Source organism: Mesorhizobium sp. M0701 (genome assembly GCF_040320365.1).
Lineage (GTDB): Bacteria > Pseudomonadota > Alphaproteobacteria > Rhizobiales > Rhizobiaceae > Mesorhizobium.
Genome location: NZ_JAMYPO010000018.1, coordinates 57672 through 110222, shown reverse-complemented (window position 1 = coordinate 110222; position 52551 = coordinate 57672). Strand labels below are relative to the sequence as shown.

Sequence of the window (52551 nt, the reverse complement as noted above, 5' to 3'; positions counted from 1 at the left end):
CTCAAAGGCCGGACATATGGACGCAAGCGATCGAAAACGACGCAAAACAACCGTTGCAGGCAGGGCGCCGTCCACATATGGATCCTAGGGTCTCCGCTACGTCGCTTCGCTCCTGCTCCGCCCTAGGATGACGAAGGCGTTGGGGGGTTCAAGACTAGTCGCGGATGTCGGGATTGGCGATGGCGTCGCGGCGCAGAGGGTGGTAGCCGATGGCAAATCGTGAACCTCGACGTTAACTGAGGCCTCCCACTTCGTCATCCTAGGGCGGAGCAAGGAGCGAAGCGACGCGGCGGAGACCCTGGGATCCATGCCGTTACCTACGAGCGTCGCGGCATTGATCGGCACCAGCCCCCAGCCTTGGGCTCGAGCCACCGTTGCTTGCCAGATCGTTGAACATCAACACACGCTATCTCAGCAGAAAACCCCTGCCCAGTTCATCATCGTCCTCGACGATGAATTCGGCCCGTCCTGAGTAGTAGGCGCGGCCGCCGACGCGGGCGATGATGGCGTCATGCGGCCCGGCTGTGGCCGTGCGTACGACGGCGCCGGAAAAGCGCGAGCCGGCGATGCTCTCGAACAGCCGCGTCTGGCCAATCTCGATCTGGCCCTTGGCATGCATGGCCGCCAGCTGCGCGGTGACGCCCGAGCCGGTCGGCGAACGGTCGACCTCGGCCTCGGCGAAAATGCAGATGTTTTTGGTCGGCGTATCAGAGAACGCATCCTGTCCGTCGGTCAGGATTGTGCCGTAGAGAAAGGCGAGATCGGCATGGTCGGGATGCGACAGCGGCAATTCGGCCTTCAGCTTATCAGTCAGCGCGGTCGCCGCATCGACGAAATCGCGCACCCGGTTCCTGCCAAATTCCAGCCCGAACTGGCGGCAGTCGGCGAGTGCATAGAAGGCCCCGCCATAGGCGATGTCGAAGCCGACCGGACCATAGCCCGGCAGCTCGATCCGCTGGTCGCCGGCGAACAGAAACGCCGGCACGCTTTCGAAGGACACCGCGCCGGCCTTGCCATCCCTTACCTCGACCGCAGCCGAAATCAGCCCGCATGGCGCCTCGATATTGACGGTCGTCATCGGCTCGCGTGGCGCCACCAGCCGTTCGTCGATCGCGTAGCGGCCGAGCGCGACGATGGCGTGGCCGCACATCGTCGAATAGCCCTCATTGTGCATGAACAGCACCGCGAGGTCGGCGCCCGGCAGGTCGGGCTCCACCAGCAGCGCGCCATACATGTCGTAATGGCCGCGCGGCTCGAACATCAGGATCTTTCTGAGATGATCGAGATGGTCGCGCACATAGGCACGCTTTTCGAGGATCGTGCCCTTGGGAATGTCGGGATAGCCACCGGTGACGATCCGCAGCGGCTCGCCGCCGGTGTGCATGTCGACGACGGTGAGCGTCATTCGCCGGGCCCCGGCCTAGGCGGAAGGTTTGGCAAACAGCGCCTGCAGCTTGCCGAACGGCATGGCGGCGCGGGTGAATCCGAAGGTGCCGTCCTGCTGGATCTCGCGCGCCGCGGTCTCCAGCATGCCGAAGGCGAAATTGGTCAGCCATGGGCCGAGCGAGATGCGCTTTACTCCCGCCATGGCAAGATCGGCGATGGTGAAGCCGGGCCTGGCCATGACGTTCACGGGCTTGGTCAGCGCCGAGCAGACGGTTCGCACCATCTCGATGTCGCCCAGGCCCGGTGCATAGAGCACGTCGGCACCGGCTTTCTCGAAGGCCTGCAGCCGCTTGATCGTGTCGTCGAGGTCGGGCTTGCCCCACAGGAAATTCTCGGCCCGCGCGGTGAAGACGAAATCGCGTTTCAGTGCCCGTGCCGCTTCCGCCGCCGCCGCGACGCGATCGACGGCATGCGAAAAATCATAGATCGGCTTGGCGGGCTCGCCGGTATGGTCCTCGATCGAGCAGCCGGCGAGGCCAGCCGCCTCGGCGGCGAAGATGGTCTCGCCGGCACTTGTCGCGCTGTCGCCCTTGCCCTTTTCGAGGTCGGCCGAAACCGGCAGCCCGGTCGCCGCTGACACTTCACGGCAATGATGGATCATCGCCTCGAACGTCACCGCGCCGTCCGGCAGGCCGCGCGAAAAGGCAAAGCCGGCGCTGGTCGTGGCCAGCGCCTTGAAGCCGAACGAGGCCAAGAGCTTGGTCGTGCCGACGTCCCAGGAATTGGCCATGACGAAGATCGAGGCATGCAGGTCGCGAAAAATCTTGCCCTTGTCCATGGATGCTCCCCTCCAGTGCAGAATGTGAGGCAAATTCTAGCCCGGCGGAAGGCGCCGGGCAAACAAATGCGGTTGGCTCAGAAGCGTTTGGCGTTTTCATCTGCCAATCGGTCCAGCGCGTCGGAATCCTTGACGTAGCGCGAAGCGTTTTTGTCCCAATGATAGGTGACGGAAATGTCGCGCGAAGACGCCTCTGGCGGCGGCTGGCCGTCGCAGCTTTCATCGCCCGGCACTGTCGCGTCGGTCACCGTAACCTTGATGGCTGCATAAGGCTGGCCGTCGGCAATCGCCTGGAAGGCCGCATTCTGCGTCCTTCGGTTGGTGCAGAGGTTTTCGTCGAACGTATAGATCATGTCGATCAGCTCGAACCTGTCGTTGCGGACCATGACCAGCGGTGCGATCACATAGCCCTGGCTCGAATTGAAATGCGTGCTCGTGGTGATGATGACGTCATCGCCGGGCCCGATCGACAGCTTGCCCGGATCGCGAAAGTAGGTGCTGCGGTCGACGGCAACATTGACCGCGTCGAGCAAGGCCGGCTTGCCGGTGATGTCGTAGAGTGCCAGCACGGCATAACCCTCGGCGCTGTCAGGCGAGTCGCCGAGGTCGAGCAGCATCGCCAGCCGGTCCTTGCCGCCGGCCTTGATGTCGAGCACGTCGCCGCTGGAAAGACCCGACGTCGCCGGCGGCGAGCCGTCGTAGTCCGGTCCAGCGATGTGGCGCATCTCGATCGGAATCGAACCCCGGAAAAAGCCGTCCTTGTCCGCGGCCAGATCGGGAATGACCATCCTGGCGAGATCGAGATAGGTGACATCGCCGTGGCCGGGGACGGCGCTGCCGAGCTCCGGGAAGCTGACGGCCTCCGCGCTGGCCGTCGTCCAAAGACAGGGCAGCAGCAGGCAGGCAAAGATGAAACGAAGCAGGAAGGAGGTCATGCGCGCGCTCGTTATGTCGGGCGCGCGCAAGCTAAAGCATTTTGCGGCCAAGAGGAAACACCTGGCGTTGCCTCACTATGTTGGCTTGGCTTGGCTCGCCAGGGTCTGCTGGAAAACCGGCACCAGCTGATCCATGGCGACTGCGAGCCACGCGCCGAGTTCGTCGGGCAGAGTGTCGTGGATCCAGACCAGGCGGCTCCGGCCCTCGCCCTCGGCAAAGACCTGCATGGAGGTATTATCGTGGGTGACCTCATCGCCGAGCCATCCCCACACGATCCGCCGGCTCTGCTCGTCGCGGGCGATGAGCCGCTCTCGCACGATCTTGCCGTCGGCGAAAGTAAGGGCCCGCACGTCGCCCTCATCCACCCGGCAGTCGACGAAAACGCCTGGGGCTATCCGTTGGGCGCCGCCGGCGAAGTCGCCCACCGTCGCCCATACGCTTTCCGGTGAAGCATCTACGATGATTTCCCTGACTATCGAAGCCATGTTCGCTGGTCCCTCTGTTAATAGGTAGACCTGTCTGTCTACATGTGGATGTATACAGACCTGTCTGCTATACGGTCAAGGCATGTCCGCAGCCCGAATCAACGATCGTCCCGAAAGTCTTGCGCGCCGCCGCATCCTCGATACGGCGACCGCGCTGTTTTCTCTGGAGGGGGTCCGTGCAGTCGGCATCGACCGCATCATCGCCGAGGCCGGCGTTGCCAAGGCGACGTTCTATCATCACTTCGCGGCCAAGGACGACCTCGTCCGCGCCTATATCGAGGAGCTCAGCAAGGGAGGACGGGCGGCAATCGCGAGCCTTGGCCGGCGGCCACCTCGCCAGATGATCCTTGCCATATTCGATCTCATCGCCGACGCGGCGGATCAGCCGGGCTACCGCGGCTGCCCGTTCCAGAATGCCGCTGCCGAATACCCCGATCCCAGCAGCCCGGTTCGCCAAGCGATCGATCAGCATCGTCACTGGAAGTGGGGCATCCTCAGGGATCTGCTGATCGCTGACGCAAATTCCGATCCGGACCGCACCGCGGACGCGCTAACGGTGGCGGCCGACGGCCTCCTTGTCGTCAGCCATCTCGACAGGCCGGCCAATCTGCGCAGTCTCATACGCGACACGGTCGACCGAGTACTTGGGGCGCCGCGCCCGGTCTGAGATCGGGCGCGCATGCAGGCTGCGCAAAGGCGATCAGTGGATCGGCACCAGCCCGGCCAGTTCACGCATGTCGTCGAACAGGATGCCGCCGGCTTCGATCAGCCCGTCGCGGTCGGAAAGCGGGTCGCCGTGGTAGGAATAGACGCGCATGCCGGCGGCGATGCCGGCTGCCGTGCCGGCGACGCTGTCCTCGATGACGATGCAGTCGGCGGGTGCGAAGCCCATCGTCGCTGCCGCATGCAGGAAGAGGTCGGGGAACGGCTTGCCGCGCGAGACCATGGTCGAGCTGAACAGCGCATGCTCGAACAGCGGCAGCAGCCCGGTCTGACCGAGCGTGATGTGCATTTTCGATACCCGTGCCGACGAGGCGACGCAGGTGGCGATGCCGGCGGCGTGCACGGTTTCGATGAACTCGCGAACGTAGGGGATGGCCTCGACGCCATGCGCGAACAGGTCCGGCAGGCCGGCGTTCCAGCGCTCGACGAAATCGGCGCCGAGGCTGACGCCGGTCGCCTCGACTTCCTTCTGCACCGAGACCATGCTGCGGCCGGAGAAATTCTTGCGGCAATATTCGAAGCTGGCCGGAAAGCCGGCCGCGGTCAGCCATTCGGCGAGGCGCCGATTGGCCAGGTTCTCGGTGTCGACCAGAACCCCGTCGCAATCGAAGATGACGAGCTTGGGTATTTTCATCAGGCCGTGCCGGTCGATCCGAAACCGCCCGAGCCGCGCGCCGTGCCGCCAGCCAATGTGCGCTCCTCGACGGTCGCCTGCGTCACCGGGGCGAAGACGATCTGGGCGATCCGCATGCCGCGCGTCACCGCGAAATCCTCGTCGCCGAGATTGATCAGCAGCACCTTGACCTCGCCGCGATAGTCGCTGTCGATGGTGCCCGGCGTGTTGAGGCAGGTGAGCCCGTGCTTGAAGGCGAGGCCGGAACGCGGCCGGACCTGGCCTTCGACGCCCTCCGGAATTTCCAGGACCAGCCCGGTCGGCACCAGCGCGCGCTTTCCCGGCAGGATCAAAAGCGGCCTGTCGTCCGGGACGGCGGCGCGCAGGTCCATGCCGGCGGCGCCCGAGCTCTCATAGGCAGGAAGCGGCAATCCCTCGCCATGCGGCAGCCTGACGAAGCCGACAGCCGGACCGATGACGGAGGTGGGATAAAGTGCTGCGCGCATGAGGCTGATCCTATCGTCGCGAACGCCGGTTCAGTCAACTCGGCGGCAATGCTATCAACGGCTTTCTTTCAGCACAGTTCCGCTTCAGCGCAGTTCCATCGGAACGACCGTGGTCTCCTTGATCTCCTCCATGACGAAGGAGGCCGAAACGTCCGACAGTGCCACCTTGGCGATCAGCCGTTGATAGAGCCGGTCATAGGCCTTCACATCGGCGACGCGGGCGCGCAGGACATAGTCGAGATCGCCGGACATGCGGTAAGCGCCGGTGATCTCGGCAAAGCCAGTCACCGCCGCTCGGAATCTTTGCAGCCAGTCCGGATCGTGGTTGGAGGTGCGGATCAGGATGAACACCGAAAGGCCGAGCCCAAGCTTGTCGGCGTCGACCAGCGCCACCCGGCCGGTGATGACGCCGTCTTCCTCCAGCCGCTTGACCCGGCGCCAGCAGGCATTGCGCGACAGCGATATTCTTGCCGAGAGCTGGTCGACGGACAGCGTGCCGTCGCGTTGCAGCTCGGCCAGCAATCTCCGGTCTATTTCGTCGATTTCCTGCGCCATGTGGGATGTTTGTCCCAAAATTCAGCCTTTCACAAGGACAATTTGAGACCGATGAACCGAACACCAGTGCCAGTATACTCATCGCCGGCTCTTCATGCCGGCAGGAGGGATTGACATGACCGCACGGCTCGCAAGACTTTTCACCTCTCACCCGGCCGCGGTCGGCGAGAGCTATTTCGGCCATATGGCTTTCGCCGCATGGTTCTCGTCGCGATTGTTCATGGCGGCCTTTGCCGCGCTCATTCATGCTTTCTTGCCGTTTCTGTTCGAGACCACGGCAAGCGGCATCATCCGTGAGCTCTATGAGCGGACGCATAACAGAGGACGGTAAGCCGTAGAGGTACCGAGCGCAGCGAGGCCGCTGGACAGGGCCGCCCCCCAACAGGCCCCGCAGCGCAATCCCGATCAAGCGCCGCCATCGTCGAATGCCGAGCCAGGCTTGCATCCACGCGCCAATCCGCCATTTTGAGGATCGCGGCGCGATAGCCCGGAGCATCCACGATGGATATTGTCTTTTCCCGGACGACAGAATTGGCTGCCGCCATTCGCGACCGCAAGATTTCCGCTGTGGAAGCGCTGGATGCGCATCTGGCGCAGATCGACAGGCACAATGAGGCGGTCAACGCAGTCGTAACCCTCGATCGGGAAGGTGCGCGGCAACGCGCCGGCAAGGCCGACGAAGCCCAGGCGCGCGGCGAGGCCCTTGGGCCGCTACACGGCGTGCCGTTCACACTGAAGGACACGCACGAAACAGCGGGCATGAGAACCACTGTCGGCTTCCCGGCTTTCGCCGACTATGCCCCGAGGGCAGACAGTCCGGTCGTTGCCCGGCTGAAGGCGGCAGGCGGCATACTGGTGGGCAAGACGAACGTGGCGACAATGCTCGGTGACTGGCAGTCGAGCAATCCGCTGTTTGGCCGCACCGGCAATCCCTGGAATCTCCAGCGCACCGCCGGCGGCTCCAGTGGCGGTGCGGCGGCGGCGCTCGGCACCGGAATGACGCCGTTCGAGGTCGGCACCGACATGCAGGATTCGATCCGGCTGCCCGCTGCCTTTTGCGGCGTCTACGGCCTCAAGCCGACCGAGCACCGCGTCTCGCTCGCCGGCGCCTTCCCCGATCCAGGCGGGGCGCCGCGCAGCGTGAGGCTGATCTCCTGCCTCGGACCGATGGCGCGCAGCGTCGAGGACCTGGCACTGATCTACGGCCTCATTGCCGGGCCGGATGGAAGCGATACCGACCTTGCGCCGGTACCGGTCGAAACCATGCCGGAGCTGGATCTCAGAAATTTGCGGATTGCCGTCGCGCCGTCCTTTCCGGGCTTTCCGGTGGCCGGCGAAATCAGCGCGGCGGTCGAAAGTCTGGCAAAAGAGCTTCAGGCCGCGGGCGCCATCGTCGAGGAAGCTAAGTTGCCGAAGCTCGACCTGCACGACGATCTGGAGCAAGGCGGCGCGCTGATCGGCATGATGCTGGAGGCGGCCCAGCCCGAACCGCGGGAGAAGCCGACACCGGTCTCGCGCTGGTTCGAGGCGCTCGCCCGCCGCGACCGTTCCATCCTGGCCTGGGATCGGTTTTTCAACGGCTGCGACGCCTTGCTGTGCCCCGTCGCCATGGTCACAGCCTTTCCGCATTGCGAGCCGGGAGCGTCGATCGAGGTCGACGGCGAGAAGCAAAGCTACTGGATGCTGCCGGCCTATGGCGCGGTGTTCAACTACAGCGGCCATCCCGCCCTGTCGCTGCCCTGCGGGCAGGACAGCAATGGCCTGCCCATCGGACTACAGATTGTTGGCAAACGCTGGTCGGAGTCGCGCCTGCTCGGGATCGCCAGGGCAATCGACCCGCTGGCCGGCGGCTTTCGCCGCCCGCCCGGTTATTGAGTAAATCGCGCCAGCCCGTAGGGATCAAGCAGAGGATCGCGCTCGCCGTCCACGATTTCGCGGGCGACAAACAGGCCGACGGCCGGTGCCAGCGTGATGCCGGAATGCATGACCGCGACGTAGACGCCGCTCGTGCCTTCGGCGCGGCCAATGATCGGAAAGCCATCGACCGGCGTCGGCCGGTAGCCAATGGAGTGGAAATCGAGTTCCAGCTCATCCGCGCCGCGCAGCATCGCTTTCATCGCCGCAAACAGGTCGCCGGCGGTGGCCGCAGCATCCATGCCGGGATCGGCGCCGCCGAAATCCGAGCCGGCGATGATGCGGCCTTCCGCCGTCTGGCGCATATGCAGGCGGTCGCCGATCACCAGGCCGTTGAGCAGCTTTTCGTAGGGGCGCGAATGCACGATCAGGCCGGGCGGCGCCTCGATCGGCAGTTCTATCCCGGCTATTGCCGCTAGTGCCGGAGAGCCGGCTCCGGCCGCGATCACCACCTCGTCGGCAGCAATCCGCCCGCCGGATGTATCGACGCCGGCAATCCTGCCGTTGGCTTGCACCAGAGCGGTGACGGTCGTCCCGGCTACAATTCGCGCGCCGCGCCGTTCGGCGTCGGCCAGCAGTGCTTGCGTGGCGGCGACCGGCTCGGCAACGCCTTCCTCGGCGACATAAAGGGCGAAATCGGGAAGCTCGGTCAGATTTGGCTCGATGCGCGCCGCTCCGGCACGGTCGACACGCTCGATGCCGTAGCCCCATGCGGAGTGCTCGGCCGCATAGGCCTCAAGTTCGGGACGTGGCAGGTCCCAGCATAGGCCACCGCACCATTGCAACGGGATGCCGGGCACCTCGTTCGCCAATCGCGTCCATTCGGCCATCGACCGAATGCGCAGGCGGAAATAGACCTCCGGATTGCCCCAACTGGCATTGATCCAGGCAAAGGAATTCGGTGTCGCGACGCCGCCGGCGCCGCTGCCGGCAACGACCGTCACCTTTGCTCCAGCCCTGGTCAGGTGCCAGGCGATGGAGGCGCCGATGATGCCGGCGCCGATGACGATCACTTCTTTCGCAGCTGTCATGCTTCACTCCTCGTTCCAACACCACCACTGCGATGCCATTGCCCGTGGGTTCTGCCAAGAGCGAGCCGTATCAAATGTGCCTCTTGACTTTAATACGTACGTACGTATTGTACCGCGATGGCTAGACATTCACTTCGCGAAAAACTTCTCGACGCCGGTTTCAAAACCATCTGGAGCTCCGGCTATTCGGCCGCCGGCGTACGCGACATCGTCGCCGCGGCCGATGCCCGCCCGGGGTCCTTCACCAATCATTTTGTCTCCAAGGAGGCGTTCACCGGCGAGGTGCTGGACCGCTATTTCGCCTATGTGAGCGGTTTGGTGGAGCAGGCCCTTGCTCGGGACGGCACGCCCCCGGTCGGGCGCTTGCGACGCTATCTCGAAATCATCACGTCGAAGCTGGAGGCGCATGATTGGGCACGGGGCTGCATGATCGGCAATCTCAGCCTCGAGACGGCGGCTCACAGCGAGGCGCTGAGGCTGCAACTCGTCGCCATTTTCGAACGCTGGCGTAAGCCCTTTGCCGAATGCATCGCCGAGGGCCAAGCGGCTGGCGACATCACCGACGCGTTCGATGCCGAGGACCTCGCCGATTTCCTGTTGAGTTCCTGGCAAGGCGCGATGCTGCGCATGAAGGTGGAGCGCAGTCCCGAACCGCTCGAGCGTTTCAAGAATATCGTCTTCAAAACAGTCTTCGCAAAAAGGAGCTGATCCGATGAACCCGAAACTCGAAAAGCAGCAATCCCGCACAACGGTGCCACGCTCGCAAGTCGCGGTGCTCGATTCCACCATCTCCTATGTCGAGGCAGGCACGGCTGGCCCGACGGTACTCTTCCTGCACGGCAACCCGACGTCGTCCTACATCTGGCGCGACATCATCCCGCATGTGGCGCCGTTCGGCCGCTGCATTGCGCCCGACCTGATCGGCTATGGCCAATCCGGCAAGCCGGACATCGACTATCGCTTCTTCGACCACGTCCGCTATCTCGACGCCTTCATCGAGACGCTTGGCATCACCGACATGGTGGTCGTCGCGCAGGACTGGGGCACCGCGCTCGCCTTCCATCTCGCAGCCCGGCGGCCGCAGCGGATCCTCGGCCTCGCCTTCATGGAATTCATCCGTCCCTTCGAGAGCTGGGACGATTTCCACCAGCGTCCGCAGGCGCGCGAATTGTTCAAGGCAATGCGCACGCCTGGCGTCGGTGAGAAGCTTGTCCTGGAAGACAACGTCTTCGTCGAAAAGGTGCTGCCGGCTGCGGTGCTGCGCACGATGAGCGATGAGGAAATAGCCTCCTACCGGGCACCGTTCCCGACGCCGCAATCGCGCAAGCCGATCCTGCGGCTGCCGCGCGACCTGCCGATTGAAGGCCAGCCCGCCGATGTCGCTGCGATCAGCGAGCACGACCATCGGGCGCTCCGGCTCTCCTCCTACCCGAAGCTGCTTTTCTCAGGCGATCCGGGGGCCCTCGTCTCGCCGCAGGCGGCACGGGAATCCGCGGCCGGCCTGAAGAACTGCCGGTTGATCGATCTCGGACCCGGCGCGCATTATCTGCAGGAGGACCATGCCGACAGGATCGGCGCCGCAATTGCCGAGTGGATTCCGGAGGTGGCCTTCGAGAGCCGAGCGACCGAATCGGCCTGAGGTCGGGATATGAACCGGCGGCTGCGGCAGCCGGAGAGGTCGACAGCTTAGCTCTCCCGGTGCCAAGCGATGGAGGCGCCAATGATGCCGGATCCAATGACGATGATGTTCTTGCTCGCGGCTGTGTACCTTCAAACGCCCAGGACTTCTTGCCCTCATTGCCACCATGCTACAGACTTGCCAAGAGCGTTGCCGGGACCGCTCTCGAAGCGGGTCGATGACGATCGCCTCACTGGAAACGTTCAGCTCAATCACATGAGGGTCATTTGCGCCGCTGGATAAAAGGGCTGGTTTTTGCTGCAGCCGGAGCCGCCATTGTCTATGCCGTCTTCTTCGGCCCGCTGCCGATCGTTCGATCTTGGTGGCAGGACGACAACTGGCTGGATCCTTTGCATAAGCGCCATCGCATTGCTGACGGTTTGGTGCTGACCGGGGCGTTGGTTGGGAAATCGCGAGCAGAAGTTGTTGCCATGCTCGGCGAGCCGCCGAAGACGGACTATTTCGAGGACTGGAGTCTGGTTTATATTCTTGGTTCGGAAAGAGGATTTTTTTCGATCGATTCTGAATGGCTGGTTATGCGCCTGGATGACGCTGGCTCGGTCACGCAGGCGGCTATCGTCAGAGACTGAACCTGCTGCCCGGGGTATCAGCGGTGTTTCCGTTCGACAGGCCGGAAAAGCGCTGCTAGAAGCCCGCGCCACAGACAGGATTCCATGAAATTGGCTGAAGACATCGAACAAGCGGTATCGCGCCGCCGCACTTTCGCGATCATTGCCCACCCCGACGCCGGCAAGACGACGCTCACCGAAAAACTGCTTTTGTTCGGCGGCGCCATCCAGCTTGCCGGCGAGGTCAAGGCCAAGAAGGACCGCATCCAGACCCGCTCGGACTGGATGAAGATCGAACGCGAGCGCGGCATTTCGGTGGTCACCTCGGTGATGACCTTCGAATACGAGGACACCGTCTTCAACCTGCTCGACACGCCCGGCCACGAGGATTTCGCCGACGACACCTATCGCACGCTGTCGGCGGTCGACAGCGCCGTCATGGTGATCGACGCCGCCAAGGGCATCGAGCCGCGCACGCTGAAACTGTTCGAGGTCTGCCGGCTGCGCGACATCCCGATCATCACCTTCGTCAACAAAATGGACCGCGAAAGCCGAGATCCATTCGACATCCTCGATGAGATCGAGCAGAAGCTGGCACTGGATACAGCACCGATCACCTGGCCGATCGGCCGCGGCAAGACCTTTTCCGGGACCTACCATCTGGCGCTGAACGCGGTGCGCAAGGGCGACGCCGAAAAGGAGCGCACGCCGGTCAATGGACCCGATTCCAACCGCGTCGCCGGCCTGTTGCCGGAGAACGAGCGCGAGGCCTTCATCGAGGAGCTGGAGCTGGCGCGCGCGGCCTGTCGCCCGCTCGACCTCGATGCCTTCCGCGAGGGCCATTTGACGCCGGTCTATTTCGGCTCGGCGCTGCGCAATTACGGCGTGCGCGACCTGATCGAGGCGCTCGGCGCCTACGGGCCGCCGCCGCGCGCGCAGGAGGCCGACAGCCGCAAGGTCGAGGCGACCGAGGACAAGATGACCTCCTTCGTCTTCAAGATCCAGGCCAATATGGACCCCAACCATCGCGACCGCATCGCTTTCGTCCGCGTCTGCTCCGGCAAGCTCGAGCGCGGCATGAAGGCCAAGCTGGTGCGCACGGGAAAACCGATGAGCCTGTCGGCACCGCAATTCTTCTTCGCCCGCACCCGCGTCACGGCCGACGAGGCGTTCGCCGGCGATGTCGTCGGCATCCCCAACCACGGCACGCTGCGCATCGGCGACACGCTGACCGAAGGCGAGGAGATCCTGTTTCGCGGCGTGCCGAATTTCGCGCCTGAAATCCTGCGCCGCGTTCGCCTCGGCGATGCCATGAAAGCCAAGAAGCTCAAGGAAGCGCTGCACCAGATGGCCGAGGAAGGCGTCGTGCAATTGTTCTCGCCGGAGGACGGCTCGCCAGCCATCGTCGGCGTCGTCGGCGCCCTGCAGCTCGACGTCTTGAAGGAGCGGCTAAACTTCGAATACACGCTGCCGGTCGATTTCGAGATGTCGCGCTTTTCCGTCTGCCGCTGGATATCGGCCGACGACAAGGCCGAGCTCCAGCGCTTCATCGAGGCGCATCGCGGCGACATTGCCCGCGACCTCGACAACGATCCGGTGTTCCTCGCCCAGCACGCCTTCTCGCTCAACTACGAGGCCGAGCGCTGGAAGGCGATCCGCTTCACCGCGGTCAAGGATTATCAGGTCCGCGACGGGGCGGCTTGAGCTGTTGGTTTTCCCTTCTCCCCTTGTGGGAGAAGGTGTCGCCGAAGGCGACGGATGAGGGGTGTTCCAGGAAACACCAACGTCTCATTCCGTCCAGCACCCCTCAACCGTCTCGGCGCTTCGCGCCGATCCACCTTCTCCCACAAGGGGAGAAGGAAAGATCGCGTTCGTTCACCCTTTCGCTGCCTCTTCGATCTTGGCGATGTCGATCTTGCTCATCTGCATCATCGCCTGCATCACGCGGCCGGCCTTTTCCCTATCGGGGTCCAGCAGCAGCCTGGGCAGCTGCTCGGGAACGACCTGCCAGGAGAGGCCGAATTTGTCCTTCAGCCAGCTGCACTGGCTGGGCTGGCCACCGCCCGCGATGAGCCTGTCCCAGAAATAGTCGGCCTCTTCCTGCGTCTTGCAGTCGATGGAGAGCGAGACTGCCTGGGTGAACTTGAATTGCGGGCCGCCGTTGAGCGCCTGGAACTGAACGCCGTCGAGCTCGAATGAGACCATCAGCACCTTGCCCTCATTATCGCCGCTGCCCTTGGGCCAGCGCATCACGCTCAGCACCTTCGAATTCTTGAAGATGGAGACATAATGGTTCATGGCCTCCTGGGCCTGGTCGTCGAACCACAGGCAGGGGGTGATCTTTTGCATTCGCTTGCTCCTCGGGCTGGTTTTGGCTTGTTTCGCTCGCAAAACGGCCGGCTGGCAATTGATGCCCGGTCCGCCGTCTGCCCAAGGACGCTCGAACGAAACCCGACCCGACAGCACCTCTGACTTTTTTACGGTCTGGGCCGGCTGCGTCTTTGGCCGGCCGCTCGTTCCGCACCCTGGCGCAGCGCAAAATTGTGGCCAGACCAGAGTGTGCCGTCTATAAGGCCTGCGGCTCAATTCCGGTTTTCCGCACCTTTGGGCGCGACGCAGACAGCAAGGACAGTTCAATGCCCGCCTACCGTTCCCGCACCACCACCCATGGCCGCAACATGGCCGGCGCCCGCGGCCTGTGGCGCGCTACCGGCATGAAGGACTCGGATTTCGGCAAGCCGATCATTGCCGTGGTCAATTCCTTCACCCAATTCGTGCCGGGCCATGTCCATTTGAAGGATCTCGGCCAGCTGGTTGCCCGCGAGATCGAAAAAGCCGGCGGCGTCGCCAAGGAGTTCAACACCATTGCCGTCGATGACGGCATCGCCATGGGCCATGACGGCATGCTCTATTCGCTGCCGTCGCGCGAATTGATCGCCGACTCGGTCGAATACATGGTCAACGCGCACTGCGCCGACGCGATGGTCTGCATCTCGAATTGCGACAAGATCACGCCCGGCATGCTGATGGCGTCGCTGCGCCTCAACATCCCGACCGTCTTCGTCTCCGGCGGGCCGATGGAGGCCGGCAAGGTGGTGCTCGCCGGCAAGAGCCAGGCGCTTGATCTGGTCGACGCTATGGTCGCGGCCGCCGACGACAAAGTGTCCGACGAGGACGTCAGGATCATCGAGCGATCGGCCTGTCCGACCTGTGGCTCCTGCTCCGGCATGTTCACCGCCAATTCGATGAACTGCCTGACCGAGGCGCTCGGCCTCTCGCTGCCCGGCAACGGCTCGACGCTGGCGACGCATGCCGACCGCAAGCGCCTGTTCGTCGAGGCCGGCCACCTGATCGTCGATCTTGCCCAGCGCTATTACGAGCAGGACGACGACACCGCGCTGCCGCGCAGCATCGCCTCGAAGGGCGCCTTCGAGAACGCCATGACGCTCGACATCGCCATGGGCGGCTCGACCAACACGGTCCTGCACATCCTCGCCGCGGCACATGAGGGCGAGGTCGACTTCACCATGGAGGACATCGACCGGCTGTCCCGGCGGGTGCCGGTGCTGTGCAAGGTGGCTCCGGCCAAGGCTGACGTCCACATGGAGGATGTCCATCGCGCCGGCGGCATCATGGCCATCCTCGGCCAGTTGGATAGCGCCGGGCTGATCAACCGCGACCTGCCGACGGTGCACACCGCAAGCCTCGGCGAAGCGCTCGATCATTGGGACATTTCGCGCACCACCAGCCAGAATGTCCGGGATTTCTTCCTGGCGGCACCCGGCGGCGTGCCGACGCAAGTCGCGTTCAGCCAAGACCGCCGCTGGGACGATCTCGATCTCGACCGCGAGAAGGGCGTCATCCGCTCGGCCGAACATCCTTTCTCCAGGGATGGCGGCCTTGCCGTGCTGAAAGGCAATCTGGCAATCGATGGCTGCATCGTGAAGACGGCGGGCGTCGATGAATCGATCCTGAAATTCACCGGTCCGGCAAGAGTGTTCGAAAGCCAGGACGCCAGCGTCAAGGCGATCCTGTCGAACAAGATCCAGGCCGGCGATGTCGTCGTCATCCGCTATGAAGGGCCACGCGGCGGACCCGGCATGCAGGAAATGCTCTACCCGACCAGCTATTTGAAATCGAAAGGCCTCGGCAAAGCCTGCGCACTGATCACCGACGGTCGTTTTTCCGGCGGCACCTCCGGCCTGTCGATCGGCCATGTCTCGCCGGAAGCCGCGGAAGGCGGTCTGATCGGGCTGGTCAGGGAAGGCGACACGATCGAGATCGATATCCCCAACCGCACCATCAGGCTTGCTGTCGACGACGCCGAACTCATCGCCCGTCGTGCCGCGATGGAGGCCAGGGGAACGGCTGCCTGGAAGCCCGAAGAAAAGCGCAAGCGCAAGGTGACGACGGCCTTGCGCGCCTATGCGGCGATGGCGACAAGTGCCGCCAAGGGGGCGGTGCGGTACGTGCCGGAATAGAGGCTTTTCCTTCTCCCTTTGTGGGAGAAGGTGGATTGGCGCGCAACGCCAAGACGGTTGAGGGGTGCTGGACGGAGTGCCGCCGGCGCCAAGCTGGAACACCCCTCATCTGGCCGCTTCGCGGCCACCTTCTTCCACAAGGGAAGAAGGGAAGGGCCGCGCCTGAAGGTTCCGCCTTGCGGCAGCACGCTGCATGGAAAGAAACGGCTTTTTTGAACGAGGTGGCGCTAGATGGATTTTGACCTTGTGGTGCGCGGCGGGACGCTGCCCGACGGCAGGATCGCGGATATCGGCATCGTCGGCGAAACGATCGCAGCGATAGAGCCCGAGCTGAACGTCAGCGCCGGCACGGCGATCGATGCCCATGGCAATCTGGTCTCGCCGCCCTTCGTCGATCCGCATTTCCATATGGACGCCACGCTTTCGCTCGGCATTCCGCGCATCAATGTCTCGGGCACGCTGCTCGAAGGCATCTCGCTTTGGGGCGAGTTGAAGCCGCTTCTGACCCACGAAGCGGTGCGCGACCGTGCGCTCGCCTATTGCGACTGGGCGGTGTCGATGGGCCTGCTCGCCATCCGCACCCATGTCGATGTTTGCGACGACCGCCTGCTGGCGGTGGAAGCGCTGCTCGAGGTGAAGAAGACGGTCGCCCCCTATATCGACCTGCAACTGGTCGCCTTTCCGCAGGACGGCTTCTATCGCTCGCCGACGGCGCGCCAAAACACCATCCGCGCGCTCGACATGGGCGTCGATGTCGTCGGCGGCATTCCGCATTTCGAGCGGACAATGGCCGACGGCACGCGCTCGGTGACGGAACTCTGCGAGATGGCGGCCAGGCGCGGCCTGATGGTCGACTTGCATTGCGACGAGACCGACGATCCGCTGTCGCGCCACATCGAGCAGCTTGCCTATGAGACGCAGCGGCTCGGGTTGCAGGGCAGAGTGGCCGGCTCGCACCTGACATCGATGCATTCGATGGATAATTACTACGTTTCGAAGCTATTGCCGCTGATTGCCGAGGCCGGCGTTTCGGCGATCCCCAATCCGCTGATCAACATCATGCTGCAGGGCCGCCACGACACCTTTCCCAAGCGCCGCGGACTGACGCGGGTCAAGGAGATGCTGGCGCAAGGCATCCGCGTCGGCTGGGGCCAGGATTGCGTGCTCGACCCCTGGTATTCGCTGGGCACCGCAGACATGCTCGACGTCGCCTTCATGGGCCTGCATGTCGCGCAGATGTCGAGCCCGGCCGAGATGGCGCGCTGCTTCGACATGGTCACCAACGTCAATGCAGCCATCATGGGCCTCGATCACCTTGGCCTGGCCGTCGGCAAGCGCGCCAGCCTGGTCGTTCTCGATGCCGGCAATCCGGTCGAAGCGCTGCGGCTGCGCCCCGAGCGCCTCTGCGTCATCGCCAGAGGCAAGGTGGTGGCCGAGCGGAGCCGGCAGGACACGCGGCTTTCGATCGCCGGAAGGCCGGGCACGGTGAACCGGCGCCACGCTTAAAGCGCGTCGCGTTTGAACGGACCCACGCGACGCGCTTTAAGGTCTTGTTTTTAAGCGTGTCGTTATCGCAAAACCGCTGCACACTTTTGCGCGACATGCATTAGTCCAGCCGATTTCCGGCGCTGGTCTTACCGAATTCTCGATTTTCGCCTCGTCATGGCCGCAGCTTGCGACTACGACGCGGGTCACCGTACCCCCACGGCGAGGAACCGGTAACGGCATGGCGCGGCCCGCAGCCCAGTACTCAACGATCATGAACGTGCTGCTGGCGGGCATCCTGCTGATGCTCGCCGGCGATTTCTTGTTTGCGTTGAACGATGCGATGGGCAAGTGGCTGGTCGCCAGTTTTTCCGTCGGCCAGGTCGTGCTGATCCGCTCGATCGGCGCCTTTTTCATACTCGGGCCGATGATTGCACATCAGGGCCCGGCCAAGCTGTTTCGCATGGAGCGGCCGGAGCTGCAGCTGCTGCGCGTGGTGATGACGACGCTCGACACGGCGCTGTTCTACGCGGCGGTCGTCTATCTGCCGCTCGCCGATGTGATGAGCTTTTACATGGCCGGGCCGATCTATGTCGCGGCGCTGTCGCACTTCCTGCTCGGCGAAAGGGTCGGCTGGCGCCGCTGGGCGGCTATCCTGGTCGGTTTCTGCGGCGTGCTGATCATGCTGAAGCCGTCCTCGGCCGCGTTCTCGCTGTCGTCGATGTTCGCGCTCGCCGGCAGCATTTCCTTTGCCTTCGCCATCATCCTCAATCGGCGGCTGCGCGGCACCAGCGACACCTCGCTGGTCACCTGGCAAACCATCGGCACGCTGCTGGTCGGCGCTGCGTTGACCATAGGCAGTTGGAAGACGCCGTCATCGCTCGATTTCGGCGCCATGCTGCTTCTCGGCGTCGTCTCCTGCGGCGCGCACCTGATGATCACCCGGGCGTTGAAGCTTGCCCCTGCCTCGACCTTGGCGCCGCTGCATTACAGCCTGCTTTTGTGGGCAGTGGTCTTCGGATTGGCCTTCTTCGGCGATGTGCCTGGGCCGCGCATCCTGATCGGCTCGGCCATCGTCGTGCTGGCCGGCCTGTTCATCTTCCACCGCCAGAAGGTGGTCGACACGGTACCGCCCGAAAACGTTCCGAAGGGTGTGAATTAACCCCGGCGCACCACTGCGAGATGCCGCGAAAATTCCGGCATCTCCATCAGTGCCTTGCAGCGCGCAAACCGGCCGTCGGCATAGGCGCGAAAGTCGTCGGCCGGATTTTTGTTGGCAAGCTGGATCAGTCCCCACAGCGTCCACAGCAGGTCGCACATCGCCTTGTAGATGACGATGCGGGCGCGCTCCGCCGGTCTCGGCTCGCCGCCGAAATAGGCCAGCATCATCTCCTCGTCCTGCGCGGCGTCGAATTGCCCTTCCACGCTGAGGTCGCCGAGATCCCAGAGCGGATCGTTCATGCCGGAATATTCCCAGTCGACGATCCACATCCTGTCGCCCGTATCGAGAAAGTTTTCGCAGAGCGGGTCGCAGTGGCAGTCGACGATCGGCAGAGGTTGAGCCGCAAGTGCTGAGCGCACTGCCTCCGCCTCGCGGACCACATCGTGGTAGCCGGCAGGCAGGGCGACGTCCTTGGTTGACAGCACTTTCAGATAATCGTCGATCATCGCAAACAGCTCGAAGCGGAAGGGGAACACCGCGCCGGATGTGTGCAGTTTGCGAAAGGCCTTGCCGGCGCGTGCCGGGCTGCCCGGCCGAGTCTTGAACTTTTCCGGTGACATCGTCTCGGCACCGGCAACGAAGCGGGTCACCAACACGCCGGTCTCGGCATCGACATGCAGCACTTCGGGACTGACGCCGGCCTTCGCCGCTTCCCGCGCCGCCACTGCCTCGTTGGCGCGGTTGATGTATTCCTCGGTGCCCTTGCCGGGGATACGCAGGCAGAAATCCTTACCCCTGAAGACGAGGTTGGTGAGACCGCCGAGCCGTTCCAGAGGGCCGTCATAGCCGGCCAGCATCGGAATGGCCGCAAGTGCGGCGCGCGCCCGGTCGTCCGCCATGGATTTCGCTCCTTTCCCCGTGTTATTGGGACGACGACGGTTCCACAGTTTTCGCCGTTTGGCTATGATCGCGTTGCGGATCGATACCAGGCGACGGAAAGCGATGACGGACAGCAATCAGCAGAGCGCACTCGCCGCAGCCTATGCGGCGAAGCGGCCGGAAGACGTCGCGGCGCTCTACGACAGTTGGGCAGGCACCTATGACGCCGACATGTCGGCGGCTGGCTATCGCCATCCCACCATCTGCCTTGCCTTGCTGGCCCGCCATCTGCCGCGCGGCGCCGCTCCTCTGCTCGATGCCGGCGCCGGCACCGGGCTCATCGGCGAATGGCTTGCCATTACCGGTTATCCGCAGGTCGAGGCGCTCGACATCTCGGAAGGCATGCTGGCGCAAGCCGCGCGCAAGGGCGTCTATTCGGCGCTGCACTGCCTGGCGCTTGGCGGACCGCTGCCCTTCGTGGACGACGCCTATGCCGGGATCATCTCAGCCGGCGTCTTCACGTCCGGCCATGTCGGGGCCGAGGGTCTGGACGAGCTGATCCGCATCTGCCGGCCGGGCGGGGTGATCGTGCTGACAGTGAAGAACACGCTGTGGGATGCCGGGTTTGCCGCGCGGATCGCCGATCTCGAGGCGCAAGGCACCGTCACGCGCGCCGAAGAGACGCCGTCCTATGTTTCGATGCCAGGCGAGGCCGATACCGTGCCGAGCCGGGGGCTGGTGCTCATCGTGAACTGAGGCTGAAACCGAAAGGCTCTACGCCTTCACCTTTGCTCCTGCCGGATCGTAAAGCGGCTCGAGGTGTATCTTAGCCGGCGTCCGTTCCATTGCCACCACCAGCTCGTAGTTGCCGGAAGTGAGGAAATCATCGTTGACGCCATCGGCATTGCGCACATAGCCGTAGCCGATGTTCTTGCCGATGGTGTAGCCATAGCCGCCGCTGGTGAGATAACCGACCGCCTCGCCGTTGCGCAGGATGGTCTCGCGCCCGAGCAGCACGACGTCCGGATCATCGACAGTGAAGCCGGCAAAGCGTTTCCCGAGCGCCGCGCCGTCGAGCTTTTCCAGAGCCCGCCGGCCGAGGAAATCGGTGTTCTTCCTGAGCTTCACCGCCCAGCCGAGGCCGGCCTCCTGCGGCGTGTCGTTGGGCGTGATGTCGGCGCCCCAGGCGCGGTAGCCCTTTTCCAGCCGCAGCGATTCCAGCGCCCGATAGCCGACCGGGCGAATGTCGTGGACAGCGCCCGCCGTCATCAGCGCGTCGAAAACCTCGCCCGTCGCCGCGATCGGCGCATGCAGTTCCCAGCCGAGTTCGCCGACATAGGTGACGCGCAGTGCCCGGATGGCATGACCGGCAATGGCGATCTCGCGAACATGGCCGAATGGAAAGGCGGCATTCGAGACGTCGGCATCGGTCACCGCTGACAGCACGTCACGGGCGCGCGGCCCAATCAGCGACAATGTGCCGAAATCCTCGGTGACGTCGGTCAGCGTCACGTCGAACTCCCGGCCGATATGATCGGCAATCCAGGAGAAATCATGCGTGCGGAAACCGGTGCCGGTGACCACGTAGAATTTTTCCTCACCGAGCCTCGCCACGGTCAAATCGGCCTCGATGCCGCCGCGCGTATTGAGGAGCTGCGTGTAGGTCAGCCGGCCGACCGGCTTGGCGACGTCGTTGGCGCAGATCCAGTCCAGCGCCTTCAGCGCGTCGGCTCCGGTCATTTCGTATTTGGCGAAAGACGACTGGTCGAAAATACCGATCTTTTCGCGCACGTGGCGGTGCTCGTCGCCAACCGCCGGGAACCAGTTCTGCCGGCCCATCGAATAGACGTCCTTCGGCTCGATGCCTTCCGGCGCGAACCAGTTCGGCCGCTCCCAGCCAAGTTTCGAGCCGAACACGGCGCGATGTTTTTGCAGCCGCTCGTACAAAGGCGAGACGATGCGCGGCCGGCCGCTGACATATTCCTCATGCGGGAAGCCGATCGTGTAGTGCTTGCCATAGGCTTCCAGCGTGCGGTCGCGGACCCATTGCCGGTCGCGGTGGAGATCGGAGAAGCGGCGGATGTCGACCACCCACAGATCGAGCGGCGCCTCGCCGTCGATGACCCATTGCGCCAGCACCCAGCCGGCGCCGCCGCCGGACGCGATGCCGAAGGCATTGAAGCCGGCGCCGACGAACATATTGGCGCAGTCCGGCGCCACACCGAGGATGAAATTGCCATCCGGCGTAAAGCTCTCCGGCCCGTTGATCATCTGCTTGACGCCGGCATTGGCGAGCGCCGGGACACGCTCGATCGCCTGGCTCATATGCTGCTCGAAATGATCGTAATCATCGTCGAACAGCCGGAACTCCCAATCGTCCGGCACATCGCCGCCCGGCAGACCGGTCGTCCACGCCTGCGGGTTCGGCTCGTAACCGCCCATCACCAACCCGCCGACCTCCTCCTTGAAATAAGTGCGGCGATCGGGGTCGCGAATTGTCGGCGCGTCGGTCGGCAGGCCATCGATCTTTTCGGTGATGATGTACTGGTGCTTCACCGGCTGCAGCGGCACGTTTATGCCGGCGAGCGCACCCACCTGCCGCGCCCATTGCCCGGCGCAGTTCACTACCTTGTCGCAGGCGATATCGCCCTTGCTGGTCTTTACCGCGGTGATCCGGCCGTCTCTCATTTCGAAGCCGGTGACCCGCACCTCCTCGAACAATTTTGCGCCATGCATGCGCGCACCCTTGGCCAGCGACTGGGTGATGTCGGAAGGGCTTGCCTGACCGTCGGTCGGCAGCCAGGACGCGCCGACGAGGTCGCCGGTTTCCAGCAGCGGCCACATTTCCTTGACCTCGGCCGGCGACAGCAGATGCATGTCCATGCCGAAGCTCTTAGCCGTCGTTGCCAGCCGCTTATACTCGGTCCAGCGGTCGGCATTGGTGGCGAGGCGCAGGCAGCCAGTCATCTTCCAGCCGGTGGCGAGGCCGGTTTCGGCTTCCAGCCCCTTGTAGAGATCGACGGAATATTTGAGCACGCGCGTGATCGACGCCGACGAGCGCAGCTGGCCGACCAGCCCGGCAGCATGCCAGGTCGAACCCGAGGTCAGTTTGCCCTGTTCGAGCAGCACGATTTCGGCCTTGTGGTCGCGCGCCAGATGATAGGCCGTCGAACAGCCGATGATGCCACCGCCGATGACGACGATCCCGGCCTGGGCGGGCAAGGTCATGTCCGCGTCCCGTATTTTGTCTTGTAGTTTTCCAGGGCGGCTTCGAGCCGCGCCAGGTTTTCGTCAGCGTAGGCGGCGTAGTCGACACCGGGCGCGTCGAGGTAAAGCTCGGAAACCATGCCCCACATCGCCTCACGCAGCAGCGACGCGCATTGCATGGCGGCGTGCGAGCGCCGTATCGCCGGGTCCGGCTCCTTCATGAAATAGGCGGTCAGGAAGGCGAAGGACTCCTCGTCGCTCATGCCTGCATTCGACGCCGCGCCGGCAAGGTCGAACATCGCGGTGTTGAAGCCTGCATATTCGAAATCGATGAGCCACAGCCTGTGACCGTCGTCGATTATGTTAGCCGGCAAGAGGTCATTATGGCCGAAGACGATCGGCAGCAGCTTTTGCGCGCGCTCGAGCTCGTCCGCCAGCGTCAGCAGGCGCGGCACTTCGCCCAGCTTGCGGCTGCGGCCTTCCTCCAGCGTGCGCGCATAGTCTCGAATGACATGGAATACCCAGAACATGAAGCCGGCGCCGGAGACATGACCGGGCATCTCCCGGTGGAAACCGCGCAGCAACGCGGCAACGCGGCCGAGATCGGCGCGCACGTCCTGCGCGACATAGGCCTTGGCGCCGAGATACTCCGTCACCATGACGCCGGGTCCAGTGTAGTGGACGGCCGGAGCGAAGCCTGCCGCGTGCGCTGCCCGCGCCGTCATCATCTCGCGCTCGCGAAAGACATGGTGGAACGGATAGTCCTGGCCGAGCCGCACGACGTGCCGCCCGGCCGCGTCCTTGACCAGATAATTGGCATTGCTCAGCCCGCCCGGCAGCGGCGCGATGTCGATGCTGCCGGTCCAGCAAGGCAGCGCACGGATGCGGTCTTCGACAGTCACGATCTCGTCCAACATTGGGTCAATTTTCCACGCATGTCACGGCTGGCCAGCGATGACAATCGGACGGAGGAATGGAGGCAACGCGAAGATCTCGTCGGTGCAGATCTCGGGATCGGTATCCCGCACCGCACCGACGAGCCCCTTTGTGCCGGGTTCTTCGACGCCGGCATCCGCCCCCGCGGATCCTGAATTTCGGTACCCTTGCACCCGACGATCTCCCGGGTGTTCGGGCAAGCGATTTTTCGTGCGGCTCAGCCTCCGTCCTCCGTTCCGAGCCTGTCACAGCGATAATGTCGCGCCACGCTGGAGGCGTTGTCAACGCGAAATTGTGGTATTTTCTGGTTTTTTGCCCGAATTTTGCTAAATTCCTTGGAGTTAGTGGCATTTATGCCGTAGAAGCGGTCAGCGGTGCAACAATCCGACCGGATGGAGCCGATGGTCCACTCGAAGCGGCATGGCGAAATCCTGCGCCTCCTCAAGGAGGAAGGCACCGTGACCATTGCGAGCCTGGCCAACCGGCTGGGCGTCTCGCTGGAGACAGTACGCCGCGACGTCAAGCCACTGACCAGCGACGGTTCCATCCTCAAGATGCACGGCGCCGTCGGCCTGCCGTCGATTGCCGGCGAAGCGCCGTTCGAGCGGCGCATGCGCGAGAACGCCGATGCCAAGCGGGCAATAGCGCGCATGGTCGCCGCCACCATCCGCGACGGCGAATCGATCATGCTCGACACCGGCACCACCACCTCTTTCCTGGCCCGGGAACTGCTCGGCCACCGGCGGCTGACGGTCGTCACCAACTCCTCCGACATCGCCCGCACATTGGCCACCGTCAACGGCAATAAGGTCTACATGGCCGGCGGCGAGCTGCGCAGCGATTCCGGTGCTGCCTTCTGCGTCTCGGCCATCGAATTCGTCAGCCGCTTTTCCGTCAGCCATGCAGTGATATCGACCGGTGCGGTCGATGCCGTCACCGGCGTCATGGACTATGATCTGGAAGAGGCCGAATTCGCCCGCATGGTGCTGTCGCGCGGCCAGCGTTCGCTTGTCGTCACCGACCATAGCAAATTCGGCCGCCAGGGCCTTGTTCAGGTCTGCGGCTTCGGCGGCTTTTCCGAACTCGCGACCGACCGTCCGCCGCCGCACGACATCGCCGCCGCCCTTGCCCAGGCCGGCGCACGGCTCAGCATTGCCGATGGCGGAAGCGAGGGCTGAGCTCTAGCGTGAGCTCTATCGGGAGATCTGCGCCAGCACCCACTTCCCAGCGCCGCCTCTGCCGTGTTTAGTCCGGCCATGGCTTTCACCATCCGCCAATTGCAGTTCTTCATCGCCGTCGCCGAGCAGGGCACAGTGTCGGGCGCCGCCCAGAACCTGTCGATCTCGCAATCCTCGGTCACCGAGGCGATCAAGGAGCTGGAGCACGATCTCGGCGTCGAGCTGTTCGAGCGCCACCCGCGCGGCTTGAACATCACCCACAAAGGCCACCAGTTCCTGCGCCATGCGAGAAAGATCCTGGCCGACGTTTCCGATGCGCGCCGCGCCTTCTTCGGCGAACAGGCCGCGGCAAGCGGGCGGCTACAACTTGGCGTCACCTCGCTGGTCGCCGGCTATGTGCTTTCCGATCTTCTTGCCCGCTACCGCCGCGCCTATCCGGGTGTCGAGGTCTCGGCGATCGAGGACAATGGCGACTATCTCGAGCACCTGTTAATTGGCGGCAAGCTCGACATTGCCGTCATGGTCACCTCGAACCTGCGCGACCGCACGGCACTGCAGTCCGAAATCCTCGAAGTCTCGGCCTACCGGCTGTGGCTGCCGCTCGGCCATCCCTTGGCCGGTGCCGACATCATCGGCATCGGCGACATCGCCTCGGAACCGCTGATCATGCTGACCGTCGACGAGATCGAGGAGAATACCGGAAAGCTGCTGACGGCAATCGGCGCCAAGCCGCATGTCGCCTTCCGCACCCGCTCGGTCGAAGCGGTGCGCAGCCTCGTCGCTACCGGCGCCGGCGTGGCGCTGCTGCCCGACCTCGTCTACCGGCCATGGTCGCTGGAAGGCGACCGCATCGAATCGCGCGATATTTCGGGGTCGTTACCAGTCGTCCAGGTCGGCATGGTCTGGCGGCGCGGCTCCGGCCTGCCGCAGGCGGCGCGCGACTTCATCGGACTTGCCCAGTCGCAGCGCATGGTGCGCCAACGGCCCGAGAAGATCGGCCGCTGACGTATCGGAAAAACCGATATCGGCTTTCTGATAAATGAATTTGCGAAACCGGAAATTTCGCAGCACTTTTCGGTCAGGGAACAAAGCTGCCGTTAGAGCGACGTGCGTCCAATTGGACGCACATAGTACGCTCTAAGACTTTTAGTTTTCGCATCGGGCTTTCAGAGCCGCGCATCCAACGTTTTTGAACGGGCGCATGATCTTCTTCCGAAACCCGAAACCGGTTTCGAGGTCATGCAAAATGGGAGATCGACGATGAATTCATTGCTGAAATCATGCACTGCCTTAACGGTCGCGCTGAGCTTCTCCGGCCAGGCCATCGCCCAGGTCAAGGAGCTCGGCAAAGGCGAAGGCGAGGTCAATATCGTCGCCTGGCCGGGCTATATCGAGCGCGGCGAAACCGACAAGGGCTATGATTGGGTCACGTCCTTCGAGAAGGAAACCGGCTGCAAGGTCAACGTCAAGACCGCTAACACCTCCGACGAGATGGTCTCGCTGATGAACGAGGGCGGTTTCGACCTGGTCACCGCCTCGGGCGATGCCTCGCTGCGTCTGGTCGCCGGCAAGCGCGTCCAGCCGATCAACACCGACCTCATCCCGAGCTGGAAGACGGTCGACGACCGGCTGAAGGATGCGCCCTGGTTCACCGTCGGCGGAGTCCATTACGGCGTCCCCTATCAGTGGGGGCCGAACGTGCTGATGTACAACACCGAAGTGTTCAAGGAGGCGCCGAAGAGCTGGAACGTGGTCTTCGAGGAAATGAAGCTTCCCGACGGCAAGTCGAACAAGGGCCGCGTCCAGGCCTATGATGGGCCGATCCACATCGCCGACGCCGCCAATTACCTGATGGCTCACAAACCGGAGCTCGGCATCAAGGATCCGTACGAACTGACCGAGGATCAGTACAAGGCGGCGCTCGACCTGCTGCGGGTCCAGCGTACGCTGGTCGGACGCTATTGGCACGACGCCGCCATCCAGGTCGACGATTTCCAGAACGAAGGCGTCGTCGCCTCCGGTTCTTGGCCCTACCAGGTCAACACGCTGATCGCGGCCAAGAAGCCGGTCGCCTCGACTATCCCCGAGGAGGGCGTCACCGGCTGGGCCGATACCACGATGATGGAGGCCGATGCTGCCCACCCGAACTGCGCCTACATGTGGATGGAGCATTCGCTGTCGCCAAAAGTGCAGGGCGACGTCTCCGCCTGGTTCGGCTCGCTGCCGGTTGTGCCCGCCGCCTGCAAGGGCAACGAACTGCTCGGGGAGGAAGGCTGCAAGACCAACGGGTACGACAATTTCGACAAGATCAAGTTCTGGAAGACGCCGGTCTCGAAATGCGCCACCCAGAACGACCAGTGCGTGCCCTATTACCGCTGGGTGTCGGACTATATCGGCGTCATCGGCGGGCGGTGAGTTCGCCTCACCTACGAAGCTCGGCGCTGCCCCTCACCCTTACCCTCTCCCCGTGAAGAACGGGGGGTCGCCAGCGTTGGAGCGCCTCCCTTCTCCCCGTCCACTATACGAGGAGAAGGTGCCGGCAGGCGGATGAGAGGCAGCGCTACCGCCTGAAATTTGATGAGCCTGACAGATCAGGACAGCCCCATGACCTCCGCCGTTTCCTTCCAAAACGTCTCTCGCCATTTCGGCAGCGTGCGTGCCGTCGACGCGGTCGATCTCGACATCGTGCCGGGCGAGTTCTTCGCCATGCTCGGGCCTTCCGGCTCGGGCAAGACGACGTGCCTGCGCCTCATCGCCGGTTTCGAGCAGCCGACGGCGGGCTCGATCTCGATCTTCGGCGAACGCGCCGAGGGCGTGCCGCCCTATCGCCGCAACGTCAACACCGTGTTCCAGGATTATGCGCTGTTCCCGCATCTCAACGTGCTCGACAACGTCGCCTATGGGCTGATGGTCAAGGGCGTCGGCAGACCGGAGCGGCAAAAGGCGGCGGAAGAAGCGCTGGCGCTGGTGCGGCTTCCCGGCTACGGCGCCCGTCGCCCTGGCCAGCTTTCCGGCGGCCAGCGCCAGCGCGTCGCGCTCGCCCGTGCGCTGGTCAACCAGCCCAAGGTGCTGTTGCTCGACGAGCCGCTCGGCGCCCTCGACCTCAAGCTTCGCGAAAACATGCAGGAGGAGTTGAAATCGCTGCAGAAGGCGCTCGGCATCACCTTCGTGTTCGTCACCCACGACCAGGGCGAAGCGCTGTCGATGGCCGACCGCGTGGCCGTCTTCAATGACGGCAAGATCATGCAGATCGGCACGCCGGAAGACATCTACCAGCGCCCCAAGACCCGCTTCGTCGCCGATTTCGTCGGCTCGTCCAACGTGCTGCCGCCGGATTTCGTCCAGCGCTATGCCGGCCAGCATCGCTGGGGCAGCCTGCGGCCCGAATCCATCCGTATTGGCCGGGCCAACGGCGAAGGGGTTGCCGCCCGCCTGGTCTCGACCAACTATCTCGGCGCCACGACAAGACTGGCGCTCGATGCAGAGGGCTTGCGGCTGCATGCCATCGTGCCGGCGGGTGCTGCCTTGCCCCGGGAAGGCGAGGCGGTGGTGCTCACCTTCAACCGCGAGCATTTGCATCTGATGGACGAGCCAGGATGAGCCTGGACGCTGCCATGCCGCGGGCCACGGCCCCCGCCATCCTGCCGGGTAGTGGCGGCGTACGCGGCGGGCTCTCCGATCTCTTCTGGCGCCGGCCGCAATTCTTGCTGCTCCTGATGCTGCTACCCCCGGTTCTTTGGCTCGGCATCGTCTATATCGGCTCGCTGTTTGCGCTGCTTTTGCAGAGCTTCTTTTCGATCGATGAGTTCTCCGGCCTCATCAACCGCGAGTTCACGCTGAAGACTTATGGCGACCTGCTGCAGGCCGCCAATCTCGACATCATCCTGCGCACGGTGACGATGGCGGCGCTGGTGACGCTGGCTGCGGCGGTCATCGCCTTTCCCATCGCCTATTACGCGGCGCGCTATGCGCGTGGCCGTTGGAAGGCGCTGTTTTATCTCGGCGTCATGCTGCCGCTGTGGTCGAGCTACCTGGTCAAGATCTATGCCTGGAAGCTGATCCTGGCCAAGGAAGGCATCCTGACATGGCTGCTGGCCAAATTGCATCTTCTCTGGCTGCTTGATGCCTGGCTATCGCTGCCGATCGTCGGCGGCAACTCATTGTCGGTCTCCTCAACCGGCACCTTCGTCGTCTTCGTCTATGTCTGGCTGCCATTCATGATCCTGCCGGTGCAGGCCGCACTCGAGCGCGTGCCGGGCAATTTGGTCGAGGCTTCGTCCGATCTCGGCGCCTCGCCCGGCCAGACCTTCGGCAACGTGCTGTTCCCGCTGGCGCTGCCCGGCATCGTTGCCGGCTCGATCTTCACCTTCTCGCTGACGCTCGGCGACTACATCATTCCTCAGATCATCGGCACCTCGCGGCTGTTCATCGGCCAGGCCGTCTATTCGCAGCAAGGCACCGCCGGCAACATCCCGCTCGCCGCCGCCTTTACCGTGGTGCCCATCGTCATCATGGGCTTCTATCTCTGGGGCGCCAAGCGCATGGGGGCTTTCGATGCGCTCTGACCGTGGCCCATCTGCGCCGATCGGCCTGAAGCTCGCTGCCACCGGCGGCCTGCTCTTTCTGCACCTGCCGATCCTGCTGATCTTCGTCTATGCCTTCACCACCGAGGAGAAGAGCTTCGTCTGGCCGCCGCCGGGCCTGACCACGCAATGGTTCGCCGTCACCTGGAACCGCCCCGACGTCTGGCAGGCGCTGTCATTGTCTGTGCGGGTCGCGGCGATCTCGACTGCCATCGCTCTGATCCTCGGCACGCTGTGCGCAGCCGCCGTATCCCGCACAAAATTCTTCGGCCGCGAAACCATCTCGCTGCTGGTCATCCTGCCGATCGCGCTGCCCGGCATCATCACCGGCATCGCGCTGCGCTCGGCCTTCGCGCTGGCCGAAATCCCGTTCTCGTTCTGGACGATCGTGCTCGGCCACGCCACCTTCTGCGTGGTCGTCGTCTACAACAACGCGGTCGCCCGTTTCCGCCGCACGTCCGGCTCGATGATCGAGGCGTCGATGGATCTCGGCGCCGATGGTTTCCAGACCTTTCGGCATGTCGTGCTGCCCAACATCGCTACCGCGCTGCTGGCCGGCGGCATGCTTGCCTTTGCGCTGTCCTTCGACGAGGTCATCGTCACCACCTTCACCGCCGGCCAGCAGCAGACGGTGCCGATCTGGATGCTCGAAGAATTGATCCGTCCGCGCCAGCGTCCGGTCACCAATGTCGTGGCGATGGTGGTAGTGCTGGTGACGCTGCTCCCCATCCTCGCTGCCTATTACCTGACCCGCGACGGCGACCAGATCGCCGGTTCGGGCAAATGATCTCGTTCATAAGGGAGAGACTTCCATGGACAAGCAGATGCTGATCGGCTCGAAATTCGAAAAAGGCACCGAGACCGAGGAGCCGATCCTCAACCCGAAGACCGGGGCGACCATCCTCAATCTGCCTGAGGCCAGCCCAGCGCAGATCGAGGCGGCCGTGCTTGCTGCCGAAAAAGCCTTCGTCACCTGGTCCCGCACAACACCGGCGCAGCGCGCCGGCTATCTCCTGAAAATCGCCGATCGCATCGAGGCTGCTGCACAGGATTTCGCGGCGCTCGAGGCGCTGAACTGTGGCAAGCCGATCAATGCCGTGCTCAATGACGAGATCCCGGCGATCGTCGACTGCTACCGCTTCTTTGCCGGCGCGGTCCGCTCGATGCCCGGCCAGGTCGCCGGCGAATACATTCCCGGCCACACCTCGATGGTCCGCCGCGACGCCATCGGCGTTGTCGCGTCGATCGCGCCGTGGAACTATCCGCTGATGATGATGGCCTGGAAGCTGGCGCCGGCGATTGCCGGCGGCAACACCGTCGTCTTCAAGCCGTCGGAACAGACGCCGCTGACCGCGCTGAAGCTGGCGAAAATCCTTGCCGAGATCCTGCCGGAAGGCGTCGTCAACGTCGTGCTCGGTCGCGGCGACAGCGTCGGCAACACGCTGATCAACCACCCGAAGGTCAACATGATCTCGATCACCGGCGACGTCGCCACCGGCAAGAAGGTGCTGCAGGCTGCCGCCAAATCGGTCAAGCGCACGCATCTCGAGCTCGGCGGCAAGGCGCCGGTCATCGTCTTCGACGACGCCGATCTCGGCGCGGTGGTCAACGGCCTGCGCGCCTTCGGCTATTACAATGCCGGCCAGGACTGCACCGCCGCCTGCCGCATCTACGCCGGCAAGAATATCTACGACAAGCTCGTCGCCGACCTCTCCGCTGCCGTCTCGACCATCAAGTATGATCGTCCTGACGATACCGAAAACGAGATCGGCCCGCTGATCTCGCGTCGCCAGCGCGACCGCGTCTCGAGCTTCGTCGAGCGCGCCTCTGAGCTCAAGCACATCGAGATCACCACGGGCGGCAAGCCGGGCGAGGGCTCCGGCTTCTTCTACCAGCCGACCGTCGTCGCCGGCGCGCTGCAGGAGGACGAGATCGTGCGCCGCGAAGTGTTCGGTCCGGTGGTCTCGGTCACCCGCTTTTCCGAAGTCGACGAAGCGGTGAACTGGGCCAATGACTCTGACTACGGCCTGGCGTCGTCGGTGTGGACCAAGGATGTTTCGCGCGCCATGGCGACGGCGGCCCGGCTGCAATATGGCTGCACCTGGATCAATACCCATTTCATGCTGACCAACGAGATGCCGCATGGCGGGTTAAAACAATCCGGCTACGGCAAGGACATGTCGCTCTACGCGCTGGAGGACTATACCGCCGTCCGCCACGTCATGGTCGCTCACGGGTAGCGCCCGCGAGGAGACGCCTATTCTTCCGCCTCCTCCGCCTCGCCTGCGGCCGGCGCCACCAGCAGCACAGCGGCGCCGAGGAGCGCGGCGATGAAGGAGCCGGCGAGGATGCCGACCTTGACCGCGTCCTGCAGGGCGGCGTCGCTGGCGAAGGCGAGCAGGCCGATGAACAGGCTCATGGTGAAACCGATGCCACAGAGCAGCGAAATGCCGACCATGTGCAGCCAGCCGGCATTGACCGGCAGATCGGCGAAGCCAAGCCGGATGGCAAGCGCGGAAGACCCGAACACGCCGACCAGCTTGCCCAAGACGAGGCCGGCGGCGACGCCGAGCGTCAGCGGCTCGGCCAGGGCGGCAGCGCTGAGACCGGCGACCGAGACGCCGGCGTTGGCAAAGCCGAAAATCGGGATGACGAAAAAGGCGACGACTTTGTGCAGGCCGTGTTCGAGCCGGTGCAGCGGCGAATGGTCGAGATCATGGCCGCTGCCCGGCGATATCTTCAGCGGTATGGTGAGGGCCAGCGCGACGCCGGCGAGCGTCGCATGGACGCCCGATTTGAGCACCAAAACCCACAGAACGATGCCGAGCAAGATGTACGGCAGCAGCGTCAGCACCCGCATGCGGTTGAGCACCACCAGCAGCGCGATCACGGCGAAGGCGGCGCCGAGATAGGCGAGCGAGAGGCCGCTGGTATAGAACACCGCGATGATGAGCACCGCGCCGAGATCGTCGATGATGGCGAGCGCGGTGAGGAATATCTTCAGCGAGCCCGGGACGCGGCTGCCGAGCAGCGACAGCACGCCGAGCGCAAAGGCGATATCGGTGGCGGTTGGGATCGCCCAGCCGGACAGAGCGGCTGGATTGTTGCGGTTGATGGCGACGTAGACCAGTGCCGGCGCTGCCATGCCGCCGGCGGCGGCGATGCCGGGCAGCACGCGGCGCGGCCAGGTCGACAGCTGGCCGTCAAGCATTTCGCGCTTGATCTCGAGGCCGACCAGCAGGAAGAACACCGCCATCAGGCCGTCATTGATCCAGTGCGAGACGCTGAGCGGTCCGAGATAGGCATGGAGGGCGGAGAAATAAGCCTCGCCCAGCGGCGAATTGGCGACGATCAGGGCCAAGGCCGCCGCAGCCATCAGGATGAGGCCGCCGGCCGCCTCGCTGTCGAGGAATTCGCGCAGCATGGAGACCAGCCGCTTTTCGTCCTGCATGTCGCCTCCGTCGTATCAGCGGCAAGGTCCGACACCGCCAAGCGATGATGCGCAAACAGCGCTGGCCGGGCAAGCCTGTAATGAGAGCCCTTTAGCGCGGCGCGCGCTTGGCGAGGATGCGTTGCAGCGTGCGGCGATGCATGTTCAGGCGGCGTGCGGTTTCCGAGACGTTGCGGTCGCACATTTCGTAGACGCGCTGGATGTGTTCCCAGCGCACGCGATCGGCCGACATTGGATTTTCTGGCGGCGCTGCGCGTTCGCCCGCGGTGCGGGTCAGAGCGGCAAAAATATCGTCGGCATCGGCCGGCTTCGACAGATAGTCGATGGCGCCGAGCTTTACCGCCGTCACCGCAGTGGCGATGTTGCCGTAGCCGGTGAGGATGATGGCGCGGGCGTCGTCGCGCTTCTCGCGAATCGCGGCGACGACGTCGAGGCCGTTGCCGTCGGCCAGCCGCATGTCGACCACCGCATAGGCCGGCGGATTGGCGCGCGCCTTGGCAACCGCCTCCTCGACGCTCTCCGCCGTCTCGACCACGAAACCCCTGGTTTCCATGGCGCGGGCAAGCCGCGTCAGGAACGGCTTGTCGTCGTCCACGATCAGCAGCGAGGTATCCTCGCCTTCGACCATTGCGCCAATCGTTTCGTCAGTACTCATCGTGCTGAAAATCCTGCTGCCTGATTTTTACGCAAATATAGTTTCGCAACGCTATTGTCCAATTTAGGCCGTGTCGAACATGGTGGCCGAAGCCTGCTCGGGATTGAGGAAGACGCTGCGCGGCCACGATATCTGCACGATAGCGCCCTCGCCGGGCTCGCTTGAATTGCGGAAATCGAGCGTCGCGCCGGAGCGTTCGAGCAAGGTTTTGGCGATGAATAGGCCGAGGCCGAGGCCGCCGCCAGCTTCGGTGCCTTGTCGCGTCGACATATAGGGTTCGCCGATACGGTCGATGATCTCCGGTGGAAAGCCCGGCCCGTCGTCGATGATCGAGAAGCTGACGGCGGCCTCATTCCAGTTCCAGCGCACTGTCACGCTGTTGCGGGCGAAGTCGACCGCGTTCTCGACCAGATTGCCGAGGCCGTAAATGACGCCGGGATTGCGCCGGCCCACCGGTTCCGGGCCGATGCGCTCGCCCGGCCGAAGCTTGATCGAAATGCCGAAATCGCGGTGCGGCGCCGTCACCTCCTCGACCAGCGAGGTCAGCGGCAGGCGCGAGAGGTGCACCTCGCTCTCGGAGGACAGGCTGGTCAGGCGCTTCAGGATTTCGCGGCAGCGCTCGCTCTGCGAACGCAGCAGCTTCACGTCCTCGCCGTATTTCGGATCTTCGCCAAGCGCCTTCTCCATTTCCTTGGCGACAAGTGTGATGGTGGCGAGCGGTGTGCCGAGCTCGTGCGCGGCGGCCGCGGCGAGGCCGTCGAGGGCAGAGAGATGCTGCTCTCGCTGCAACACCAATTCCGTGGCGGCAAGCGCGTTGGCAAGCAGCCGCGCCTCCTCGGCCACCCGGAAGGCATAGATCGCGGTAAAGGCGATGGAGCAGAACACCGCCATCCACATGCCTGCGACATAGATGAACGGCATCGCCAATGGCGCGCCCTCATGCCATGGCAGCGGCAGGTGGTAAAAGACCAGCAGCGTCGCCGCCACGATCACCAGCGCGCCGAGCATGGCGGTCAGCCGCAGCGGCAGCGACGTCGCCGAGACGACGACGGGCACGGTCATCAGCAGCGAAAACGGATTGGTGAGTCCGCCGGTCATGTAGAGCAGGCCGGCAAGCTGCAGGCTGTCGAAGGTCAGGATGGCGAAGGCCGAGAACGGGGTAAGCCGATGCGCCGCCGGATAGCGGAAGGTCAGCAAAAGGTTCATCCAGGCCGAACAGGCGATCAGCGCAAAACACATGCTGACCGGCAGCGGAAATTTCAGCCCGTAAGCGACGACAAGCACGGTCAGGCTCTGGCCGACGATGGCAAGCCAGCGCAACCTGATCAGCGTGTTGAGGCGCAGCCGCTGGCTTTGCTGGAAGTCGGGTGCGTGCAGGATGTTTATCATGGCCAGTGATTATAGAGGGGAAACAGCCGGAGGTCTTTTCCGAAAAACCGCCGAAGCCGGCCCTCGGTTCGGGATGACAGTCTGGAAGCATCAGGTACCGCGCGGCTTGGCCCGGCTGGTGGCGGCGGCGAGAAGCGGGTTCTCCGGCCAGACATGCCTGGGATAGCGGCCGCGCATCTCTGCCCGCACATCGGCCCAGGAGCCGCGCCAGAAGCCGGGCAGGTCGCGCGTCGTCTGGATCGGCCGGTGCGCCGGCGACAGCAATTCGAGCGTCAGCGGCACAGTGCCGTTGGCGATCGCCGGATGCCGGTCGAGGCCGAACAGTTCCTGCACGCGGATCGCCAGCACCGGCCATTCGCCGTCATAGCGGATCGGCAGCCGGCTGCCCGACGGCGCGTCGAAATGGGTCGGCGCCAATGTGTCGATCTTGCGCTGCAATTCGTGCGGCACCAGCGTCATCAGGCCTTGCGAAAGCACGCTGGGATCGATTGCCGCAAAGGATGCCGCGCCGGAAAGGAACGGCAGCAGCCAGTCGTCGAGGCGCTCGAGGAGCGCGGCATCGGAGACATCGGGCCATGGCACGCCGAGGCCGCGATGCAGCCAGCCGAGCCGCTGCCGCAACGTCTCCGCCTCTCTGTTCCACGGCAACAGGGACAGGCCGTGTTCGCGCAAGGCGTCGAGGATGGCGCGATCCGCGTCGGCACCGGTCGGCGCCGGCAGCATGCGTTCGGACAGCGTGATGGCGTCGAGGCGAACCGTTTCGCGCACCCGCACCGCGCGCCTGTCGCGGTCGAAGCTCACCTCGCGGCGGGCCTCGATCTTTTCCGCCAGCGCAGTGCGGATGTCGGCCTCATCGATGGCTGCCGCTGCGGTGATGCGGGCGTTCTGCGCCTTGCCCTGCAGGTCGGCGACGACGAGCCAGGTCTCGCCGGCCAGCGGATCGGAGGCGTCGAGCATGGCGCCCGAGCCGTTGGCAAGCACGAAGCGGCCACGCTCGCCGCGCGCTTTGGCGACCCGATCCGGCCAGGCATGGATGAGGAGAGCGCCGGCTGTGCTGCCCTCCCCCTTGAGGGGGTCGGAAGGACGGGCGAGACCCGTGGCTCGGCCCGGCGCGTCGATCCGCGTAGCGGATCGGGGTGGGGTCGGTTCGGGCACGCCATCGACGACCCCGCCCCGTCTCCCTCGTCTCGCTGCGCTCGGCTCGTTCGCCGACCCTCCCCTCGAGGGGGAGGGTGAAGCCTGCTTTGCCAGCCTCTCAGCCAGCTGCCGGGCGGCGGTGGCGCGCGGTGATCTTTCGGCGCGAAAGCGCAGCAGCCGCCGTTCGAGATCGGCACCATCGCCGCCAAGGCCACGCTCGGTCAACAATACGCCGAGCATCGCCGCCTCGAGCGCCTCTCCGGTTCTTGCCGCCTCGGCGACCATGTGGGCGAGCCGCACCGGTAGCGCCAGCCTGCGCATCGCGGCACCGGCATCCGTCAGGCGTCCTGCCGCATCGACAGCATCGAGCGCACGTAGCAGTACCCTCGCCTCGGTGAGCGCCGGAGCCGGCGGGGGGTCGAGGAAGGACAGGCTGGTCGGATCGGCGACGCCGAACGCCGCGCTATCGAGCAACAGGCCGGAAAGATCAGCCTCGAGGATTTCCGGCGGCGTGAAGGCCGGCAGGGCCGCTGTCTGCTCGGCCCGCCACAACCGGATGGCGACGCCCGGCTGCGTGCGCCCGGCACGGCCGGCGCGCTGGTCGGCGGAAGCGCGGGAAGCACGTACCGTCTCCAGCCGCGTCAGGCCGCTCGCCGGCTCATAGCGCGGCAGCCGCGACAGGCCGGAATCGATGACGACGCGCACGCCGTCGATGGTGATGGAGGTTTCGGCGATCGACGTCGCCAGCACGACCTTGCGGCGGCCGAGCGGCGCCGGCTTGATCGCCGCGTCCTGCGCCTTGTTGTCGAGCATACCATAGAGCGGCACGATGTCGGTATCGGCGCCAACCTTGCCCGCCAGCCGCTCGGCGGTGCGCTCGATCTCGCGCTGGCCGGGCAGGAAAGCGAGCACGCTGCCCTCCTCCCCGGCAAGCGCCGAGCGGATCGCCTTGGCCATGGCGTCGTCGATGGTGACGCCGGCCGGCCGCTCGTCATAGCGGATGTCGACTGGGAAGGCGCGGCCTGCGCTCTCGATCACCGGCGCGCCGGACAGCAATTTTGCGACACGCGCGCCGTCGAGCGTTGCCGACATCACTAGCAATCTGAGTTCGGGCCTCAGCGCACCCTGCACGTCGAGGGCCAGCGCCAACCCGAAATCGCCGTCGAGCGAGCGTTCGTGGAACTCGTCGAATAGCACCGCCGCGACACCAGGCAGTTCCGGGTCGTCGAGGATCATGCGGGACAGCACGCCTTCGGTGACGACGAGAACCCTGGTCTTTGCGGAACTGCGGTTTTCCATGCGCATGGCATAGCCGACGGTTTCGCCGGGCTCTTGGCCGAGCAATTCGGCCATACGGCGGGCGGCAGCGCGGGCGGCGAGGCGGCGCGGCTCAAGCAGGATGATCTTTCCGGCGCCGAGCCATTCAGCGTCGAGCAGCGCCAGTGGAACCAGCGTCGTCTTGCCGGCACCGGGCGGCGCCACCAGCACGGCGCTGTTACCATGGCTCAGCGTTTCATTGAGTGCCGGCAAGACAACGGAGACCGGCAGGTCCGGCAAGGGTTTTGTCGTCATTGTGCTATGCTGTGCAGCCAGTTGGCAGCGACCGCATATCAGCGGTGGCGGTCGCGGCGCAACCTCGGCGCCGACTCAAAGCCTGGTCCGCGAAAACGGGTTCCAGCGCACCGTGCCGAGCCGCACCTCCTCGCGCACCATCGTCAGCAGGCCGGAACCGCCGACCACGGCCAAGCCGACCAGCGACAGAAAATCCGGATATTCCCTGAAGAACAGCGCACCTAGAACCACCGCCCAGACGATCTGCGAGTAATGCGTCGGCGCGATGCGGTTGGCCGGCGCGTATTTGACCGCCAGCAGATGCAGCAGCTGGCCGCCGGCGGTAAAGCCGCCGGCCAGCACCAGCCAGGCCCATTGCCTGCCATCCGGCAGCGAGAACGAGGTAGCCGCCGCACCGACGCCGTTGAAGAGCAGGCCGTAGCCGATCAGCACGCCGAGCATCGTTGTGCGCTTTTCCTGCGCGGCGAGCGAACGCATCAGGATGACATTGGTGGCGGCCAGGAAGGCGATGGTGAACGCCGCCAGATGACCAAGATGCAATTCGCGAAACCCCGGCCTGACGACCAGCATGACCCCGGCAAAGCCGGCGACGACCGCCAGCCACCGCCATGGGCCGACCTTTTCCTTGAGGACCAGCGTGGCCAGGATAGTGACGAACAGCGGCGCCAGAAAGATGAGCGCATAGACTTCCGCCAGCGGGATGGTGGTGAAGGCATAGACGCTGAGCACGCCCGAGGCGATGCCGGCCCAGGCCCGGGCCTGTACCGCCCAGGGCCGGTTGGTGCGCCAGAAATCGAGCCAGCGCTCGCCTGCCGGCCTGGCAAAGAGCAGAAAGCAGCCGGCAAACAATGTCGAGAAGAAGCCGATCTCGAAGACGTTGAACTGCCCGCCCAGGCTTTTGACAACCGCGTCGCTGCACGAATAGCTTGCATAGGCGATGAGCGCGAGCAGAATTCCGTTGGGCACGTTTTTCCATTTCCGGGAGAGATGAGAGTGAAGATATTGGCGCTTGGCGCGCATCCGGACGACATCGAGATCTTCATGTTCGGTACGATGGCCGCCTATGCCGCGCAAGGCGCAGAACTCTTTTTTGCCATAGCCACGGATGGCGCCAGGGGCGGCTATGGCGATCCGGCCGCACTTGTCCGCACGCGCCGCAAGGAGGCGACGGCGGCGGCCGGCCTGCTTGGCGTGACGCCGCGCTTCCTCGACTTTCCCGATGGCGGGCTGGTCGCGGATGCCGCGCTGATCGGGGCGCTCAAAGCACTGATCGGCGAGATAGGGCCGGATCTGGTGATAACGCATGCGCCGAACGACTATCATGGCGACCACCGCGCGCTGTCGGATGGCGTGCGCATCGCAGCGTCATTCTCGGTGCCGGTGCTACATGCCGACACGTTCGGCGGCACCGGGTTTTCGCCAACGCACTACGTCGATACCTCCAGGCATTTCGATCTCAAGGCGGAGGCGATCCGGGCGCACCAGTCGCAGGATCCCGAGCGTTTCGTCGACGCGGCGCGCACGCAGAACGCCTTTCGCGCCGGCCAGTGCAACGGCCCAGCCGGATCGTTCGCCGAGGCCTTCCGCTTCGAGCCAGTCTTCCCCTTCGCCGATATCCGCGCGCTGCTGCCGCCGGCCCCAGTGATCCGTCCGGTGGCCGTCAGCAACAAGACGGTGACCTAGGCAGGTCGCCGCAACTTCTCACGTTGCTTTCCTATCCAGCATGCTGCGATGCAGCAACGAATTCGCTTGCCTTGTTTAGTAAAAATTGCATCACTAAACAAATTACTAAACATCCGGTGCGCCGCCGCGTCGTTGTGTTTGGGCCCCCGAGGAGGGGTTTAGCGGGCTCTTGAAACCGTCATCCGGACGCGTTTCGCAAATGGGAGGAAGGCATGAAATCGACCTTGAAATTGGCGTTGGGACTGGCATCGACACTCTTTGCGTCGACAGCCGTTTCGAATGTCGCGCAGGCAGAAGATCTGACGCTTTGCTGGGCAGCCTGGGACCCGGCCAACGCGCTTGTGGAATTGTCCAAGGACTTCACCAAGGAAACCGGCATCGGCATGAAATTCGAATTCGTGCCGTGGACCAACTATGCCGATCGCTTTCTCAACGAGCTGAATTCGCACGGCAAGCTGTGCGACCTCATCATCGGCGACAGCCAGTGGATCGGCGGTGCCGCCGAGAACGGCCATTACGTCAAGCTGAACGACTTCTTCGACAAGGAGAAGATCAGCATGGATGATTTCGTGCCGGCGACCGTCGTCGGCTATTCGGAATGGCCGAAGAACTCGCCGAATTACTGGGCGCTGCCGGCCATGGGTGACGTCGTCGGTTGGACTTACCGCAAGGACTGGTTCTCCAAGCCGGAGCTGCGGAAGGAATTCAAGGAAAAGTACGGCTGGGATCTCGGCCCGCCGACGACCTTCGACCAATTGAAGCAGATCGCCGAATTCTTCCAGAAGCGCGACATCGACGGCAAGACCGTCTATGGCGCGTCGATCTACACCGAGCGCGGCTCGGAAGGCATCACCATGGGCGCCATGGACGTGCTCTACAGCTTTGGCTTCCAGTACGAAAACCCGAAAAAACCCTACGAGATGGAAGGCTTCGTCAACTCCGATAAATCGGTGAAGGGCCTGGAGTTCTACAAAGCCCTCTACGATTGCTGCACCCCTCCCGGCGCCTCGAACAGCTACATGGGCGAAGGCGTTGATGCCTTCAAATCCGGCCAGGTGGCGATGCACATGAACTTCGCCTTCACCTGGCCAGGCCTGCAGAAGGACGAGAATGTCGGCGGCGACAAGATCGGCTATTTCGTCAATCCCAAAGGTCCGGACGGGGACCAGTTCGCCCAGCTCGGCGGCCAGGGCATCTCGGTGGTCTCCTATTCCGACAAGCAGGAAGCCGCGCTCAAATACATCAAATGGTTCGCCAACAAGGACGTGCAGTCCAAATGGTGGTCGCTCGGCGGCTATTCCTGCCTCAACGCGGTCGTCAAGGACCCGGCCTTCCCGGCCAGCCAGCCCTACGCGCAGACCTTCCTCGACTCGATGGCCATCGTGAAGGACTTCTGGGCCGAGCCGAGCTATGCCCCGCTGTTGCAGGCATCGCAGAAGCGCTTCCACGACTATGTCGTTGCCGGGCAAGGCTCAGCCAAGGATGCGCTCGACGGCCTCGTCAAGGACTGGACCGAGGTCTTCCAGGACGATGGCAAGATGTAGCCGGGGCAAGATGTAACCGGCTCCTCCCGAGCCCGTGACCGAACCGTCCCGTGCCACTTGGCACGGGACACAGTTCAGATAAATTCCATTGTCGAGACGAGCCAAGTGACCGAAGCAGGACTGACCATGCTCAATCGGACGGCGGACAGCGTTGCCCGGGCTACGCCCGAGCCGTTGGCCCGCAAGGTCCGGGGCATCAGCGACAAGGGCCTCGCCTGGCTGTTCATCTCGCCGACGATCCTGTTGCTTTTAGCTATCAACATCTTTCCGCTGTTCTGGGCAATCTATCTGTCCTTCACCAATTTTCGCGCCAATCGGCCCAACGAGGTTGTGAAGAACCTTGGGCTGGCAAACTACAAGCGCATCCTCGCCGACCAGGACATCTGGATCGCCATGCAGACGACGGCGCATTTCGTGTTCTGGACCATCCTGCTGCAGACGCTGATCGGCTTCACGCTGGCTTGGCTGATCGACCGCAAGTTTCGCGGCCACGCCTTCTGGACGACAATCATCCTGGTGCCGATGATGCTGTCGCCGGCGGTGGTCGGTAATTTCTGGCGCTTCCTCTACGAGCCGCAGATCGGGCTGTTCGCCTATGCCGTTTCGTTCGTCACCGGCATTCCGGCAACCGAAATCAGCATGCTCTCCAACGTGTCACTGGCGCCATGGTCGATCATCATCGTCGACACCTGGATGTGGACGCCTTACGTGATGCTGATCTGCCTCGCCGGCCTGCGCTCGATCCCCGAATACATCTACGAAGCGGCCGAGGTCGACCGCGCCTCCAACTGGCGGCAGTTCTGGTCGATCACGCTGCCGATGGCGCTGCCCTTCATCATGCTGGCGGTGCTGTTTCGCGGCATCGAGAACTTCAAGATGTTCGACATGGTCAATTTGCTCACCGGCGGCGGGCCGGGATCGACCACCGAAGTGGCCTCGATCACGCTGAAGCGGCAGGCCTTCGAAAGCTGGCGGACGGGCTATTCCTCGGCCTTCGCCATCATCCTGTTCGTCGCAGTGTTTGGCCTCGCAAACATCTACGTCAAGGCGCTCAACAAGGTGAAGCAGAGATGAGCCTGACGTCAGCCCATTCCGTTGTCGCGCCGTCGGCCACGTCGAAGCGCGTCGCCGGCACGATCATCGTCGCCTACGCGCTGATCTCGATCGTGCCGCTGCTGTGGATCTTCGCCACCAGCTTCAAGACGCCGCCGGATTCGATCGCCTATCCGCCGAAGATCCTGTTCCAGCCCAGCCTCGAGGGCTACTGCAATTTGTTCTCGACCCGGACTCGGCAAACACCGGAATACATCAACTCGCTGGGACCGGCGACGGGCCTGTGCGACGAGACGGTGCGCAAGCGCAATATGGTGATCGCCGGCCCGTCCAACTTCATGCCGCGCTTCGTCAATTCGCTGATTATCGCGTTCGGCTCGACGTTTTGCGCGGTTTTCCTCGGCACGCTGTCGGCCTATGGTTTTTCGCGCTTCAAGGTGCCGCTCGCCGACGACCTTCTGTTCTTCATCCTGTCGACGCGGATGATGCCGCCGATCGCGGTCGCCATCCCGATCTACCTGATGTACCGGGAGCTTGGCCTGTCGGACACGGCTCTCGGCATGATCCTGCTTTATACGGCGGTCAACGTGTCCTTGGCGGTGTGGCTGCTGAAAGGCTTCATCGACGAGATCCCGCGCGAATATGAAGAAGCGGCGATGATCGACGGCTACACCAGGCTGCAGGCGTTCTGGCGCACGGTGCTGCCGCAGGCGACCACCGGTATTGCCGCAACCGCCATCTTCTGCCTGATCTTTGCCTGGAACGAATATGCCTTCGCTGCGCTGCTGACCTCGGGCACGGCGCAGACCGCGCCGCCCTTCATTCCGACCATCATCGGCGAAGGCGGTCAGGACTGGCCGGCGGTCGCGGCCGGCACGACGATCTTTCTGGTGCCGATCCTGGTCTTCACCATCCTGCTTCGCAAGCAATTGCTGCGCGGCATCACCTTTGGCGCGGTGCGTAAATGAGCATGACCGCAAAACGCAAATCGCGCTGGCCCGTCTGGGCCAGGCGCGGGCTGATGGAAAACGTCGCCACCGCGATCATCGCCATCGGCTTCCTGATGCTGTTCCAGCCCTTCGCACTGGTGCTCTACACCTATTCCTTCATCACCATGCTTGCGGGCACGGCGATGTTCATCATCGTCTCGAAATTTCCGGAGTAGACGATGGCCGAGATCAGGGTCGAACATCTGAGGAAGGCATTCGGCGATTTCGTCGCCGTGCAAGATTCCAACTTCGTCGTCGAGGACGGCGAATTCTTCGTCATGCTGGGGCCGTCCGGCTGCGGCAAGACGACGACGTTGCGCATGATCGCCGGGCTCGAACTGCCAACCGGCGGCAAGATCCTGCTTGGCGGCGAGGACGTCACCATGCGGCGTGCCCGCGAGCGCGACATCGCCTTCGTCTTCCAGCTGTTCGCGCTCTATCCGCACATGAATGTGCGGAAGAACATCGGCTTTCCACTGCTGGCGCAAGGCGTGCCAGGCGCTGAAATCCGGAGCCGAGTGGAGGAGATGGCGAAGCTTTTGCGGATCGACCATCTGCTCAACAAATCGGTCTCCGGGCTTGCCGGCGGCGATCGCCAGCGCGTGGCGCTCGGCCGCGCCATCGTACGGCGGCCAAAATGCTTCCTGATGGATGAGCCGCTCGGCACGCTCGACACCGAATTCCGCGACCTGATGGTCCATGAATTGCGAGAACTGCACAACCGCATTCACGCCACCACCGTCTATGTCACGCATGACCAGATGGAAGCGATGTCGATGGCCGACAAGATCGCGGTGATGAACCACGGCGTCATCGAGCAGTTCGGCACGCCGCGCGAGATCTACGACCGGCCGGCGACGATGTTCGTCGCCGACTTCATCGGCTCGCCGCCGATGAATTTCCTCGGCTTCGGCGGCGGGCTTTCAAAGGGCGCCAGGGAAATTGTTGTGCAAGGCGCGAAGGTGGCCGTGCCGGAGATCCGCGAGGACGTCGCGCCGGCCGAGATGGCGCTTGGCATCCGACCGGAGCACATCCGCTTCGATGACGCTTCGAAGCTGCGCGGTGCTATTTACGGCACGGAATATCTCGGCACCACTCAGATCGTCGCGGTGGAGACAGCGGACGGCATCATCAAGGCCAGGGTGCCGGCCGAAATCCGGCTCAATCCGGGCGATCATGTGGGCCTGGCGCTGAGCAGCGCGCGGCTGTCGCTGTTCGCAAAAGGATCCGGGCGTGCGGTGCGCACCGAAATCCATGACTCGGCCTCCCAGGGGAGAGCACATCATGGCTGACGTTCACATCAAAAGCGTGACCAAGGCTTTTGGCGAGCATGTCGCCGTCGACAATCTCGACCTGCATATCGCCGACGGGGAATTCGTCGTGCTGCTCGGGCCGACCGGCGCCGGCAAGACGACGACGCTCAGGCTGATCGCCGGGTTGGAGCGTCCGGAAGCGGGCTCGATCCATATTGCCGGCCACGACACGACGACGCTGTCGCCGGCCGAGCGCGACACCGCTTTCGTATTCCAGCAATATTCGCTCTATCCGCATCTGTCGGTTTACGACAACCTCGCCTTTCCGCTGCGCTCGCCAGCACGGAAAATGCCGGAGGATCAGATCCGCCGCCGCGTCGAGGACGTGGCCAAGATGGTGCGCATCCACCACAAGCTGAATAATCGCTCGACCAAACTCTCTGGCGGCGAGATGCAGCGCGTCGCCATCGGCCGCGCTTTGGTGCGCAAGCCGTCGATCTACCTGATGGACGAGCCGCTGTCGTCGCTCGACGCCAAGCTGCGCGCCGATCTCAGGCTAGAGCTGAAGCGCATCCAGGCGGAACTCGGCGCCACAATGCTCTACGTCACGCACGACCAGATCGAAGCGATGACCATGGCCGACCGCATCGGCATTCTCGCCGACGGCGTGCTGGTGCAGATCGGTTCCCCGCGCACGATCTATTCTGAGCCGGCAAACCTACACGTCGCCGCACGGCTCGGCCAACCGGCAATCAATTTGTTGCCGGTCGGACTGCTGCCGGATGGCGGCGCGCCGGCGGGAACAAAGACGATCGGTGCTCGCACCGAACATCTTTCGATCGAGAAGGCGGCGAACGGCCATGCCGACGGCGTCGTCGATTGGGTCGAGCATCTCGGCGACCAGAACCATCTGCATGTGACGGTGGGGACCAGGAAGCTGGTGACGCTAACCGACCCCGACACCGACCTGGCTCAGGGCGACAAGATCATGATCCGCTATCGCTCGCCGCTGTATTTCGGCCCCGATGGGCGACGGCTGATGTGAGCGCTGCGCGAGTGTTTTCCTGGCACCTTTCAACCGGCAATTTCGGGCACCGGACTGGACCAATTCGATGAAGCATTTTTTCAATCGCAGGGATACGATCGTAACTGAGGCCCTGGACGGCTTCCTCGGTACGACCGGCGCCGGCGATCTCGCTCGCCTCGACGGCTATCCCGAGATCAAGGTCATTCTCCGCGCGGACTGGGATAAGAGCAAGGTCGCGGTCATTTCCGGCGGCGGGGCCGGGCACGAACCTGCCCATGCCGGCTTTGTCGGCATTGGCATGCTGACGGCGGCGGTTTCGGGCGAGATCTTTGCTTCGCCGAGCGTGGAAGCGGTATTGGCCGCCATCCGCGCGGTGACCGGTCCCGCCGGGTGCCTGCTGATCGTCAAGAACTATACCGGCGATCGCCTCAACTTCGGCCTGGCGGCCGAGAAGGCGCGCGCCGAAGGTTTTCGGGTCGAGATGGTAATTGTCGCCGACGATATCGCCCTGCCGGACATTGCCCAGCCGCGTGGCGTGGCCGGCACCTTGTTCGTGCACAAGATCGCCGGCCATCTGTCGGAAGCCGGCATTGACCTGGCGACGGTTGCCGCTGCGGCGCGGGCAGCGGCGGCGGATATCGTTTCGCTCGGCATATCGCTGTCATCCTGCTCGATCCCCGGTCAGAGCCATGACGAAAGATTTGGCGCCGACGACGCTGAACTCGGCCTCGGCATCCATGGCGAACCGGGCGTTGAGCGGATTGCGGTGCAAAGTGCCGAAAGGCTGGTTGCGATCATGTCGGAGCGCCTTGCCGCGCGGCTCGATCCGGTCAGCGACTACGCCTTGCTGATCAATAATCTCGGTTCGGTGCCACCGCTGGAAATGTTGCTTGTCGCCAATGCGGTATTGGCTTCACCGCTGGCACAAAAGGTGACGCTGACAATCGGGCCCGGGCAGCTTGTGACCGCGCTCAACATGAACGGCTTTTCCCTGTCGCTGATCCGGCTCGATGCGTCGCGCGAAGCGGCGTTGCGGGCGCCGGTAGGCCCTCACGCCTGGCTGCCGGCAAGAGCCGCTCGCCAAGCCAGCGTCGTGCCGATGGCCAAAGCCGCCGGCCCGAACGCGTCGAAAGCCAGCCAGGACGCACGCACCGACCGGTTGGTTGTCGCGGTCTGCGAACGGCTGATCTCGCTTGAAGGCTCGTTGAACGGACTGGATGCCAAGGCGGGAGACGGTGACACCGGATCGACAGTGGCGGCCGGTGCGCGCAGTGTGCTTGGCCGCATTGCAACACTGCCGCTCGCTGACCCTGCCGCAACGCTCGCCGTCGTCGGCGACATCCTGAGCGCCGGCATGGGCGGCTCTAGCGGCGTGCTGTTGTCGATCTTCTTCACCGCCGCCGCGCAGGCGCTGGAGTCTGGCGAAACGCTTCCCAAGGCGCTTCTCGCCGGCCTCGATCGGATGTCCTTCTATGGTGGAGCGAGGGTCGGCGATCGCACGATGATCGATGCCCTGGAACCCGCCTTGAGGGCGCTGGATAGGGGGAGTCTGGAAGATGCGGCGGTCGCGGCGCAACGCGGCGCCGAGGCCACCGCTGCCATGCGCAAGGCCAAGGCCGGGCGGTCCGCTTATATTGGCAGCCAGCTCGACGGCGTGGTCGACCCCGGCGCCTTTGCCGTCGCCGAGGTCTTCACTGCCCTCGCTGCGTTGCTCGAACCCGCTTGACTGGGGAAAAGAATGCTTCAATTGCCGGATATGCAATTTTCTCGTACTGCCGGCAGCGCAGGGGCCAGGAGCATGGGTGATATGGCGGCAGCGGATATTTCCAGGCTGATCGAGGCGGCGGCAAACACGATCGCCGCACATGCCGACGAGCTGACCAGTCTCGACCAGGCCATCGGCGACGGCGACCATGGGCTCAACATGAGACGCGGCTTCGAGGCAGTGCGGGCCGAGGCCGGCGCGTTTGCGACAAAGCCGTTGCCCGAGGCGCTGAAGGCGATCGGCACCAAACTGGTGATGACCGTCGGCGGAGCCTCCGGTCCGTTGTTCGGCACGCTGTTCATGGCGCTCGGCAAGGAGATTTCCGCCGCGCCGGGTCGCGCCGACCTGGCGGCGGCCTTCGGCAAGGCGATCGAAGCGGTTGCCGCCAGAGGCAAGTCGCAGGCCGGGCAAAAAACCATGTTAGACGTGCTGCAGCCGGTGCATGAGGCCCTGCTGCAGGGAAAGACGGCAGCGGACATCGTCGAGATCGCCGACAACGCGGCCGACGCGACCGTGCCGATGAAGGCGCTGCGTGGGCGCGCCTCGTTCCTTGGCGACCGTTCGATCGGTCATATGGATGCCGGCGCACGCTCGACTGCGCTTCTGGTGCGGGCCGTAGCGGAGGCAATCGAGAGGCGCGCATGAGCAATGTCGGCATCGTCATCGTATCGCATTCGCCGCTGGTCGCCGAAGGCACCGCCGACATGGTGCGGCAGATGGTCGGCAACGAAGTGCCGCTTGCATGGTGCGGGGGAAACGGCCATGGCGGGCTGGGAACCAATGTCGAGGCGATCATGGACGCCATCGACAAGGCCTGGTCGGAGGCGGGGGTCGCGATCCTCGTCGATCTCGGCGGTGCCGAGACCAATAGCGAGATGGCGGTCGAGATGATCGGCGAACCACGCGCCCAGAAGATCATCGTCTGCAATGCGCCGATCGTTGAAGGCGCGGTGATGGCGGCGACCGAGGCTTCCGGCGGCGCCTCGCTCAGGGAAGTGGTGGCGACGGCGCACGAATTGTCGCCGTCGTGAACGAACGGGAATTTTGACAAGCATGTCCGCAGCAGCCGAAGCCAGCGTCCTGATCACCCATGAGGTGGGACTGCATGCGCGTCCTTCGGTGAAGTTCACCAAGCTTGCCAAGACGTTTTCGGCCGACGTCGAGATTGCGCTCGCCGCCAACGGGCCATGGTTCGACGCCAAGAGCATCGTCAAGGTGATGGCGGCGAAAGCGCCGAAAGGCACTGTCCTGCATATCAGAGCCAAAGGGGACGGCGCCGGCGAGGCGGTCGGCGCACTGGTCGAGCTGGTGCGGCGCGATTTCGACGAAGGCAAGGACCATGCCCGAACCGCTTAGGCTGCAGGGCATTTCGGCATCGGCCGGCTATGCCGAGGGGCCGCTGTTCAATCTGGACCAGGCTGCTGTGCGTTATGTCCGCAAGGCGACTGCCGCGGACGAGAAGGCGGCGCTTGAGGCCGCCATCTCCATTGCCGCAGGCCGGCTCGCGACATTGATGGAAACCAGCGACAGCGAGGCGGCCGGTATCCTCGAATTCCAGCTCGCCATGCTGGAGGACGACGCGCTGACCGGCCCGGCCTTTGAGCGAATTGCCGAGGGCATGGCTGCTGATGTGGCTTGGCGAAAAGCGCTCGACGCCGAGATAGCCGGCTATGAAACATCCGAGCAGGACTATTTCCGGGCGCGCGCGGCCGACATGCGCGACATACGCGACCAGGTGCTACGCGCGCTTGCCGGGGGCGGCGACATTGCCGCGCCGGCAGGTGCGATCTTCTACGGCGAGGATATCGCACCGACGCGCTTCCTCGAAACCGACTGGAGTGCCGGCGGCGGCATAGCACTTACGGCCGGAAGTGCCGCAAGTCATGTCGCAATGCTGGCACGCTCACGCGGCGTGCCAATGGTGGTGGGGTTGGGGCTCGTAGCGCGTGGGGTAGCCGGGCCCGGTGCTTCGCCGGCTCACCTTGCCGGAATCGCACTGCTCGATGCCGAACATGGCGGCATCGTGTTGGCGCCTTCGAAAGCGGAGATCGATGCATTCCGGCGATCGTCATCGTCTTTCGCGGCGCATCGCGACAAAGCGGCAGCCTATTTGACAAGGCCGGCAGCAACGAAGACCGGCATATCGGTCCACGTGCAGGTGAATATTGCCGATCCGTCCGATGTCGACCGCATCGATGCTGCGGCGTGCGACGGTGTCGGGCTGATGCGGACCGAATTCCTGTTCGGCAAGACGCTGCCGGACGAGGAGACGCAATATCGCGCCTACCGTAGAGTGCTGGAATGGGCAGGCGACAGGCCGGTGACGATCCGTACTGTCGATGCGGGCGGCGATAAACCTGTGCCGGGCCTGACCGTCGAGGAAGGTAACCCATTCCTTGGCCTGCGCGGGATCAGGCTGTCGCTGATGCGTCCGGAGGTCTTTCGCGTGCAGATCCGCGCCTTGCTACGTGCCGCCATGCGCGGCAATCTGAAGGTAATGTTCCCGATGATCGCCGTTCCGGAAGAGTATGAACGCGCCACCGCGCTGTTCGCTGAGGAGCAGGCTGACCTTTTGGCGCGCGGCATCGCGCACAAAATGCCGCCGCTTGGCATCATGGTCGAGGTGCCGTCGGTGGCCATCGCACCGGAGGCATTCGCCAAGGCCGCCTTCTTCTCGATCGGTTCGAATGATTTGACCCAATACGTGATGGCCGCCGCGCGCGACAATGCGTCGGTCGCACATCTGAATTCCGTCAGGCACCCGGCCGTGCTCCGGCTGATCGCCTCGGTTGCCGCCTTCGGCCGCGAGCATAATATCCCGGTCAGCCTGTGTGGCGATGCCGGCGGCGACCCCGCCTCGATCCCGGCGCTGCTCGAAACCGGCCTGCGTGACCTCTCCGTCGCTCCCGCCCAACTCGCGATGGCCAAGGCGGCCATCGCGGACGTTTCGATCTAGGCCCCCGTATGGCAGACAAGGCGTCGCAATCCGGCCCCGAAGAGGCGATCCGCGCCTACAAGACGATCCTGTCGCAGGTGATCGACCAGCGCCCGTCCGGCATGCGCCAGCGCCTCGCTGATGCGCTGGGCAAGCATCGCAGCTTCGTCACGCAGATTTCCAGCCCGGCCTATTCGACGCCGATCCCGTCGAAGCATTTGCCGGCTATCTTCTCCGTCTGCCATTTCAGCCCGGCCGAACGCGATCATTTCCTTGAGGCCTACCATCGGGCGCATCCGGGAAAGATGTCGCTGGCCGCAGGCTTGCGCAAGACACGCCATGTCTCGCTGATCGTTCCCGATTTCGGCGACGACAAGCAGAACGCGGCGCTCGACCGGGCGGTCAACGATTTCATCCAGAAGATCACCAGCATCGCCGGCAAGGGCAGCTGACGCTGGGCTATTTCGGGAGGACGGCCATGAAGAAATTTTTGAATTCGGTCGATACGGTGCTGACCGAGAGCCTCGACGGCTTCGTTGCCGCGCATGCCGATATCCTGGCGCTTGGCGAGGAACACAAATTTGTCCGCCGCAAGCTGGTCACACCGGGCAAGGTGGCGCTGATCTCCGGTGGCGGCTCGGGTCACGAGCCGCTACATGGCGGGTTCGTCGGGCACGGCATGCTGGATGCGGCCTGCCCCGGCCAGGTATTCACCTCGCCGACGCCTGACCAGATGATGGCGGCGGCCGAAGTCGTCAATACGGGCGCCGGCTGCCTGTTCATCGTCAAGAACTACGAGGGCGACGTGATGAATTTCGACATGGCCGCTGAAATGTCGGAAGGCGTGATGCAAATCGTGACCAATGACGACGTTGCGGTCGAAAACTCGTCCTACACCACCGGCCGGCGCGGCGTCGCCGGCACGCTGGTGGTCGAGAAAATCGTCGGCGCGGCGGCCGAACAAGGCATGGCACTGGAGCCGTTGAAGGCGCTCGGCGAGCGCGTCAACGGCGCGACGCGCTCGATGGGCGTGGCGCTGACCAGTTGCACCGTGCCGGCGGCGGGCAAGCCGACCTTCGATATCGGCGACGGCGAGATGGAGTTCGGGGTCGGCATCCACGGCGAGCCTGGGAGGCGGCGCGACACATTGAAAAGCGCCGATGCTATCGCCGAGGAGATCTGTACCGCAATCCTGGGTGACCTGGGCGACGGTGCCAGAGGCCAGGCGCTGCTCTTCGTCAACGGCTTTGGCGGCACGCCGTTGATGGAGCTTTATCTGATGTACAACAGCGCCCGCAAAATCTTCGAGAAGCACGGCGTGACGGTGATCCGGTCGCTGGTCGGGTCCTATGTGACCTCGCTCGATATGGCCGGCTGTTCGATCACGCTGAGCATGCTCGACGACGAGGCGGCTGTTTGGTGGGATGCACCGGTACATACGGCCGCGCTGCGCTGGGGCATGTAGCGGCGGAGAATGCCCCAGAAATAGTCGGTGACAAGACCGGTATCGGCAACGCCGCGCATCGCCAGACAGTTGCCCTCCTCACCCTGCGTAAGATAAAGAATCTGCGGGTTTGGGGAATTCGAGCATGCGTTACAATTGGGATCGGGCGCCGACGGGTTTCGAGCGCCATGGAAAGGTGCTGGCAGCCGCCTTGCTGATCGTTGGCGGGGTCGGACTTATGCTCGCTGCGCTGCCGCTTTAGGGACAACAAACTCGGGTAGCGGACTACGTCTCAGCGCGTTGCCTCAGTGCGCCTGGCCAGTCACGGCGATGAAACGGCGGTCGCGCCCTTCAAATCCCTGGCTGAAGCGCTGCACGAGCACCGCAAGCACGCCCGGTTTTCCATCCGGGGTGAATGCGTAAGATTCCGACAGGCTGTAGGAAGTCGGGCAATTCCTCGAACCGGGCACCGCCTTGTCCTCATGCAGCAGCTTGATCGGCTTGCCGTCCTGACCCTGCAGCGTCAGGCGAAAGCCGAGCGCCTTGCCGGTCGTTTCGCCTTGCTGCGTCGCGTCGAAACTCGCTGAACAATCCGCCGTGCTGTCGGCACGGATCTGCTCGAGCTGGATGGTGCCAAGCTCGTCATAGGCCGGCGAAAGCCATTTTTGCGAAACCTGCTCGAGGCGCGCAATGTCATTGTAGGCGACCATGTCGTCGGGAAAGGTGAACCTGTCCAAGGCAGTCCGCTCGCCGCGCGGCGCGATGGCATATTTAGCCAGCAAGGGCGCCGCCAGTTCGGCGGCCTGTGCCCTCGCCTGCGCAAGCGTCAATGTCGAATCCTCCGTCTCGTCGGCGATGACGATCGGCTTGCCGCCGACGAACTCATCGGTCCGCGTGTCGATGATGTCGATCTCCGACCAGCCCGAATCCGAAGCACCGGCATCGAGCGTGCTGTACTGTTCGAAGGCGAAGTAGTTGCCGTCTGGCGAAAAGCCGATGACGCGCCGGGCCGCCGCGTCGCCTGCCTGAGCAGCTGAAGCGAGCACCACCGCCAGCGTCGCAACCGCGGCAAACCCAAGCTCATATCGCAATTTCATCGCGCCCTGCCCCTAATGCCGAAAATTCGAACGATACCGGCCCCCAGACCACCATGACCCGCACTTGCGGCCAAGTTAGAACGACAGCAAACGAAACGCACAAATACATGGTTACACAAACCAGCATACGCTATTTCAAGGACAGCAAACATTCCTGGGAGGAAGCTGGATGGCGTCACGCTACCACGAGGTCTATGACGGCTGGAAACGCGACCCGGAAAAATTCTGGGCCGATGCCGCCGGCGCAATCGACTGGTTCTCGCCCTTCGAGACGGTGTTCGACGCCAATGCCGGCGTCTATGGCAGGTGGTTCATTGGCGCCTCGTGCAACACCTGCTTCAATGCCGTCGATCGTCATGTGGCGGGCGGCCGTGCCGACCAGATCGCGTTGATCCATGACAGCGCGATTTCC

Annotated in this window: 51 protein-coding genes (1 of these 51 cut by a window edge); 33 read left to right on the top strand and 18 right to left on the bottom strand. The window is 64.0% G+C overall.

Annotation, left to right across the window (positions count from 1 at the left end):
• Positions 1–406: 406 nt before the first annotated feature.
• From NKI24_RS18680 to NKI24_RS18665, 4 genes are all read right to left on the bottom strand, one after another.
• The gene (locus tag NKI24_RS18680) at positions 407–1405 is read right to left on the bottom strand and encodes a proline racemase family protein (RefSeq protein ID WP_352747281.1); all 999 of its coding nucleotides are present in this window, start codon (positions 1403–1405) and stop codon (positions 407–409) included.
• Positions 1406–1420: 15 nt separating this feature from the next.
• Positions 1421–2224: an isocitrate lyase/PEP mutase family protein gene (locus NKI24_RS18675; protein WP_352747278.1), complete on the bottom strand. Its 804-nt coding sequence runs from the start codon at positions 2222–2224 to the stop codon at positions 1421–1423.
• A gap of 77 nt (positions 2225–2301) precedes the next feature.
• Entirely contained in the window at positions 2302–3159 is an 858-nt protein-coding gene (locus tag NKI24_RS18670) for a hypothetical protein (RefSeq protein WP_352747276.1), read from the bottom strand.
• A 75-nt stretch (positions 3160–3234) separates the two neighbouring features.
• Positions 3235–3645, bottom strand: a complete 411-nt coding sequence (locus NKI24_RS18665) for an SRPBCC family protein (protein WP_352747273.1) — start codon at positions 3643–3645, stop codon at positions 3235–3237.
• 82 nt (positions 3646–3727) lie between these two features.
• On the opposite strand from NKI24_RS18665, the gene NKI24_RS18660 reads away from it, so the two are divergent.
• Positions 3728–4312, top strand: a complete 585-nt coding sequence (locus NKI24_RS18660) for a TetR/AcrR family transcriptional regulator (protein ID WP_352747270.1) — start codon at positions 3728–3730, stop codon at positions 4310–4312.
• A gap of 33 nt (positions 4313–4345) precedes the next feature.
• Here NKI24_RS18660 and NKI24_RS18655 read toward each other — a convergent pair whose 3' ends face one another.
• The 3 genes from NKI24_RS18655 to NKI24_RS18645 form a co-directional block, all read right to left on the bottom strand.
• Positions 4346–5002 (bottom strand): HAD family hydrolase, encoded by a 657-nt coding sequence (locus NKI24_RS18655; RefSeq protein WP_352458656.1) that lies wholly within the window; start codon positions 5000–5002, stop codon positions 4346–4348.
• Positions 5002–5487 carry a dUTP diphosphatase gene (gene dut, locus NKI24_RS18650; protein WP_352448498.1) on the bottom strand — a complete coding sequence of 162 codons (486 nt, stop codon included), beginning with the start codon at positions 5485–5487 and terminating at the stop codon, positions 5002–5004. Before dut ends, NKI24_RS18655 begins: the two co-directional genes overlap by 1 nt.
• A gap of 84 nt (positions 5488–5571) precedes the next feature.
• A complete protein-coding gene (locus NKI24_RS18645; protein ID WP_352448497.1) occupies positions 5572–6042 on the bottom strand; it encodes an Lrp/AsnC family transcriptional regulator in 471 nt (156 codons plus the stop codon).
• 115 nt (positions 6043–6157) lie between these two features.
• Here NKI24_RS18645 and NKI24_RS18640 point away from each other — a divergent pair, with 115 nt between their 5' ends.
• Positions 6158–6373, top strand: coding sequence for a DUF6356 family protein (locus NKI24_RS18640; protein ID WP_023717932.1), 216 nt, complete (start codon positions 6158–6160; stop codon positions 6371–6373).
• 170 nt (positions 6374–6543) lie between these two features.
• Entirely contained in the window at positions 6544–7917 is a 1374-nt protein-coding gene (locus NKI24_RS18635; RefSeq protein WP_352747267.1) for an amidase, read from the top strand.
• Here NKI24_RS18635 and NKI24_RS18630 read toward each other — a convergent pair.
• Positions 7911–8987, bottom strand: coding sequence for an NAD(P)/FAD-dependent oxidoreductase (locus NKI24_RS18630; RefSeq protein WP_352747265.1), 1077 nt, complete (start codon positions 8985–8987; stop codon positions 7911–7913). The genes NKI24_RS18635 and NKI24_RS18630 overlap by 7 nt on opposite strands.
• A gap of 117 nt (positions 8988–9104) precedes the next feature.
• On the opposite strand from NKI24_RS18630, the gene NKI24_RS18625 reads away from it, so the two are divergent.
• The 4 genes from NKI24_RS18625 to NKI24_RS18610 all read left to right on the top strand — a co-directional run bounded on the left by NKI24_RS18625 (position 9105) and on the right by NKI24_RS18610 (position 12938).
• On the top strand, positions 9105–9695 hold the full coding sequence (locus tag NKI24_RS18625) for a TetR/AcrR family transcriptional regulator (protein ID WP_352577789.1): 591 nt from the start codon (positions 9105–9107) through the stop codon (positions 9693–9695).
• 4 nt (positions 9696–9699) lie between these two features.
• Positions 9700–10626, top strand: coding sequence for a haloalkane dehalogenase (locus NKI24_RS18620; protein WP_352747262.1), 927 nt, complete (start codon positions 9700–9702; stop codon positions 10624–10626).
• A gap of 266 nt (positions 10627–10892) precedes the next feature.
• The gene (locus NKI24_RS18615) at positions 10893–11255 is read left to right on the top strand and encodes a hypothetical protein (protein ID WP_352458662.1); all 363 of its coding nucleotides are present in this window, start codon (positions 10893–10895) and stop codon (positions 11253–11255) included.
• 84 nt (positions 11256–11339) lie between these two features.
• Entirely contained in the window at positions 11340–12938 is a 1599-nt protein-coding gene (locus NKI24_RS18610) for a peptide chain release factor 3 (RefSeq protein WP_502901472.1), read from the top strand.
• Between the two features lie 171 nt (positions 12939–13109).
• Here NKI24_RS18610 and NKI24_RS18605 read toward each other — a convergent pair whose 3' ends face one another.
• Positions 13110–13583, bottom strand: coding sequence for a VOC family protein (locus NKI24_RS18605; protein WP_352747260.1), 474 nt, complete (start codon positions 13581–13583; stop codon positions 13110–13112).
• A 287-nt stretch (positions 13584–13870) separates the two neighbouring features.
• Here NKI24_RS18605 and ilvD point away from each other — a divergent pair, with 287 nt between their 5' ends.
• From ilvD to NKI24_RS18590, 3 genes are all read left to right on the top strand, one after another.
• Entirely contained in the window at positions 13871–15715 is a 1845-nt protein-coding gene (ilvD, locus tag NKI24_RS18600) for a dihydroxy-acid dehydratase (RefSeq protein WP_352747257.1), read from the top strand.
• A gap of 231 nt (positions 15716–15946) precedes the next feature.
• A complete protein-coding gene (locus NKI24_RS18595; protein WP_352448487.1) occupies positions 15947–17221 on the top strand; it encodes an amidohydrolase family protein in 1275 nt (424 codons plus the stop codon).
• 220 nt (positions 17222–17441) lie between these two features.
• Positions 17442–18362: a DMT family transporter gene (locus NKI24_RS18590; RefSeq protein WP_352448486.1), complete on the top strand. Its 921-nt coding sequence runs from the start codon at positions 17442–17444 to the stop codon at positions 18360–18362.
• Here NKI24_RS18590 and NKI24_RS18585 read toward each other — a convergent pair.
• Positions 18359–19261, bottom strand: coding sequence for a phosphotransferase (locus NKI24_RS18585; protein WP_352747253.1), 903 nt, complete (start codon positions 19259–19261; stop codon positions 18359–18361). The two genes, NKI24_RS18590 and NKI24_RS18585, sit on opposite strands and share 4 nt — an antisense overlap.
• A 103-nt stretch (positions 19262–19364) precedes the next feature.
• Between NKI24_RS18585 and NKI24_RS18580 the strand changes: the two genes are divergently transcribed.
• Positions 19365–19997, top strand: coding sequence for a class I SAM-dependent DNA methyltransferase (locus NKI24_RS18580; RefSeq protein WP_352448485.1), 633 nt, complete (start codon positions 19365–19367; stop codon positions 19995–19997).
• An 18-nt stretch (positions 19998–20015) separates the two neighbouring features.
• On the opposite strand, the gene NKI24_RS18575 is transcribed toward NKI24_RS18580, so the two are convergent.
• Both NKI24_RS18575 and NKI24_RS18570 read right to left on the bottom strand, forming a co-directional pair.
• Positions 20016–22469 carry a GcvT family protein gene (locus tag NKI24_RS18575; RefSeq protein WP_352747250.1) on the bottom strand — a complete coding sequence of 818 codons (2454 nt, stop codon included), beginning with the start codon at positions 22467–22469 and terminating at the stop codon, positions 20016–20018.
• Positions 22466–23350: a phosphotransferase gene (locus tag NKI24_RS18570; protein ID WP_352747293.1), complete on the bottom strand. Its 885-nt coding sequence runs from the start codon at positions 23348–23350 to the stop codon at positions 22466–22468. Before NKI24_RS18570 ends, NKI24_RS18575 begins: the two co-directional genes overlap by 4 nt.
• A 435-nt stretch (positions 23351–23785) precedes the next feature.
• Here NKI24_RS18570 and NKI24_RS18565 point away from each other — a divergent pair, with 435 nt between their 5' ends.
• The 7 genes from NKI24_RS18565 (at position 23786) to NKI24_RS18535 (ending at position 31385) form a co-directional block, all read left to right on the top strand.
• On the top strand, positions 23786–24562 hold the full coding sequence (locus tag NKI24_RS18565; protein WP_352747248.1) for a DeoR/GlpR family DNA-binding transcription regulator: 777 nt from the start codon (positions 23786–23788) through the stop codon (positions 24560–24562).
• A 78-nt stretch (positions 24563–24640) separates the two neighbouring features.
• Positions 24641–25567 carry a LysR family transcriptional regulator gene (locus NKI24_RS18560; protein WP_023676350.1) on the top strand — a complete coding sequence of 309 codons (927 nt, stop codon included), beginning with the start codon at positions 24641–24643 and terminating at the stop codon, positions 25565–25567.
• Between the two features lie 255 nt (positions 25568–25822).
• Positions 25823–26977 carry an ABC transporter substrate-binding protein gene (locus tag NKI24_RS18555; RefSeq protein WP_352448482.1) on the top strand — a complete coding sequence of 385 codons (1155 nt, stop codon included), beginning with the start codon at positions 25823–25825 and terminating at the stop codon, positions 26975–26977.
• 189 nt (positions 26978–27166) lie between these two features.
• Complete coding sequence (locus NKI24_RS18550; protein WP_352448481.1) at positions 27167–28162, top strand: ABC transporter ATP-binding protein; 996 nt, start codon at positions 27167–27169, stop codon at positions 28160–28162.
• A 14-nt stretch (positions 28163–28176) separates the two neighbouring features.
• Complete coding sequence (locus NKI24_RS18545) at positions 28177–29127, top strand: ABC transporter permease (RefSeq protein ID WP_352448480.1); 951 nt, start codon at positions 28177–28179, stop codon at positions 29125–29127.
• Positions 29117–29932, top strand: coding sequence for an ABC transporter permease (locus NKI24_RS18540; protein ID WP_023676345.1), 816 nt, complete (start codon positions 29117–29119; stop codon positions 29930–29932). The genes NKI24_RS18545 and NKI24_RS18540 overlap by 11 nt, the downstream gene beginning before the upstream one ends.
• A gap of 25 nt (positions 29933–29957) precedes the next feature.
• Entirely contained in the window at positions 29958–31385 is a 1428-nt protein-coding gene (locus tag NKI24_RS18535) for a gamma-aminobutyraldehyde dehydrogenase (protein ID WP_352747243.1), read from the top strand.
• 17 nt (positions 31386–31402) lie between these two features.
• Here the strand turns inward: NKI24_RS18535 and nhaA are convergent, their stop codons facing one another.
• From nhaA to NKI24_RS18510, 5 genes are all read right to left on the bottom strand, one after another.
• On the bottom strand, positions 31403–32596 hold the full coding sequence (gene nhaA, locus NKI24_RS18530) for a Na+/H+ antiporter NhaA (RefSeq protein ID WP_352747240.1): 1194 nt from the start codon (positions 32594–32596) through the stop codon (positions 31403–31405).
• A gap of 91 nt (positions 32597–32687) precedes the next feature.
• The gene (locus NKI24_RS18525; protein WP_023676342.1) at positions 32688–33251 is read right to left on the bottom strand and encodes an ActR/PrrA/RegA family redox response regulator transcription factor; all 564 of its coding nucleotides are present in this window, start codon (positions 33249–33251) and stop codon (positions 32688–32690) included.
• 63 nt (positions 33252–33314) lie between these two features.
• On the bottom strand, positions 33315–34640 hold the full coding sequence (locus NKI24_RS18520; protein ID WP_352448476.1) for an ActS/PrrB/RegB family redox-sensitive histidine kinase: 1326 nt from the start codon (positions 34638–34640) through the stop codon (positions 33315–33317).
• 90 nt (positions 34641–34730) lie between these two features.
• A complete protein-coding gene (hrpB, locus tag NKI24_RS18515) occupies positions 34731–37349 on the bottom strand; it encodes an ATP-dependent helicase HrpB (RefSeq protein ID WP_352747237.1) in 2619 nt (872 codons plus the stop codon).
• A gap of 75 nt (positions 37350–37424) precedes the next feature.
• The gene (locus NKI24_RS18510; protein WP_352743064.1) at positions 37425–38315 is read right to left on the bottom strand and encodes a DMT family transporter; all 891 of its coding nucleotides are present in this window, start codon (positions 38313–38315) and stop codon (positions 37425–37427) included.
• Between the two features lie 27 nt (positions 38316–38342).
• Between NKI24_RS18510 and NKI24_RS18505 the strand changes: the two genes are divergently transcribed.
• The 14 genes from NKI24_RS18505 (at position 38343) to dhaK (ending at position 51063) form a co-directional block, all read left to right on the top strand.
• Entirely contained in the window at positions 38343–39032 is a 690-nt protein-coding gene (locus NKI24_RS18505; RefSeq protein ID WP_352747232.1) for a PIG-L deacetylase family protein, read from the top strand.
• A gap of 212 nt (positions 39033–39244) precedes the next feature.
• Positions 39245–40576: an ABC transporter substrate-binding protein gene (locus tag NKI24_RS18500; RefSeq protein WP_352448472.1), complete on the top strand. Its 1332-nt coding sequence runs from the start codon at positions 39245–39247 to the stop codon at positions 40574–40576.
• A gap of 126 nt (positions 40577–40702) precedes the next feature.
• A complete protein-coding gene (locus NKI24_RS18495) occupies positions 40703–41650 on the top strand; it encodes a carbohydrate ABC transporter permease (protein WP_031211681.1) in 948 nt (315 codons plus the stop codon).
• A complete protein-coding gene (locus NKI24_RS18490) occupies positions 41647–42597 on the top strand; it encodes a carbohydrate ABC transporter permease (protein ID WP_023676335.1) in 951 nt (316 codons plus the stop codon). The genes NKI24_RS18495 and NKI24_RS18490 overlap by 4 nt, the downstream gene beginning before the upstream one ends.
• Positions 42594–42794 carry a hypothetical protein gene (locus NKI24_RS18485; RefSeq protein ID WP_023676334.1) on the top strand — a complete coding sequence of 67 codons (201 nt, stop codon included), beginning with the start codon at positions 42594–42596 and terminating at the stop codon, positions 42792–42794. Before NKI24_RS18490 ends, NKI24_RS18485 begins: the two co-directional genes overlap by 4 nt.
• Before the next feature lie 3 nt (positions 42795–42797).
• Entirely contained in the window at positions 42798–43910 is a 1113-nt protein-coding gene (locus NKI24_RS18480) for an ABC transporter ATP-binding protein (RefSeq protein WP_352747229.1), read from the top strand.
• Complete coding sequence (locus tag NKI24_RS18475; RefSeq protein WP_023676332.1) at positions 43903–44916, top strand: ABC transporter ATP-binding protein; 1014 nt, start codon at positions 43903–43905, stop codon at positions 44914–44916. The genes NKI24_RS18480 and NKI24_RS18475 overlap by 8 nt, the downstream gene beginning before the upstream one ends.
• 67 nt (positions 44917–44983) lie before the next feature.
• Positions 44984–46624: a dihydroxyacetone kinase subunit DhaK gene (locus NKI24_RS18470; protein WP_352747226.1), complete on the top strand. Its 1641-nt coding sequence runs from the start codon at positions 44984–44986 to the stop codon at positions 46622–46624.
• Between the two features lie 81 nt (positions 46625–46705).
• Positions 46706–47308, top strand: a complete 603-nt coding sequence (gene dhaL, locus NKI24_RS18465; RefSeq protein ID WP_352469938.1) for a dihydroxyacetone kinase subunit DhaL — start codon at positions 46706–46708, stop codon at positions 47306–47308.
• The gene (gene dhaM / locus NKI24_RS18460) at positions 47305–47694 is read left to right on the top strand and encodes a dihydroxyacetone kinase phosphoryl donor subunit DhaM (protein WP_352469937.1); all 390 of its coding nucleotides are present in this window, start codon (positions 47305–47307) and stop codon (positions 47692–47694) included. Before dhaL ends, dhaM begins: the two co-directional genes overlap by 4 nt.
• A gap of 22 nt (positions 47695–47716) precedes the next feature.
• A complete protein-coding gene (locus tag NKI24_RS18455; protein ID WP_023676329.1) occupies positions 47717–48019 on the top strand; it encodes an HPr family phosphocarrier protein in 303 nt (100 codons plus the stop codon).
• The gene (gene ptsP, locus NKI24_RS18450; RefSeq protein WP_352747223.1) at positions 48003–49619 is read left to right on the top strand and encodes a phosphoenolpyruvate--protein phosphotransferase; all 1617 of its coding nucleotides are present in this window, start codon (positions 48003–48005) and stop codon (positions 49617–49619) included. Before NKI24_RS18455 ends, ptsP begins: the two co-directional genes overlap by 17 nt.
• Before the next feature lie 8 nt (positions 49620–49627).
• Complete coding sequence (locus NKI24_RS18445) at positions 49628–50050, top strand: hypothetical protein (protein ID WP_023676327.1); 423 nt, start codon at positions 49628–49630, stop codon at positions 50048–50050.
• Positions 50051–50076: 26 nt separating this feature from the next.
• The gene (dhaK, locus tag NKI24_RS18440) at positions 50077–51063 is read left to right on the top strand and encodes a dihydroxyacetone kinase subunit DhaK (protein WP_352747220.1); all 987 of its coding nucleotides are present in this window, start codon (positions 50077–50079) and stop codon (positions 51061–51063) included.
• A 284-nt stretch (positions 51064–51347) separates the two neighbouring features.
• Here dhaK and NKI24_RS18435 read toward each other — a convergent pair whose 3' ends face one another.
• On the bottom strand, positions 51348–52139 hold the full coding sequence (locus NKI24_RS18435) for a DUF2259 domain-containing protein (RefSeq protein ID WP_352747218.1): 792 nt from the start codon (positions 52137–52139) through the stop codon (positions 51348–51350).
• Between the two features lie 169 nt (positions 52140–52308).
• Between NKI24_RS18435 and NKI24_RS18430 the strand changes: the two genes are divergently transcribed.
• Positions 52309–52551: the beginning of a propionyl-CoA synthetase gene (locus NKI24_RS18430; protein ID WP_352747215.1), read on the top strand. It continues 1665 nt past the right edge of the window; only the first 243 of its 1908 coding nucleotides appear in the window; its start codon is at positions 52309–52311; its stop codon lies off the right edge, out of view.

What these genes read in the sequence shown, in the direction of transcription:
- NKI24_RS18680 (WP_352747281.1), bottom strand. Translation starts at nt 1,405, where the DNA reads ATGACGCTCACCGTCGTCGACATGCACACCGGCGGCGAGCCGCTGCGG.
- NKI24_RS18675 (WP_352747278.1), bottom strand. Translation starts at nt 2,224, where the DNA reads ATGGACAAGGGCAAGATTTTTCGCGACCTGCATGCCTCGATCTTCGTC.
- NKI24_RS18670 (WP_352747276.1), bottom strand. Translation starts at nt 3,159, where the DNA reads ATGACCTCCTTCCTGCTTCGTTTCATCTTTGCCTGCCTGCTGCTGCCC.
- NKI24_RS18665 (WP_352747273.1), bottom strand. Translation starts at nt 3,645, where the DNA reads ATGGCTTCGATAGTCAGGGAAATCATCGTAGATGCTTCACCGGAAAGC.
- NKI24_RS18660 (WP_352747270.1), top strand. Translation starts at nt 3,728, where the DNA reads ATGTCCGCAGCCCGAATCAACGATCGTCCCGAAAGTCTTGCGCGCCGC.
- NKI24_RS18655 (WP_352458656.1), bottom strand. Translation starts at nt 5,002, where the DNA reads ATGAAAATACCCAAGCTCGTCATCTTCGATTGCGACGGGGTTCTGGTC.
- dut (WP_352448498.1), bottom strand. Translation starts at nt 5,487, where the DNA reads ATGCGCGCAGCACTTTATCCCACCTCCGTCATCGGTCCGGCTGTCGGC.
- NKI24_RS18645 (WP_352448497.1), bottom strand. Translation starts at nt 6,042, where the DNA reads ATGGCGCAGGAAATCGACGAAATAGACCGGAGATTGCTGGCCGAGCTG.
- NKI24_RS18640 (WP_023717932.1), top strand. Translation starts at nt 6,158, where the DNA reads ATGACCGCACGGCTCGCAAGACTTTTCACCTCTCACCCGGCCGCGGTC.
- NKI24_RS18635 (WP_352747267.1), top strand. Translation starts at nt 6,544, where the DNA reads ATGGATATTGTCTTTTCCCGGACGACAGAATTGGCTGCCGCCATTCGC.
- NKI24_RS18630 (WP_352747265.1), bottom strand. Translation starts at nt 8,987, where the DNA reads ATGACAGCTGCGAAAGAAGTGATCGTCATCGGCGCCGGCATCATCGGC.
- NKI24_RS18625 (WP_352577789.1), top strand. Translation starts at nt 9,105, where the DNA reads ATGGCTAGACATTCACTTCGCGAAAAACTTCTCGACGCCGGTTTCAAA.
- NKI24_RS18620 (WP_352747262.1), top strand. Translation starts at nt 9,700, where the DNA reads ATGAACCCGAAACTCGAAAAGCAGCAATCCCGCACAACGGTGCCACGC.
- NKI24_RS18610 (WP_502901472.1), top strand. Translation starts at nt 11,340, where the DNA reads ATGAAATTGGCTGAAGACATCGAACAAGCGGTATCGCGCCGCCGCACT.
- NKI24_RS18605 (WP_352747260.1), bottom strand. Translation starts at nt 13,583, where the DNA reads ATGCAAAAGATCACCCCCTGCCTGTGGTTCGACGACCAGGCCCAGGAG.
- ilvD (WP_352747257.1), top strand. Translation starts at nt 13,871, where the DNA reads ATGCCCGCCTACCGTTCCCGCACCACCACCCATGGCCGCAACATGGCC.
- NKI24_RS18595 (WP_352448487.1), top strand. Translation starts at nt 15,947, where the DNA reads ATGGATTTTGACCTTGTGGTGCGCGGCGGGACGCTGCCCGACGGCAGG.
- NKI24_RS18590 (WP_352448486.1), top strand. Translation starts at nt 17,442, where the DNA reads ATGGCGCGGCCCGCAGCCCAGTACTCAACGATCATGAACGTGCTGCTG.
- NKI24_RS18585 (WP_352747253.1), bottom strand. Translation starts at nt 19,261, where the DNA reads ATGGCGGACGACCGGGCGCGCGCCGCACTTGCGGCCATTCCGATGCTG.
- NKI24_RS18580 (WP_352448485.1), top strand. Translation starts at nt 19,365, where the DNA reads ATGACGGACAGCAATCAGCAGAGCGCACTCGCCGCAGCCTATGCGGCG.
- NKI24_RS18575 (WP_352747250.1), bottom strand. Translation starts at nt 22,469, where the DNA reads ATGACCTTGCCCGCCCAGGCCGGGATCGTCGTCATCGGCGGTGGCATC.
- NKI24_RS18565 (WP_352747248.1), top strand. Translation starts at nt 23,786, where the DNA reads ATGGTCCACTCGAAGCGGCATGGCGAAATCCTGCGCCTCCTCAAGGAG.
- NKI24_RS18560 (WP_023676350.1), top strand. Translation starts at nt 24,641, where the DNA reads ATGGCTTTCACCATCCGCCAATTGCAGTTCTTCATCGCCGTCGCCGAG.
- NKI24_RS18555 (WP_352448482.1), top strand. Translation starts at nt 25,823, where the DNA reads ATGAATTCATTGCTGAAATCATGCACTGCCTTAACGGTCGCGCTGAGC.
- NKI24_RS18550 (WP_352448481.1), top strand. Translation starts at nt 27,167, where the DNA reads ATGACCTCCGCCGTTTCCTTCCAAAACGTCTCTCGCCATTTCGGCAGC.
- NKI24_RS18545 (WP_352448480.1), top strand. Translation starts at nt 28,177, where the DNA reads ATGCCGCGGGCCACGGCCCCCGCCATCCTGCCGGGTAGTGGCGGCGTA.
- NKI24_RS18540 (WP_023676345.1), top strand. Translation starts at nt 29,117, where the DNA reads ATGCGCTCTGACCGTGGCCCATCTGCGCCGATCGGCCTGAAGCTCGCT.
- NKI24_RS18535 (WP_352747243.1), top strand. Translation starts at nt 29,958, where the DNA reads ATGGACAAGCAGATGCTGATCGGCTCGAAATTCGAAAAAGGCACCGAG.
- nhaA (WP_352747240.1), bottom strand. Translation starts at nt 32,596, where the DNA reads ATGCAGGACGAAAAGCGGCTGGTCTCCATGCTGCGCGAATTCCTCGAC.
- NKI24_RS18525 (WP_023676342.1), bottom strand. Translation starts at nt 33,251, where the DNA reads ATGAGTACTGACGAAACGATTGGCGCAATGGTCGAAGGCGAGGATACC.
- NKI24_RS18520 (WP_352448476.1), bottom strand. Translation starts at nt 34,640, where the DNA reads ATGATAAACATCCTGCACGCACCCGACTTCCAGCAAAGCCAGCGGCTG.
- hrpB (WP_352747237.1), bottom strand. Translation starts at nt 37,349, where the DNA reads ATGACGACAAAACCCTTGCCGGACCTGCCGGTCTCCGTTGTCTTGCCG.
- NKI24_RS18500 (WP_352448472.1), top strand. Translation starts at nt 39,245, where the DNA reads ATGAAATCGACCTTGAAATTGGCGTTGGGACTGGCATCGACACTCTTT.
- NKI24_RS18495 (WP_031211681.1), top strand. Translation starts at nt 40,703, where the DNA reads ATGCTCAATCGGACGGCGGACAGCGTTGCCCGGGCTACGCCCGAGCCG.
- NKI24_RS18490 (WP_023676335.1), top strand. Translation starts at nt 41,647, where the DNA reads ATGAGCCTGACGTCAGCCCATTCCGTTGTCGCGCCGTCGGCCACGTCG.
- NKI24_RS18485 (WP_023676334.1), top strand. Translation starts at nt 42,594, where the DNA reads ATGAGCATGACCGCAAAACGCAAATCGCGCTGGCCCGTCTGGGCCAGG.
- NKI24_RS18480 (WP_352747229.1), top strand. Translation starts at nt 42,798, where the DNA reads ATGGCCGAGATCAGGGTCGAACATCTGAGGAAGGCATTCGGCGATTTC.
- NKI24_RS18475 (WP_023676332.1), top strand. Translation starts at nt 43,903, where the DNA reads ATGGCTGACGTTCACATCAAAAGCGTGACCAAGGCTTTTGGCGAGCAT.
- NKI24_RS18470 (WP_352747226.1), top strand. Translation starts at nt 44,984, where the DNA reads ATGAAGCATTTTTTCAATCGCAGGGATACGATCGTAACTGAGGCCCTG.
- dhaL (WP_352469938.1), top strand. Translation starts at nt 46,706, where the DNA reads ATGGCGGCAGCGGATATTTCCAGGCTGATCGAGGCGGCGGCAAACACG.
- dhaM (WP_352469937.1), top strand. Translation starts at nt 47,305, where the DNA reads ATGAGCAATGTCGGCATCGTCATCGTATCGCATTCGCCGCTGGTCGCC.
- NKI24_RS18455 (WP_023676329.1), top strand. Translation starts at nt 47,717, where the DNA reads ATGTCCGCAGCAGCCGAAGCCAGCGTCCTGATCACCCATGAGGTGGGA.
- ptsP (WP_352747223.1), top strand. Translation starts at nt 48,003, where the DNA reads ATGCCCGAACCGCTTAGGCTGCAGGGCATTTCGGCATCGGCCGGCTAT.
- NKI24_RS18445 (WP_023676327.1), top strand. Translation starts at nt 49,628, where the DNA reads ATGGCAGACAAGGCGTCGCAATCCGGCCCCGAAGAGGCGATCCGCGCC.
- dhaK (WP_352747220.1), top strand. Translation starts at nt 50,077, where the DNA reads ATGAAGAAATTTTTGAATTCGGTCGATACGGTGCTGACCGAGAGCCTC.
- NKI24_RS18435 (WP_352747218.1), bottom strand. Translation starts at nt 52,139, where the DNA reads ATGAAATTGCGATATGAGCTTGGGTTTGCCGCGGTTGCGACGCTGGCG.